53 protein-coding genes (2 of these 53 cut by a window edge) are annotated in these 56,279 nt (G+C 69.4%); 27 read left to right on the top strand and 26 right to left on the bottom strand.

The window, feature by feature from the left end:
* From DLJ53_RS29680 to DLJ53_RS29650, 7 genes are all read right to left on the bottom strand, one after another.
* A protein-coding gene (locus DLJ53_RS29680) for a chromate resistance protein ChrB domain-containing protein (RefSeq protein WP_111351905.1) crosses the window boundary here: on the bottom strand, positions 1-814 show its 5' portion. It extends 8 nt beyond the left edge of the window; 814 of the gene's 822 nt are visible here — the first part of the coding sequence; its start codon is at positions 812-814; the stop codon falls past the left edge of the window.
* 344 nt (positions 815-1,158) lie between these two features.
* Positions 1,159-1,968 carry an IclR family transcriptional regulator gene (locus DLJ53_RS29675; protein WP_162409691.1) on the bottom strand — a complete coding sequence of 270 codons (810 nt, stop codon included), beginning with the start codon at positions 1,966-1,968 and terminating at the stop codon, positions 1,159-1,161.
* A gap of 44 nt (positions 1,969-2,012) precedes the next feature.
* A complete protein-coding gene (locus DLJ53_RS29670; protein ID WP_111351901.1) occupies positions 2,013-3,296 on the bottom strand; it encodes a TRAP transporter large permease in 1,284 nt (427 codons plus the stop codon).
* A gap of 1 nt (position 3,297) precedes the next feature.
* A complete protein-coding gene (locus tag DLJ53_RS29665) occupies positions 3,298-3,822 on the bottom strand; it encodes a TRAP transporter small permease (protein ID WP_111351899.1) in 525 nt (174 codons plus the stop codon).
* A 35-nt stretch (positions 3,823-3,857) separates the two neighbouring features.
* A complete protein-coding gene (locus DLJ53_RS29660) occupies positions 3,858-4,286 on the bottom strand; it encodes a cupin domain-containing protein (protein WP_111351897.1) in 429 nt (142 codons plus the stop codon).
* A 64-nt stretch (positions 4,287-4,350) separates the two neighbouring features.
* Positions 4,351-5,094: an SDR family NAD(P)-dependent oxidoreductase gene (locus tag DLJ53_RS29655; protein ID WP_111351895.1), complete on the bottom strand. Its 744-nt coding sequence runs from the start codon at positions 5,092-5,094 to the stop codon at positions 4,351-4,353.
* Positions 5,095-5,203: 109 nt separating this feature from the next.
* The gene (locus DLJ53_RS29650; protein ID WP_162409689.1) at positions 5,204-6,223 is read right to left on the bottom strand and encodes a DctP family TRAP transporter solute-binding subunit; all 1,020 of its coding nucleotides are present in this window, start codon (positions 6,221-6,223) and stop codon (positions 5,204-5,206) included.
* 369 nt (positions 6,224-6,592) lie between these two features.
* On the opposite strand from DLJ53_RS29650, the gene DLJ53_RS29645 reads away from it, so the two are divergent.
* A complete protein-coding gene (locus DLJ53_RS29645) occupies positions 6,593-7,324 on the top strand; it encodes an SDR family oxidoreductase (RefSeq protein WP_111351892.1) in 732 nt (243 codons plus the stop codon).
* Between the two features lie 36 nt (positions 7,325-7,360).
* Positions 7,361-8,152 (top strand): SDR family NAD(P)-dependent oxidoreductase, encoded by a 792-nt coding sequence (locus DLJ53_RS29640; protein ID WP_111351890.1) that lies wholly within the window; start codon positions 7,361-7,363, stop codon positions 8,150-8,152.
* 141 nt (positions 8,153-8,293) lie between these two features.
* Here DLJ53_RS29640 and DLJ53_RS29635 read toward each other — a convergent pair whose 3' ends face one another.
* The gene (locus tag DLJ53_RS29635) at positions 8,294-8,974 is read right to left on the bottom strand and encodes a cupin domain-containing protein (protein ID WP_111351888.1); all 681 of its coding nucleotides are present in this window, start codon (positions 8,972-8,974) and stop codon (positions 8,294-8,296) included.
* A 665-nt stretch (positions 8,975-9,639) separates the two neighbouring features.
* Here DLJ53_RS29635 and DLJ53_RS35360 point away from each other — a divergent pair.
* Together DLJ53_RS35360 and DLJ53_RS29630 are read left to right on the top strand one after the other, a co-directional pair.
* On the top strand, positions 9,640-11,376 hold the full coding sequence (locus DLJ53_RS35360; RefSeq protein ID WP_162409687.1) for an SNARE-associated domain-containing protein: 1,737 nt from the start codon (positions 9,640-9,642) through the stop codon (positions 11,374-11,376).
* Between the two features lie 124 nt (positions 11,377-11,500).
* Positions 11,501-12,433: an alpha/beta fold hydrolase gene (locus DLJ53_RS29630; RefSeq protein ID WP_162409685.1), complete on the top strand. Its 933-nt coding sequence runs from the start codon at positions 11,501-11,503 to the stop codon at positions 12,431-12,433.
* Between the two features lie 45 nt (positions 12,434-12,478).
* Here the strand turns inward: DLJ53_RS29630 and DLJ53_RS29625 are convergent, their stop codons facing one another.
* Genes DLJ53_RS29625 through DLJ53_RS29615 form a run of 3 tightly spaced genes read right to left on the bottom strand, consistent with a single transcriptional unit; the run spans position 12,479 to position 15,629 of the window.
* Positions 12,479-13,402: a CobW family GTP-binding protein gene (locus tag DLJ53_RS29625; protein ID WP_111351885.1), complete on the bottom strand. Its 924-nt coding sequence runs from the start codon at positions 13,400-13,402 to the stop codon at positions 12,479-12,481.
* Positions 13,402-14,916 carry an amidohydrolase family protein gene (locus tag DLJ53_RS29620; RefSeq protein ID WP_111351883.1) on the bottom strand — a complete coding sequence of 505 codons (1,515 nt, stop codon included), beginning with the start codon at positions 14,914-14,916 and terminating at the stop codon, positions 13,402-13,404. Before DLJ53_RS29620 ends, DLJ53_RS29625 begins: the two co-directional genes overlap by 1 nt.
* Positions 14,917-14,930: 14 nt before the next feature.
* Positions 14,931-15,629, bottom strand: coding sequence for a DJ-1/PfpI family protein (locus DLJ53_RS29615; protein ID WP_111352039.1), 699 nt, complete (start codon positions 15,627-15,629; stop codon positions 14,931-14,933).
* A 94-nt stretch (positions 15,630-15,723) separates the two neighbouring features.
* Between DLJ53_RS29615 and DLJ53_RS29610 the strand changes: the two genes are divergently transcribed.
* Positions 15,724-16,677, top strand: a complete 954-nt coding sequence (locus DLJ53_RS29610) for a GlxA family transcriptional regulator (protein ID WP_111352038.1) — start codon at positions 15,724-15,726, stop codon at positions 16,675-16,677.
* Between the two features lie 56 nt (positions 16,678-16,733).
* On the opposite strand, the gene DLJ53_RS35355 is transcribed toward DLJ53_RS29610, so the two are convergent.
* A complete protein-coding gene (locus DLJ53_RS35355) occupies positions 16,734-16,991 on the bottom strand; it encodes a hypothetical protein (protein ID WP_162409683.1) in 258 nt (85 codons plus the stop codon).
* A gap of 692 nt (positions 16,992-17,683) precedes the next feature.
* Between DLJ53_RS35355 and DLJ53_RS29605 the strand changes: the two genes are divergently transcribed.
* The 3 genes from DLJ53_RS29605 to argE all read left to right on the top strand — a co-directional run bounded on the left by DLJ53_RS29605 (position 17,684) and on the right by argE (position 21,247).
* Entirely contained in the window at positions 17,684-18,934 is a 1,251-nt protein-coding gene (locus tag DLJ53_RS29605; protein ID WP_111351881.1) for an ABC transporter substrate-binding protein, read from the top strand.
* Between the two features lie 63 nt (positions 18,935-18,997).
* A complete protein-coding gene (locus DLJ53_RS29600) occupies positions 18,998-20,047 on the top strand; it encodes a Leu/Phe/Val dehydrogenase (RefSeq protein WP_111351879.1) in 1,050 nt (349 codons plus the stop codon).
* A gap of 24 nt (positions 20,048-20,071) precedes the next feature.
* Entirely contained in the window at positions 20,072-21,247 is a 1,176-nt protein-coding gene (gene argE / locus DLJ53_RS29595) for an acetylornithine deacetylase (protein ID WP_111351877.1), read from the top strand.
* A 49-nt stretch (positions 21,248-21,296) separates the two neighbouring features.
* Here the strand turns inward: argE and DLJ53_RS29590 are convergent, their stop codons facing one another.
* Positions 21,297-22,046 carry a GntR family transcriptional regulator gene (locus DLJ53_RS29590; RefSeq protein WP_111351875.1) on the bottom strand — a complete coding sequence of 250 codons (750 nt, stop codon included), beginning with the start codon at positions 22,044-22,046 and terminating at the stop codon, positions 21,297-21,299.
* A 772-nt stretch (positions 22,047-22,818) separates the two neighbouring features.
* Between DLJ53_RS29590 and DLJ53_RS29585 the strand changes: the two genes are divergently transcribed.
* The 6 genes from DLJ53_RS29585 (at position 22,819) to DLJ53_RS29560 (ending at position 28,835) form a co-directional block, all read left to right on the top strand.
* A complete protein-coding gene (locus tag DLJ53_RS29585; protein ID WP_111351873.1) occupies positions 22,819-23,484 on the top strand; it encodes an amino acid ABC transporter permease in 666 nt (221 codons plus the stop codon).
* A complete protein-coding gene (locus DLJ53_RS29580; protein ID WP_280525531.1) occupies positions 23,466-24,251 on the top strand; it encodes an amino acid ABC transporter ATP-binding protein in 786 nt (261 codons plus the stop codon). The genes DLJ53_RS29585 and DLJ53_RS29580 overlap by 19 nt, the downstream gene beginning before the upstream one ends.
* 43 nt (positions 24,252-24,294) lie before the next feature.
* Entirely contained in the window at positions 24,295-25,155 is an 861-nt protein-coding gene (locus DLJ53_RS29575) for a substrate-binding periplasmic protein (RefSeq protein WP_111351871.1), read from the top strand.
* A gap of 188 nt (positions 25,156-25,343) precedes the next feature.
* Complete coding sequence (locus DLJ53_RS29570) at positions 25,344-26,204, top strand: polysaccharide deacetylase family protein (protein WP_202913422.1); 861 nt, start codon at positions 25,344-25,346, stop codon at positions 26,202-26,204.
* A gap of 141 nt (positions 26,205-26,345) precedes the next feature.
* Positions 26,346-27,425 (top strand): FAD-dependent monooxygenase, encoded by a 1,080-nt coding sequence (locus DLJ53_RS29565; protein ID WP_162409681.1) that lies wholly within the window; start codon positions 26,346-26,348, stop codon positions 27,423-27,425.
* A 165-nt stretch (positions 27,426-27,590) separates the two neighbouring features.
* On the top strand, positions 27,591-28,835 hold the full coding sequence (locus DLJ53_RS29560; protein ID WP_111351867.1) for a M20/M25/M40 family metallo-hydrolase: 1,245 nt from the start codon (positions 27,591-27,593) through the stop codon (positions 28,833-28,835).
* A 72-nt stretch (positions 28,836-28,907) separates the two neighbouring features.
* Here DLJ53_RS29560 and DLJ53_RS29555 read toward each other — a convergent pair whose 3' ends face one another.
* The 10 genes from DLJ53_RS29555 to DLJ53_RS29510 form a co-directional block, all read right to left on the bottom strand.
* Entirely contained in the window at positions 28,908-30,530 is a 1,623-nt protein-coding gene (locus DLJ53_RS29555; RefSeq protein WP_111351865.1) for a zinc-binding metallopeptidase family protein, read from the bottom strand.
* Positions 30,527-31,336, bottom strand: a complete 810-nt coding sequence (locus DLJ53_RS29550) for an ABC transporter permease (RefSeq protein ID WP_111351863.1) — start codon at positions 31,334-31,336, stop codon at positions 30,527-30,529. Before DLJ53_RS29550 ends, DLJ53_RS29555 begins: the two co-directional genes overlap by 4 nt.
* Positions 31,336-32,208, bottom strand: coding sequence for an ABC transporter permease (locus tag DLJ53_RS29545; RefSeq protein WP_111352036.1), 873 nt, complete (start codon positions 32,206-32,208; stop codon positions 31,336-31,338). Before DLJ53_RS29545 ends, DLJ53_RS29550 begins: the two co-directional genes overlap by 1 nt.
* Before the next feature lie 17 nt (positions 32,209-32,225).
* Positions 32,226-33,305 carry an ABC transporter substrate-binding protein gene (locus DLJ53_RS29540; protein WP_111351862.1) on the bottom strand — a complete coding sequence of 360 codons (1,080 nt, stop codon included), beginning with the start codon at positions 33,303-33,305 and terminating at the stop codon, positions 32,226-32,228.
* 144 nt (positions 33,306-33,449) lie between these two features.
* The gene (locus tag DLJ53_RS29535) at positions 33,450-34,520 is read right to left on the bottom strand and encodes an ABC transporter ATP-binding protein (protein ID WP_111351860.1); all 1,071 of its coding nucleotides are present in this window, start codon (positions 34,518-34,520) and stop codon (positions 33,450-33,452) included.
* Positions 34,521-34,555: 35 nt separating this feature from the next.
* On the bottom strand, positions 34,556-35,290 hold the full coding sequence (locus DLJ53_RS29530) for an amino acid ABC transporter ATP-binding protein (protein WP_280525530.1): 735 nt from the start codon (positions 35,288-35,290) through the stop codon (positions 34,556-34,558).
* A 1-nt stretch (position 35,291) separates the two neighbouring features.
* A complete protein-coding gene (locus DLJ53_RS29525; protein ID WP_111351859.1) occupies positions 35,292-35,972 on the bottom strand; it encodes an ABC transporter permease subunit in 681 nt (226 codons plus the stop codon).
* A complete protein-coding gene (locus tag DLJ53_RS29520; RefSeq protein WP_111351857.1) occupies positions 35,969-36,637 on the bottom strand; it encodes an amino acid ABC transporter permease in 669 nt (222 codons plus the stop codon). The genes DLJ53_RS29525 and DLJ53_RS29520 overlap by 4 nt, the downstream gene beginning before the upstream one ends.
* Positions 36,638-36,704: 67 nt before the next feature.
* On the bottom strand, positions 36,705-37,586 hold the full coding sequence (locus DLJ53_RS29515) for a substrate-binding periplasmic protein (protein ID WP_111351855.1): 882 nt from the start codon (positions 37,584-37,586) through the stop codon (positions 36,705-36,707).
* Positions 37,587-37,617: 31 nt separating this feature from the next.
* Complete coding sequence (locus DLJ53_RS29510) at positions 37,618-38,409, bottom strand: class II aldolase/adducin family protein (RefSeq protein ID WP_244935190.1); 792 nt, start codon at positions 38,407-38,409, stop codon at positions 37,618-37,620.
* 533 nt (positions 38,410-38,942) lie between these two features.
* On the opposite strand from DLJ53_RS29510, the gene DLJ53_RS29505 reads away from it, so the two are divergent.
* From DLJ53_RS29505 to DLJ53_RS29495, 3 genes are read left to right on the top strand one after another with little or no spacing between them, the layout of a single operon-like run.
* Complete coding sequence (locus tag DLJ53_RS29505; protein WP_202913421.1) at positions 38,943-40,256, top strand: hydantoinase/carbamoylase family amidase; 1,314 nt, start codon at positions 38,943-38,945, stop codon at positions 40,254-40,256.
* A 26-nt stretch (positions 40,257-40,282) separates the two neighbouring features.
* The gene (locus DLJ53_RS29500) at positions 40,283-41,476 is read left to right on the top strand and encodes a hypothetical protein (protein ID WP_111351853.1); all 1,194 of its coding nucleotides are present in this window, start codon (positions 40,283-40,285) and stop codon (positions 41,474-41,476) included.
* Position 41,477: 1 nt separating this feature from the next.
* On the top strand, positions 41,478-42,836 hold the full coding sequence (locus tag DLJ53_RS29495) for an amidohydrolase family protein (RefSeq protein WP_111351852.1): 1,359 nt from the start codon (positions 41,478-41,480) through the stop codon (positions 42,834-42,836).
* On the opposite strand, the gene DLJ53_RS29490 is transcribed toward DLJ53_RS29495, so the two are convergent.
* Positions 42,786-43,742: a LysR family transcriptional regulator gene (locus DLJ53_RS29490; protein WP_226582382.1), complete on the bottom strand. Its 957-nt coding sequence runs from the start codon at positions 43,740-43,742 to the stop codon at positions 42,786-42,788. The genes DLJ53_RS29495 and DLJ53_RS29490 overlap by 51 nt on opposite strands.
* A gap of 142 nt (positions 43,743-43,884) precedes the next feature.
* A complete protein-coding gene (locus tag DLJ53_RS29485) occupies positions 43,885-44,622 on the bottom strand; it encodes a class II aldolase/adducin family protein (RefSeq protein WP_111351849.1) in 738 nt (245 codons plus the stop codon).
* A 299-nt stretch (positions 44,623-44,921) separates the two neighbouring features.
* Here DLJ53_RS29485 and DLJ53_RS29480 point away from each other — a divergent pair, with 299 nt between their 5' ends.
* From DLJ53_RS29480 to DLJ53_RS29455, 6 genes are all read left to right on the top strand, one after another.
* On the top strand, positions 44,922-45,980 hold the full coding sequence (locus DLJ53_RS29480) for a LacI family DNA-binding transcriptional regulator (RefSeq protein WP_111351847.1): 1,059 nt from the start codon (positions 44,922-44,924) through the stop codon (positions 45,978-45,980).
* 146 nt (positions 45,981-46,126) lie between these two features.
* Positions 46,127-47,194 (top strand): ABC transporter substrate-binding protein, encoded by a 1,068-nt coding sequence (locus DLJ53_RS29475; protein ID WP_162409679.1) that lies wholly within the window; start codon positions 46,127-46,129, stop codon positions 47,192-47,194.
* Positions 47,191-48,528 (top strand): cysteine hydrolase family protein, encoded by a 1,338-nt coding sequence (locus tag DLJ53_RS29470; RefSeq protein ID WP_162409677.1) that lies wholly within the window; start codon positions 47,191-47,193, stop codon positions 48,526-48,528. Before DLJ53_RS29475 ends, DLJ53_RS29470 begins: the two co-directional genes overlap by 4 nt.
* The gene (locus tag DLJ53_RS29465; RefSeq protein WP_111351842.1) at positions 48,525-49,430 is read left to right on the top strand and encodes an ABC transporter permease; all 906 of its coding nucleotides are present in this window, start codon (positions 48,525-48,527) and stop codon (positions 49,428-49,430) included. The genes DLJ53_RS29470 and DLJ53_RS29465 overlap by 4 nt, the downstream gene beginning before the upstream one ends.
* On the top strand, positions 49,427-50,212 hold the full coding sequence (locus tag DLJ53_RS29460; RefSeq protein ID WP_111351841.1) for an ABC transporter permease: 786 nt from the start codon (positions 49,427-49,429) through the stop codon (positions 50,210-50,212). Before DLJ53_RS29465 ends, DLJ53_RS29460 begins: the two co-directional genes overlap by 4 nt.
* 6 nt (positions 50,213-50,218) lie before the next feature.
* Positions 50,219-51,304 carry an ABC transporter ATP-binding protein gene (locus DLJ53_RS29455; protein ID WP_111351839.1) on the top strand — a complete coding sequence of 362 codons (1,086 nt, stop codon included), beginning with the start codon at positions 50,219-50,221 and terminating at the stop codon, positions 51,302-51,304.
* A 183-nt stretch (positions 51,305-51,487) separates the two neighbouring features.
* Here the strand turns inward: DLJ53_RS29455 and DLJ53_RS29450 are convergent, their stop codons facing one another.
* Positions 51,488-52,804, bottom strand: a complete 1,317-nt coding sequence (locus tag DLJ53_RS29450; RefSeq protein WP_111351837.1) for an NAD(P)H-dependent oxidoreductase — start codon at positions 52,802-52,804, stop codon at positions 51,488-51,490.
* Positions 52,805-53,040: 236 nt separating this feature from the next.
* Here DLJ53_RS29450 and DLJ53_RS29445 point away from each other — a divergent pair, with 236 nt between their 5' ends.
* From DLJ53_RS29445 to DLJ53_RS29430, 4 genes are all read left to right on the top strand, one after another.
* Positions 53,041-54,213 (top strand): 2OG-Fe(II) oxygenase, encoded by a 1,173-nt coding sequence (locus tag DLJ53_RS29445; protein ID WP_111351836.1) that lies wholly within the window; start codon positions 53,041-53,043, stop codon positions 54,211-54,213.
* 41 nt (positions 54,214-54,254) lie between these two features.
* A complete protein-coding gene (locus DLJ53_RS29440; RefSeq protein WP_111351835.1) occupies positions 54,255-54,785 on the top strand; it encodes a sigma-70 family RNA polymerase sigma factor in 531 nt (176 codons plus the stop codon).
* On the top strand, positions 54,778-55,524 hold the full coding sequence (locus DLJ53_RS35350) for a hypothetical protein (RefSeq protein ID WP_162409675.1): 747 nt from the start codon (positions 54,778-54,780) through the stop codon (positions 55,522-55,524). Before DLJ53_RS29440 ends, DLJ53_RS35350 begins: the two co-directional genes overlap by 8 nt.
* Before the next feature lie 125 nt (positions 55,525-55,649).
* Positions 55,650-56,279 carry the start of a methyl-accepting chemotaxis protein gene (locus DLJ53_RS29430; RefSeq protein WP_111351832.1) on the top strand. The gene runs 1,692 nt beyond the window's last position, so 630 of the gene's 2,322 nt are visible here — the first part of the coding sequence; the start codon lies at positions 55,650-55,652; its stop codon lies off the right edge, out of view.

The following is a 56,279-nucleotide window of genomic DNA, read 5'->3' as shown; positions in this document are numbered from 1 at the left end:
GCACGACCTTGTTGGTCGGCCAGTTGTGCGTCTCGTCCACGGCGTCGCGGCACCAGCGGTAGAATGCGTCGTAGACGAGGAGCCCGGCCTCGAGCTGCTCGAGGTCGTCGGCGAACATGCGCGACAGGCCCAGCGACACGGCGAGGAGACCGGCGGCCTCGGGCGCGAGGTCCATCCGCGCGGTGTCCGCCCCGCGCACGATGGCGGCGAGCCGCGCGAGCGGCGGTGTCGCGAGGCCGAGCTCCTCGATCATCGTGTCGAACGAGCACTGCTCGCCGCGGTGGCTCCAGTGTACGCCCTCGACGTCGAACGGGGCGGCCCCGAAGCGCTCGGCGACCGCGCCGACCTCGGACGGCGCGACGAACAGGATGACCGCCGCCGGATCGACGAAGCGCCGGATCAGCCACGGGCATGCGATGCGGTCGATCTTCGGCCGCGCCCGCGTTACCCAGACGGTCCGACCCCGAGCATCGCGCGCCGGCAGCTTCGCCTCCGGCACGAGGGGCAGGCCCGACGCGCGCCAGGCCTCGAACCCGCCCTCGAGGACCTCGGCAGGCGTGCCCTCGTGCCTGAGCCAGGCAGCGACCCCATGGCTGAGCTTCAGACCCTGCTGGCAGACGATGACGGCCGGCGCGCCGGCAGCCTCCGCCGCCCAGCCTGCGACCTGGAGCGCGGGCCTCCGGCGGGCGCCGGGGATCAGGCCGGGTTGAGCCGCGAAATCGTCGTCCGTGCGGACGTCGACAATGACCGGGCAACGCGGTGTGCCCACGAGACGGCCGAGCTTGTCGGCAGAGATCATATTCGGCGCAGACATAAATGCGTTCCTTCCCGAATGCGGGGGATATTGCGGAACGCGATGCTTGGGCTGGCGCCTCGTGGGGAGATCGCAGGTCCCCATCTGGCTATGGAGCCACTGCGGGATGCCGCGGTCAAGACCTGTCGGAGCGGCTTGCCGCGGGAGGTGGCGACCTTGCGCGAGGGGACCGCCCCGACGGGGAGACAAGCCCTTGGAACGGAAGGCGACGGCGGCGCCGGCCCGTGCCGGCAACGTCCTCGACTGAATCGTCGCAGAGGTGGCGGCATGGAGTTGACCGGGTGGAACGACGGCTCCCGCGCATCGGCGCCACTCGCGAGCCGCCCCGGTCGAGGATCCCGGTGTCAGGCGTCGTAGACGAGGAAGCGCCGTGGCCTCGGGGCGGTCGTCAGCGCCTTGTCGGATTGGCGCAGCTTGCGGGCGACGCTCTCCTCGATCTCGTCGGCGATGCTCTTGATCTGCCCGACCAGGGTTTCGACCTCCGCCCGGTCGAACTGGTCGGACGGGACGACGAAGACGACACTCCCCAGCACCCGCCCCTCGCTGTCGTGAACCGGCGCGGCCACGCCGACGAGACCCTCGAACACCTCGGCGTGGGTGATGCAGTAACCGGCGCTGCGGATGTCGGCCAACGTCGACAGGAAGGTGTCGCGGTCCTCGCCCAGCCCGTCCTGGGCGATGCGGGTCTCGTTGTAGGCGTAGATGTTCTTCAGCTGCGACGGCGAGAGGTTGGCGAGGATCACCTTGGCCATCGCGCCGCGGAAGATCGGCATCGAACGGCCGGGCTTGTACAGCTTGACCATCGCCGGGTCGGAGCAGGCGAAATCGGTACACAGCACCTTGTCGCCATAGTAGCTGCACAGCATCACGTTCATGCCGAGGTCCTCGGCATAGTAACGGATGAGATGGCGGGCCGATCCGAACAGGGGATCGTTCTCGCGCTTCAGCATCTCGAGCTCGATCACCCGCGAACCGATGATGTAGGTCCCGCCACTCGCCGGGGTCAGCAGACCCGCCCGCGTCAGGGCCTGCAGATAGCGGTAGGTGCTCGCGCGCGAGGAGCCGCAAAGCTCCGCCGCGCGGGTCACGTCGAGGCTGAGCGTCGTCTCGTCGAAGCCGTTGAGAATGGACAGCATCTTGTCGAGGCTGTTCATCTTCGCATCGTCGTGCTCTCCCCCCACGCCACGCCTCCCGTTCATCATCTGCCCGTCAGGAACGCCGCGGGCACCATTACGATTTCCGGGAAGATCAGCAGGAGAGCAAGAACGAGAATCTGCGCGGTGATGAACGGCCAGACCCCCCTGATGACGCGCGGCAGCGAGACGCGCGATACACCCGACACGACATTCAGCACCGACCCGACCGGGGGCGTCAGCAGGCCGACCGCACCCGCGATCATGAACATCACTGCGAAGTAGACCGGGTCCACCCCGGCGGCCTTCGCCGCGGGAAGGAGCACCGGGACCAGGACGAGGATGATCGGAACCATGTCCATGGCACACCCGACGACGAGGACGAGGAGTACGACCACGACCATGAGGCGCGTCGGATCGTCGGCGAAGGGGGCCACGAGGCTCGCCACCTGGTCGGTCAGTCCGGCGATGGTGATCATCCAGCTGGAGACGACCGCCGCGGCGACGAGGAACATCACCATGGCCGTGGTCTTGGCGGCCCGCAGGAACACGTCGAAGAGGTCCCGCACCGCCAGTTCGCGGTAGATCACCATGGCGACGAAGAGCGCGTAGACGGCGGCGATCACCCCCGCCTCGGTCGGTGTGAAGACGCCCATGCGCAGGCCGACGAGGACGATCACCGGCAGCATCAGGGCCCAGATGCCGGCCCGCGCCTCCCGTGCGACGGTGCGCAGGGGAACCCGCTCGAGGGTCGCGCTCTCCTCCCCGCGCGATACGAGGAACCACGCGCCGGTCAGCGCCGCGCACATGAGGATGCCCGGCACGATCCCGGCCATGAAGATCTGCGTGATGGAGATCTGGCCCACCACGCCGATGAGGATGAAGCCGATCGACGGCGGGATGATGAGCGCGGAGATGCCGGCCGAGGCGATGAGGCCGGCCGAGCGCCCGCTGTCGTGCCCGGCCCGGATCATCATCGGCACGAGGATCGCCGCCAGTGCCGCCGCGTCGGCGGCCGCCGATCCGGAGAGGCTCGCGAGCACCGCCGCGGCCAGGATCGCGACGTAGCCGAGGCCGCCCCGCACGTGTCCGACGGCGGCGACCGACAGGTTGACGATGCGTTTCGACAGGCCCCCGGCGTTCATGATCTCGCCCGCCAGCATGAAGAAGGGGACCGCCATGAGGGGGAAGCTGTCGGCTCCGTTCAGCATGTTCTGGGCGACGATCTGGGCGTCGAAGAAGTCCAGATGCACCATCAGCGCGATGCCGGTCATGATCAGCGCATAGGCGATCGGAATGCCGATCGCCATACTGGCGAGGAGCACCGAGAGGAAGATCGCGAGGGCCATGTCAGCGCCGCCCGGCTTCGGCGACCGCGATGACCTCCTCGTCGACGATGACGAGGTGGTCGAGGCGGCCGGCGAGTATGAGATAGAGACGCGCGGCGAGGAGCACGGCGGTCGAGACCCCGAACACGAGGCCGATACCGAAGAAGAGGGACTGGCTGAGGCCCGTGGCCGGCGCGAAGGTGTTGAGGTTCACCTTCGTCAGCGTCCAGCTGCCGTGGATGATGAGCCAGGTGGCGTAGAGCATCAGGGCGTGCGCGAGCGCGAGGCACGCCTGACGCAGCCGCCGCGGGAGGGCGTTGACGACGAAGTCGATCCCGAGGTGACCATTGTCCCGCAGGACGATGATGGCGCCCGCGAAGATCATCCACACGAACAGCCAGCGCGAGAACTCTTCGGCCTCCGTGATCCCGGAATTGAAGACGTATCGCAGAACCACGTTGCCGAAGACCAGCGCGACCATGCCGGCCAGGCACGCCACCACGAAGATCTTCAGAAGCAGAAAATAGAACTGAACGAGTCGCGCCACGGCCTCCCCCTTCTTCGTTGTTTCGAGGCGCCGCCTCAGTCCGGGCGCCGGTATCCCGCCAACGTGCTGTCATCGACGTCCGGCAGGTTGACGACGATGTTGTCCGGGGTACGGCAGGTCAGCCAGACCAGGGGCTCGGTCGTGCTCATGTTCACTTCCACATGCGGCATGTGCGGCGGCACGAAGACGAAATCGCCGTCCGTCATGTCGACGTACTCGCCATAACCGTCGCCGTAGTAGATGCGGCCGTGACCTTTGAGGACGTAGCCGCCTGTCTCCGCCTCGCCGTGATGGTGCGGCGGGGAGCGGAAGCCGGGCTCGTTGGAGACCTGGCCGAACCAGATCCGCGTGGCGGGTGTGTGCTGCGGGCTGACGCCGGAGCGCCGGACGCAGTCGCCGGACTGACCGGTGTTCGTGTCGAGCGCGTTGCCGCGGGTGACGACGGGAATGACGGGCTCACTCATGGATCGAAATCCTCCTGGGATGGAAACGGTGGCGCCGCCGGGCCTCGGCGGCGCCGGTGCTCGGTCAGTTCATGTGCATGCCGCCGTTCACGTCGATCGACGTGCCGGTGAGGTAGGACGCCATGTCGGACGCGAGGAAGAGGCAGACCGAGCCCACCTCGGCGGGATCGCCGAAGCGGCCGAGGGGGATGTTCGGCATGACACGCGCGGTCGTCGCCTCGTCGTAGAAGTCGCGCGTCATCTGGGACATGATGACCCCCGGATTGACCGCGTTGACGCGAATGCCGTCCGCCGCCACATCCCGCGCCACGGACTTGACGAGGCTCGCCACCGCGCCCTTGGAGGCGGCATAGTGGGGGCCGCCCATCAGCCCTCCCCCGCGCTGGGCCGCGATCGAGGCGATGCAGATGATCGACCCGCCCTTCCCCATCAGCGGCAGCGCCTGCTGGGTCATGACGAGCGTGCCGCGCAGGTTGACGTCCATCACGGCGTCGTAGTCCTCGCGGGTGATGTCGCGCGTGCGGCGCGGCTGGGTGATGCCCGCGTTGTTGACGAGGATGTCGAGCCGCCCGGAGGTCTCGCGCACATGGTCGAAGACCTGACGGGAGGTCTCGGGCGAGCGCACGTCCGCGGCGATACCGGTCGCGCGGTCGCCGAGGCTGGCGGCCGCCTCGGCCACCTTGCCCGCGTCGAGGTCGACGACCACCACGCGGGCGCCCGCCGCGACGAACACCCTCGCGGTGGCAAAGCCGATCCCCGCGACCGACCCCGCGCCGGTCACGATCGCAATCTTATCGTCGAGCAACATCAACGTCAGTTCCGGATAGTTGTCATGTCTGGATGAAGCCGGGCGGCTCGCGCCGCCGGTCCGGGCCGGGGCGGGCGGCCGTGCGCTCCCCCGTGCCCCTGGTCGGGCGTCAGTCGGCGGTCGCCGAGGCGTCGAGCTGCTTGTAGAACGCGCTGACGATCTCCGGGTCGAGGCCGCCGTTCACCTTGTCCTTCACCGGCTGGACCGCCTCGCGGAAGGCCTCGAGATTTGCCTCAGAGATCTCATCGATCTGCATTCCCTTGTCCTTCAGGAACTGAAGGGTCTCGCCCGCCTGGTCGTTGATGATCTGGCGGTTGTACTGCGAGGCTTCGGCACAGGCCTCCTGCACCGCGCCCTTCTGCGCCTCGTCAAGGCCGTCCCAGAACTTCTTGCTGGCGTAGACGACCGAGATCGTCGTGAAGTGCTTCGTCTCCGTCAGGTAGTCCTGCACCTCGTAGAAGGAGGTCGAGCGGGTCACGTCGTTGGCGATCTCGTTGCCGTCGATGGCGCCGGTCTCGAGAGCGGTGAAGGTCTCCGGATAGGGAAGCGGGGTCGGGTTGATGCCGAGCGCGGCCAGCGAATCGATGTAGACGCCGTTCTGGATCGTGCGCACGCGCAGCCCCTTGACGTCCTCCAGCTTGGTCACCGGCCGCTTGTTGTTGGTGATGTTGCGGAACCCGTAGTCCCAGAAGCAAAGGCCCTTGAGGTTGGCCGGCTCCAGCTTGGCGAGGATCGTCTCGGAGACGGGGCTGCGCGTCACGTCGTCCAGCTGCTCGTAGCTGGCGAACTGGAACGGCAGGTTGAAGAGGTTGAACTCCGGGACGAGCGCGGCGAGGCCGGCCGTCGTGGTCACCGCCATCTCGATGATGCCGCCCTGAGCGGCCGAGATGGAATCGATCTCGTTGCCGATCTGCGCGGCCGGGAAGGCGCGAACCTTGACCGCCCCGCCGGACTTCTCGGTCACCAGTTCGACGAAACGGTCGACGGTCTGCCCCATCGTGCTCTCGCGGGCGACCGGGTAGCTGAACTTCGCGGTCTGCGCCGACGCGGCGCCGCCCGACAGCGTGCCGGCGAGGGCGAAAGTCGCGACGGCGGCCAGGGCCCGCGCGCGATGCGGAAATGCCTTCATTAGCAGTCCTCCCGATGTTGTTTGCCGGCGCATCAAGGCCGCCGGCTTGGATTCATAGAATATCGCATTGTGATATTTGTCAAACGTCGTGTCGGATCAAATCCGCTCTTCAGCCGCCAGCCGCATCCGGCTTCAACTGCCAACACCTTGCGCAACCTCGGGTGAGAAGTGATATTTATACCCCTGATATTTGATGGAAATCCGTGCATCTCGACCCAACAAGGAATGCCTCCACAGACCTCACCCGCGGCGCGCCGGCTCACGCCTCCTCACCATCGAAACTCATAATATGAGATAATTTGACAGGCATGGCCGATGTCGATAATCGCCTGAGACGACCCTGGAGCGAGCGAAGCGGCGGAACGGATCATGACAGCGGCCACAACCTTCGACCTGACGGGCCGGCGCGCCGTCATCACCGGCGGCGGCGGGTGCATCGGCGCCGCCGTCGCGGAGCGGATGGCGGCGCTCGGTGCCGACGTCGAGGTGTGGGACCTCAAGGCTCCGGACGAATGGGCGACACGCTCGCGCATCGTCGATGTGACCGACGCGGAGGCGGTGCATCGCGCCATGGATGCTGCGGCGGCAAAGCTCGGCGGTCTCGACGTCCTCGTCTGCGCGGCGGGGATCACAGGGCCGACCCGTCCAGCCAGCACCTACTCCGCGGCGGAGTGGCGCCGCGTCCTCGACATCAACCTCGACGGGACCTTCTACTGCGTGAACGCCGCGTTGAGGCACATGGAGCCGGACCGGCGGAGCGACATCGTCTGCCTCGCCTCGATCGCCGGAAAGGACGGCAACCCGGGAATGGCGGCCTATTCGGCGGCCAAGGCGGGCGTCATCGCGATGGTGAAGTCAATCGGCCGCGAGCTCGCCCTGACGCAGATCCGCACACACGCCATCGCCCCTGCCCTCATCGAGACCGGGCTCCTCGAGCAGATGGATGCCGCGACCGTTGCCGCCAATCTGGCGAAGATCCCCATGGGCCGGGCCGGGACCCCGGGCGAAGTGGCGGAGCTGGCGGCGTGGCTGATGTCGTCGGGCTGCTCGTTCACGACCGGCGCCGTGCATGATCTGTCCGGCGGTCGCGCGACCTACTAGAGCAGCGCTCGCGATCAGGGAATGGGAGAGACGGGCATGACCAAACTCGAGAACCGCTGCGCCGTCGTCACGGGCGCCGCCCGCGGACAGGGCCTTGCCGAAGCGACGCTCCTCGCCGAGCACGGCGCCAGCGTCGTGATCTGCGACGTGCTGGTAGACGCCGGGGAAGCCACGGCGCGCAGCCTGCGGGACCGGGGCCTCGCCGTGACGTTCGCGCCGCTCGACGTCGCGTCCGAGGCGGACTGGAAGCGCGTCGCCGACGATGTCGGGCGCGCGCAGGGCCGGCTCGACATCCTCGTGAACAACGCCGGCATCATCAACCGCACCTCGATCCGCGATACCGAGCCGGGAGCGTGGCGCCGCCTGATCGACATCAACCTGACCGGCGCCTTCCTCGGCATCCGTCAGGTGGCGGACCTGATGGCGGCGGGCGGTGGCGGCGCCGTGGTGAACATCTCGTCCAACTCCGGCTTCTCGGCGCACTACGATCCGGCCTACACGGCGAGCAAATGGGCCCTGCGCGGCCTCACGCGGGCGGCGGCGATGGAGTTCGCCCCTGCCGGCATTCGCGTCAACGCGGTCTGCCCCGGCCTTGTGCTGACCGATCTCAACACCGCTGCGCCGCACCTGAAACCGATGATCGACATGACGCCGCTCAAGCGGGGCGCGACGGTGGAGGAGATCGCCCATCTCGTCCTCTACCTCGCCAGCGACGAGGCCGCCTTCATCACCGGCGAGGACTTCCTCATCGACGGCGGTTTCATCGCGGGCGCCGGCTACCGCCGCGTCTCGGTGGAGGCCGGCCTCTATCCCGACGAGCGCACCTGAGCGACCGCCCGGGGGAGGCCGCCCGCGGGCCGGCACCAGGGATGCCGCGCCCCGGCACCGCCCGAGCCGTCCAGGACGCGGCACCGGCGACGATCAGGTCCGGAACGGAGCAGCCCTCGCGTTGCGTCCGGGCCGCTCCGCTCAGCCCGGGATGGCGAGGACGTCCCGGTGCTGCAGCGGCGCGTCCTTGATCCAGACGGTTGCGCCGTCGGCACCGACCCGGGCGATCAGCGGGTGACCGGCCGGCAGCCGACCCCAGCTCTGCGGTTCCAGGGTGTCGCCCTCGGCCATGACGCCGCCGGCCACGACGAGAAACTCGAGACCGCGCGTGTTCTCCACCGTCACCGTCGCGCCGGGGACCCACTCCTCAAGGACGACCCGCTCGGCGCCATCGTCGAACAGCAGACGCGCGGTCCGTGCCCCCTCGCGCACATCGGTCCGCTCCCCTTCGCCGGGGGCGCGCACGACCTGCTCCGTGTCACCGGCGCGAAACTGCCAGAGACGCACGAAGATGGTACAGCCGTCCTCGGCTGCCGGCTTATGCGCCGTGCCGGGCGGATTGCGGAAGTAGCAGCCGGCGGGATAGTCCCCGTGCTCGTCCTGGAACGTCCCGTCCAGCACCAGGATCTCCTCGCCGCCGTGGTGCGTGTGGCTCGGGAAGGCGCTACCGGGTGCGTAGCGGACGATGGACGTGGCGCGGGCAACCTCCTCCCCCTCGCGATAGAGCATCCGGCGATCCACGCCCGCTGAGGGACTGGGAACCCAGTCGTGTCGGGCGGCATGGACGATGACCGGTGTACCGAGATCGTCGTTGATCTGCATTTTCGGTGTCTCCAAAATCCGGGCGGCCCGCGACGTCCGTTCACCGGGACCGCATCGGCCCGGCCCCCCGGCCTCGATCGCGCGGTATCGTTTCGCCCCCGGGAGCGCCCCTGCCGGCGCGCTGAAACGCGGAGCTTACCCGCGCGGCGGACGCTCGGGTCGGCCGCGTCCGATGGCCACCTCACGAACCCCGTCCGGTACGTATAGCACCGCCGCGCGACCCGTGTCCCTCGGTGCCGGGGACGGCAACGCCAGCGCCTGAGCCCCCCTCGGGCCCGGGTGGCGGTTCCGGCACAGTGGGCCGACGACGGCGGTGTCGCCCGGTCGCGGGAACGGATCGACGGGTCCGCCTGGAGGACATCGCCGCCCACCCGAAACGGGCCGGCCGCGACGCGATCCGCGCGACTGCCCCAGTGGCCGCCGGGGCTCCGCCGGGCCGCACGGTCGCGGAAGGCCTCGAGGTCCTTTACAAGGACGTGCGCGTCTTGCTCCCGTAGTAAGAAGGGAAATTCCGCCGTCTCGGCGAACGGATATCGTCACGGCCTGGACCCCGGGCGATCGTCTCGGCGAGGCATGGCGGAGGCGCCGACCGGTCCCGAGGGTGCTGCCTCCCGCTGACCCGGGACCGGCCGCCAGGTGCTGCCAAGCGACGCGAGGGATCGCCAATGATCGAGTTCTTCCGGCATCCGCTCGAGATTGCCACGTCGCGCCTGTCGGAGGTCATCCTCCTCTTCCTGATGCCGTTCATCCGCGAGGACGTGGCGATCGTCGCCGGAAGTCTTCTCATCGTCGAGCATCGCCTGCCGCAGGGGCTCGCCTTCGCGAGCCTCTACGCCGGCATCGTCGCCAGCGACGTCGCCCTCTTCGGCCTCGGCAGACTGGCACAGCGCAGCCTCTGGGTCCGGCGCCTCATCGCTCGGCCCGGAATGGACCGTCTCGGCGAATTCCTGCGCGCGCATTCCGTCACCGCGATGGTCGCCGCGCGCGTGCTCCCGGGTCTCATCGCGCCCGTCTATGTCGGCTGCGGCCTCTACGGCGTGCGCTGGGTGGTCTTCGGCGTCACGACCCTCGCGAGCGCGGCCGTCTACCTCGTCGTCCTCCTCTGGATCACCACGCAGTTCGGCGAGGGGATCCTGTCCCGGGTCGGCTACTGGTCATGGATCGTCGCGCTCGTCCTCGTCACCGTGTCCATCGGCTGGATGCGGACGCCGCCGTGGGGTTTCCTCCTGCGTCTCGGCCGCTCCGGGCTCGGCGGCCTCCGCGCGCGCGGCCGCGCCGTGTTCGGCGCCGCCGCCAGCCACGGCGGGATGCCGCCGCTCAAGAGCCGCACCATCGCCCGCGCCGAACGGATCCCCACGCTGATCTTCTACGCGCCGCTCGCCGCGCAGTGGATCTGGCTCTCGCTGCGCTACCGCAGCCTCTCCCTGCCGACCGTCGCCAACCCGCGGATCGAGGTCGGCGGCCTGTGGGGCGAGTCCAAGGGCGCATGCCTCGACATGGTGTCCGGAAGCGAACGTCGCTGGCTCGCCCGGTACGTCACGCTCACCCGGCGCAAGGGGGCGAGCGCGGAGGAGGACGGGCGAAACGCGCTCGCCCTCGCCCGGGAGAACGCGCTGGACTACCCCCTCGTCGCCAAGCCCGACATTGGCTGGCAGGGTTATGGCGTGCGCCGTGTCGGCTCCGAGGATGAGCTTCTGGAGTACGTCGCCGCCTTCCCGGACGACGCGACGCTGATGCTTCAGGAACTGGTGAACTGGGACGGCGAGGCCGGCGTCTTCTATGCGCGGGGCGCCGACGAGGCGACCGGCCGCATCCTGTCGCTGACGCTACGTTATTTCCCCCACGTAACCGGCGACGGCACGAGGCCGGTGCGCGACCTCATCCTCGAAGACCGGCGGGCCTCCTGGAAGGCGGGCGCACACTTCGGGCTTCAGGGCGCGCACGGCGGCCTTTCGCCGGAGGAGCTCGACCGCGTCCCGGCGCCGGGGGAAATCGTCCGCCTCGCCTTCATCGGCTCGATCCGGGTGGGCGGCAACTATCGCGACGCGAGCGAGCACATCACGCCGGCGCTCACGGCGCGCTTCGATGAGATCTCGCGCTCCATGCCGGAGTTCCACTACGGCCGCTACGACATCCGCTTCGCCTCGCTCGACCGGCTGGAGGCGGCGGAGGACTTCCGCATCATCGAGATCAACGGCGCCGGCGGAGAGGCGATCAGCGTGTGGGACCCCGAGACCCCTCTCCGCCAGGTCTACGCCCGGCTCTTCGAGCACCAGCGCCTGCTGTTCGAGATCGGGGCGGGCAACCGGTCGCGCGGCTGGAAGCCGGCCGGGCCGTTGGCGATCCTCAACGCGGCACGTCACCAGAGCCGCCTCGTCACCCGCTACCCGCCGTCGTCCTGAGCGACCGCGACGCTTCCTCCGCCGCCCTGATGGACTATCTATGCGGGATGGGCGCCTATCCGGGACGGGACACACGCGGGAGGCCGGCGCCCGAACCACGACGGATCGCGGAAGGACGACGCCGATGGCGCGCGAGGAGGCCGGACGCCCGGGACTGCCGGACCGTGGTGCGGACCACGGCGCCCCGGTCGCATTGCCCCCGTCGAGCCCGGTGGCCGGGCTCCGGCGCGGCGGACGCGTCCTGCGGATGGGCCGCGCGATCCGCGAGCAGGTGCAGGCCGCCACCGGCATCGGCCTCTCGACGCCTGGGACCCGGCGGCTGCAGCCGCGCCGCGCGACGCGTCCCGGCTGCGGCGCGGAACCGCCGATCAGCTTCCTGTCGGCCGGCGGCCCGGGTGGCCGGCGCGTCGTCTTCATCCACGGCACACCGGGCGACGCGTCGGACTGGTTGCCGCTTCTGGCGAACGCGCCCGACGGTCAGGAGCGCATCGCGATCGACCGGCCGGGCTTCGGCCGGAGCGGCCCCGGCCGGCCGGTGGTGAGCCTCGCCGAGCAGGCGCACGCCGTCGCGACGCTTCTCGGAACCGGGGCGGAGCCCGCCGTCGTCGTCGGTTCGTCCTACGGCGGCCCGGTGGCGCTTCGCCTCGCCGCCGATGAGCCGGAGCGTGTCGCGGGCGTTCTCCTCGTGGGCGCGGCGGCCGATCCGGCGCGCGAGCACATCCACCCGCTCCAGCGGCTCGGTGCCACGAAGATCGTCGCCGGTCTCCTTCCCCGCGCGCTCGCCCACGCGAACGCGGAGCTGATCGCCCTGCGCGACGAGTTGAAGGCGCTCGAACAGCGGCTGGCGCGGATTCGCGCGCCGGTGACCATCCTTCAGGGGATGCGCGACACGCTGGTCCCGCCGGAAAACGCGGCCTACCTCGTCGAGCGGCTGACGGGCTCCATCGCCAGGCGCGCCATGCTGGTGGAGAACGCCGGACACTTTCTGCACATCCTGCGTCCCGAGATCGTCGAGACCGCGCTCGAGCGGCTGCTGGCCGAACCGCAGACGCCCTGAGCGATCCTCGCCGCGCGGGCGGCGAGGCGCCCGGCGGGCAGACGGTCAGTCGCCGAGTTCGCGGTCGAGCAGCGCGCGGGCCGCGGCGGCGTCGAAGGTCCCGGTGCGGCCGATGAGGACGAGTTCGACGCCTTCGACCGGCCGCGGCGCCCTCTGCAGGCTGGCGCGGCGGCCGACGAGCTGGAAGACGTAGCTGCCCTCCGCCCGCCCCCGGACCGACAGCAGGCCCTTGGCGCGCACCAGAGCGGGCGCGAGCTGCTGGATGACGGACTGGAACCGGTCCAGCGCGACCGGCGCCGCAGCCGTCCATTCGCAGGTCACGAAGTTCCCGTCGTCGCGGTGTGGATCGCCGGCGCGCGGGGGCAGATGGCGGTCCCGTGCGAGGCCGCTGAACAACACCTCCGGCGGCACCCCGTCGTCGGCGGACGTGCCGAAGACGACCTGCTTGCCCATCCCGGCCAGCCGCTCGCCGAGCGCACGGACGGCGTCGGGCCCCGCCGCCTCCGCCTTCGAGACGACGACGAAATCGGCAAGGCGGAGCTGCGCCTGCCAGAGGGGATCGCCGGCATCGTGCTCCTCGGCATCGACCACCGCCACGATGCTGTCGAGCCGGATCGCTTCGCCCAGCACCGGATCCAGCAGCGCCTCGAGGATACCCCGCGGGTCGGACACCCCGCTCGCCTCGATGACGATCCCGTCGAGCGGCCTCCCGATGGACAGGACGAGCCGGATCGTCCGCAGCAGGTCGCCCTGCAGCGAGCAGCAGATGCAGCCGTTCTTCAGCCCGTAGACCGGCCGCCCACCGGCGGAGAGGAGGCTCTCGTCGATGTTGATCGCGCCGAAGTCGTTGACGACGGCGGCCAGCGCCCGGCCGTGATCGCCGGCCAGCAGGCCGTTGATGAACGTCGTCTTCCCGGCGCCGAGTGCCCCCGTCACGAGGACGACCGGAACGGTGTCCGCCCCGCTCATCACGCTTCGGCCGGACGGCGCAACGCGCGCCCCGGCCGCGCCTGCGGGTCGAGCCGCCCGCTCCGGATCACCGGCGTTCCCCCGACCAGCATGGTTTCGACCCCGCGAGCCGGCGCGGTCATGTCCGAGAAGGTGGCGCGATCGGCGATGTCGTCCGGGTCGAAGGCGATGATGTCCGCGTCGCAGCCGACCTGCACCCGGGCTTTCCGGCGCATGGCCGGAAGGCACCCTTCGAGGATGCCGGCGGGGATGGTGGTGCACTTGGCGAGCGCCTCCCGCAGGCCGATCTCGCGGCGCTGGAACGAGTACTGCGACAGGAAGCGGGTGAACGTCCCGGCCGAGCGGGGATGTGCGGACAGGTCCGCCGGCAGGGGCCATTGCGCGCCGCGGAAGATCGAGCCGTCGGGAGCAACCCACGGCATCGCGTCGGACGCGATGGCGCCGCCGGGGAAGAGCACCGAGAGGTCGAGGAGATCGCGGTGCGCGGGATTGTCCTCGACATCGAGGAAGTGCCACGCGACCAGCGACCCGGGATCCTCCTCCCGCGCCGCGATCACGTCGCCGGGGCCGGTCATCTGGTGCCGGTTGTGGATGAGCTCGATGCTGTCGTACCCGGTCCCCGTGCGCTGCACGAACCCCGGCTCGACGAAGAAGGCGGCCGACACGACGGTCGACCCGGTCCCGTACGGATAGGCCTCCACCGTGATGGCGAGGCCCATCGCCTGCGCCTTGAGGAGCAGGTCCCGGCAACGCGCGATATCCTGCAGCGACGTCGAGTTGAGGTGGCAGATGTGCATGTGCGCGCCGGTCGCCGCCGCGTACCCGATGATCCGCAGGTACGACTCCTCGGAGCTCTGCGGGTCCACGTTCGACATCCACGGGATGTGGGTGAAGGTCGGCACCCCGGTCCGCGCGGCGATATCGCAGATGCGCGACATCTCCTTCACCCCGGCGCCGGGCGCGTAGCCGTTCGGGATCCCGATGCCGATGCCGCCCGCCGCGAGGCCGTCGGCGACGACGGCGCAGATACGCTCCACCTGGTCATGGGTGGCCGTTCCGCTCGACCACCCGCCCTCGTCCGCCGCGCCCTGCCCCATCATCTCCATCGGATGGAGGGCGGGGTCGGGCCGGATCCCCGCCATCACCGCCTTCCGGGCGAAGACCCAGGAGACGGCGGCACCGTAGTGGAGCGCCCTCCCCCGAGCCGCCTGCCGCTCGTACCAGTCCGCCACCGGCAACACGCCGACCTCGAGCTCGAGCGAGGTCGTCACGCCGTCGAAGGCCTGCATCCAGTCGGCGGCGATGGTCTGGCCATGGGCGTGCAGGTCGATGAAGCCGGGGCAGACCACCTTGCCGGTAGCGTCGATCTCGGTCCCCGCCGCCGCCGCGAGGGCGCCGATGGCGCTGATCGTTCCGTTCGAAATGCCGATGTCGGCGACCTCGTCGAATCCGGTCTCGGGGTCGATGACCCGGCCGGCGCGGATGATCGTGTCGAATGTGGTCGTATCGGGCATTTCGGTCTCGGACGTTAGGTCGGGTTCACCCCCAGCCGCTCGGCCGCACGGGCTGAGATCTCCATCCGCTTCAGCCGCGCGGGCTCCATCCGCTTGCGGGTGGACGCCAGCACCTCGGGCGGCGCGGTGTCGGGAGAGCCTGAGCTGAACGGCGGCTCGGGGTTGTATTCGAGGCGGAGTTGCACGAACTCTGCAACCGGCTGACCGAACATCTCTGCCACCACAGTGAGGCCGAGGTCGATACCGGCCGTCACGCCGCCCCCGGTCATCCGGTTCCGGTCGATGCAGACCCGCTCGCGCACGACCTCCGCGCCGAGAAGCGGCAGCGTCGACAGCGCGTTCCAGTGGGTCGTCGCGCGGTAGCCCTTCAGCAGCCCGGCCGCGCCGAGGACGAGCGCACCGGTGCAGACCGAGGTGACGTACGAGGCGCCCGCCGCCTGCCGGCGGAGGAAGTCCAGAACCTCCTCGTCCTCCATCAGCGGGTCGGTCCCCAGGCCGCCGGGGACACAGATCAGGTCGAGCTGCGGGCAGTCCGCGAGGGTGATGGTGGGCGTGATCACCAGCGAGGTGTCGCTGGGCACCGGGTCGGTCGTCTTCCAGATCAGATGCACCTCGGCATCCGCGACGCTGCAGAAGACCTGCAGCGGCCCGGTCATGTCGAGTTGGGTGATGTTCGGAAAGACGAGCAGCCCGATCTGCTTCTTCTGGGCCATGGGAAAGCCTTTGTGGTCGAACTTGACGAAGCGCAAACTGCCATGCTCTCAATTTCGCCGGAATGGCGAACTTCCCTCATTTTCCGACATGGCGATGATCGGCATCTTCATCTTCCCGGACTTCCAGCTTCTCGACGCGACCGGCCCCGCCGCGGTGTTCGAGATCGCCCGCCGCCTGGTCCCGACCGCGCCGGAGGTGCGCATGCTGGCGGTGGAGGCCGGACCCGTCCGCGCCTCCTGCGGTGTGGAGGTCGTGGCCGCCGACGTCACGAAGGCGCGCGGCCTCTCGACGCTCATCACCGCCGGCGGGCTGGGCGTCGAGGCGGCCATGGAGTGCCGCAAGACCCAGGCCGTCTTCCGGTCCATGGCGCGGCAGCAGCGGCAGGTGGCGAGCGTATGCACCGGCGCGTACATCCTCGCGCGGTCCGGGCTCCTCGACGGGCGGAAGGCCACGACGCACTGGGCGCAGACCGCCGAATTCGTCGCCCGCTTCCCCAAGGTGCGCCTGGAGCCGGACCAGATCTTCCACCGGGAGGGGCACATCTGGACCTCGGCGGGGGTCACCGCCGGGATCGACATGGCGCTCGCCATGGTGGAGGAGAGCCACGGCGAAAGGATCGCGATCGAGACGGCGCGCCAGCTGGTGCTCTACCATCGGCGCAGCGGGGGGCAGACGCAGTTCTCCTCCCTCCTGGAGCTCAAGTCCCCCAACGGCCGGTTCGGAGCGCTGCTGAGCTGGATCCGCGAGAACCTCGACCGCCCGCTGACGGTCGAGATGCTGGCCGACCGCGCCGGGCTCAGCGCCCGCCACTTCGCCCGCATCTTCGCCAGCGAGACGGGCACCACTCCGGCCAAGGCGATCGAGCGGCTGCGGCTGGAGGTGGCGCGTGAGCGGATCGAGTCGTCCGGCGACCTGATCGAGACGATCGCCGACGCCACGGGCTTCCGCGACCCCGAGCGGATGCGGCGCGCCTTCCTCCGCGCCTACGGCCAGCCGCCCCAGAGCCTGCGCCGCGCCGCACGCCGCACCCAGGCCGGGAAGGGCTGAACGGCTTCATCCCATCATCTCATTTGACGAATCGAATGCCGGGCCGCGGCTTCCGGCTAATCGGTCGCGTCATCATCAGCCATCGGCGTCATGAGCCGGGCCCTCGCTATCTCCAAAGCCTCCATAAGAATTTTGTAGGAGACTCTCTCTAAAATTTCACCCCGCCCACCGATAAACTCTACGGTAATTTCGCTCCCAAGATCTTCATTCGTCAATCTAATAACTTCAAAATTATTGATTGATATCGTTGATATCAATTCCTCATATGTATAAGGTGATGCCAGCATTATTTCGACATTTCCAACCGCAACCATATATCTCACCTATCCGGCAATCAGAGAAAGGTCTCTTGAGGCTCACCTCGATTTTTCAAGTTAACTCACCATACTGATTTTAGCTATTTTCGATTGCGCATATTCTCATTCTGACGTGGACAGGATCTCCCCACGATCTGCAGCACAGCCGCATTTCATTCACCGGCGTCTTGCTGCCACTCGCAACACGGGCGCCCGGGCTGCAAGTCATATCCGCCTTGGTGCCGTTCACCGTGGTGGACAAATGGCGGATATTGCCGTCCCAGGACCATCGCCGCCGCGTGGAGCGGGCCACCGGACAGGCTGGAAGTATTGCCGCTGAACTGTGCCGGTCGCGGCCGCCGTCCCGAAACGAGGGTTTTTTCGGCCGGATTCGCACGGTCCGGCCCGGTCGTCCGGACCGCGCGGACGCGGTCGTTGCGGTGGTTTGGGCTACCGGGTCGGCGCCGGTTTTGGCAGCAAACGCCGGGCCCGTGAGGTCCCGGCGCCCGTCCGCCGACGCGCGGCAGGCCCCTCCGGCGGGGTGTCGTCGCCTGCCATGTCCCATGTCCGAAATTGCCGGATAAACGCCGTTGTCGGACATTTTGGCCGTCGCTAGCGTTCAGGCTCAGCAACTCGGTCGGGAGCGGAAGGCGGGTCGTCGCGGCGACACGCGGCGCGACCCCGCGAGACGATTTCAACAGGGGTGCAAGATGGACCATCACGACTCCCGCCGCGCGACGACCCGCGCGGCGACCGGCCTCGCCCTCGTCCTGTCGGCCGTCCTGTCCGCCGTCACGGCGCCGCCGGCTGCGGCCGAGATGTCCGACGGCGCGCTGAAGATCGGCATCATCAACGACCAATCCGGCCCGCTGTCCGACCTCGCCGGACTCGGCTCGGTCGTGGCGGCCGAGCTGGCCATCGAGGATTTCGCCAAGCTCCACCCCGACGTGAAGGTCGAGCTTCTGGCCGCCGACCACCAGAACAAGGCCGACATTGGCGCCCAGATCGTCCGCCGCTGGTTCGACGTCGACGGCGTGGACATGGTCGCCGACGCCTCCAATTCGGCCGTCGCGCTCGCCGTGCAGGCGCTGGCGCGGGAGGCGAACAAGATCGTCGGCTACGCCGCCGTGGGCACCACCGAGATCAACGGCGCGCAGTGCGCCCCGACCGGGCTGTCCTGGCTGCACGACAACTACAACCTCGTCTCCGGCCCCGTCCGCGAGCTGGTGGGCGAGGGTCTCGACAACTGGTTCTTCATCGCCGCCGACTACGCCTTCGGGCACAACATGGTCGCCGAATCGGACGCCGCGCTGGCGAAGGCGGGCGGCACCAAGGCCGGCGCGATCTTCCACCCGCTCGGTGTCTCCGACTATGCCGCGTTCCTGCTGCAGGCGCAGGCCTCGGGCGCCGACGTCGTCGCCTTCGCGAACGCGGGCGAACAGCTCGTGACCGCGATGAAGCAGTGGAACGAGTTCGGGATGGGCGCGGCGGGACAGACGGCTGTGGCCGAACTGATGTTCCTGACCGACGTGCACAGCATGGGCCTGGAGACGGCGCAGGGCCTCACCACCGTCACCGCCTGGTACTGGGACCTCGACGACGAGACCCGCGCTTTCGCCGAGCGCTTCGCCGCCAAACACGGCCGCGCCCCGACCGCCCCGCAGGCCTCGGTCTATTCCGCGGTGCTGCACTACCTGACATCGGCCGCGGCCGTCGGCACCGACGACACCGACACGGTGCTGGCGAAGATGATCGAGACGCCGGTGAACGACATGTTCGCCAGGAACGCGAGTATCCGCGCCGACGGCAAGCTGGTGCACGACTTCTACCTCGTCCGGGCGAAGAAGCCGGCGGATCTCGAGAAGCCGTGGGCCTACTACGACGTCGTCAAGACGATCCCGGCCGCGGAGGCCTACCTGCCGCTCTCCGAAAGCCTCTGCCCGCTGGTGCCCAAGTCCTGACCGGCGCGGCCTCCCCGCCGGCCCGGACGGCCCTCCCCCGACCCGATGTCCGAGACTGAGCCGATGTTCGACAATCCCGCCTTCGACGGCCACGAGCGCGTCCTCGCCTTCAACGACGCTGCGTCCGGACTGCGGGCGTTCATCGCGATCCACTCCACGGCCCTCGGCCCGGCGGGAGGCGGCTGCCGGCTGTGGCGCTATGCGGACGGCGAGGCCGCGCTCTCGGACGCGCTGCGCCTGTCGCGCGGGATGTCCTACAAGAACGCGCTGGCGGGCGTACCGATGGGCGGCGGCAAGGCCGTGATCCTCGGCCCCGTGCCGGACGAACGCCGCGCCGGGGTCTTCGCCGCGTTCGGGCGCGCCGTCGACTCGCTGAGCGGCACGTACGTCACCGCCGAAGACGTCGGCGTCTCGCCGGCCGACCTCGAGCGCGTCGCGGCCTCGACGCCCTACGTGTCCGGCATCGTCGTGCGCAACGGTGTCGGCGGCAATCCGGCGCCGTTCACCGCGCGCGGCGTCTGCGTCGGCATCGAGGCGGCGGCCAGCTTCGCGCTCGGGCGGAGCGGACTGGACGGCGTGCGCGTCGCGATCCAGGGGCTCGGCGGCGTCGGCATGAACCTCGCCGGAGCGCTTCACGCGCGCGGCGCGGCGCTGGTCGTGGCCGACCTCGCTCCCGTCCGCATCGAGGAGGCATGCGACCGGTACGGGGCGGCGCCCGCCGGGGTGGAGGAGATCCTGACCGCCGACGCCGACATCCTCGCGCCCTGCGCGCTCGGGGGCATCATCACCGAGGATGTCGCCCGGCGCATGCGCGCGACCGTCGTCGCGGGCGGCGCCAACAATCAGATCGCCGACGCCGCCGCCGGGCGCGCATTGTTCGAGCGCGGCATCACCTACGCCCCGGACTACGTGATCAACGCGGGCGGCATCATCCTCGTGAGCGCGGAGTATTTCGGTGCTACAGACCTCGGCGGAATCGAGGATCGAATCGACGCCATCGGCCCGCGCACCAGCCGCATTCTGGAGACGGCGAGGATGACCGGGACGCCGAGCGGCGTCGTCGCCGACCAGATGGCGCGCGAGGTGCTTGCCGGTGCCCGCGTCGATGCCTGAGGCGGCGGGACGGAGCGGACAGACATGCAGACCACCGACAGCATCGCGATCATCGGCGACCTGATCGCCTTCCCCACCGTGTCCCGCGATCCGAACAGGGACCTGCTGCACTACGTGACCGCTCATCTCGACCGCCATGGCGTCGCGAGCGAGATCCTTTGGAACGAGGCGGGGACCAAGGGCAATCTCTGGGCGACGATCGGCCCGCCGGACGTGCCGGGCGTCATCCTGTCGGGTCACAGCGACGTGGTCCCGGTCGACGGGCAGGCCTGGGCGAGCGACCCCTTCGCGATGCGGCAGGACGGCGGCCGCCTCTACGGGCGCGGCGCGGCCGACATGAAGGGCTTTCTCGGCACGGTGCTGGCCGCCGTCCCCGAGCTCGTCACGCGCCGGCTCGTCGCGCCCATCCATATCGCGGTCTCCTACGACGAGGAGGTCGGCTGCACCGGCGTGACCAGCCTGATCGAGCGGCTGGCCGGCCTTGCCGTCCGACCCGCGCTCTGCATCGTCGGCGAACCGACGAGCATGCAGGTCGCGACCGGGCACAAGTGCGCCGGCATGTATAACGTCACCGTGACCGGCCTCACCGCGCACTCGGCCCGGGCGCCGACGGCCGTCAACGCGATCGCGTACGCCGCGCGGCTGATCGCCTTCATCGAGGAGCTGGCGCGCGACGCGGCGGACTCCGGCCCTCTCGACCACGGCTACGAGATCCCGCAGGCGACGCTCTCGGTGAACACCATCCGCGCCGGCACGGCGCTCAACATCGTGCCCGCCGAATGCGTGTTCCAGCTCGACGTCCGCGCCCTGACCGACGACGACCTGACGGACCTCATGTCACGCATCCGGACCTATGCCGACACGCGGCTCGTGCCCGAGATGCAGGTCATGGACCCGCGCTGCGGCATCGCGATCGAGGAGATCGTCCATGTCAGCGGCCTGGCGACGGACCGGGACCATCCAGCGGTCCGCTTCGTCTCGTCCCTGCTGCCTCAGGCGCCGCTCGGCAAGATCGACTTCGGGACCGAGGCGGGGACGTTCAGCCGCGACGCCGGCATCGTCTCCGTCGTCTGCGGCCCCGGCTCGATGGCACAGGGGCACAAGCCGGACGAGTTCATCGAGATCACGCAGATCGCGCAGATGGAGGAGATGATCGGCCGGCTCGCAAGCCGGCTGGAGGCGGGTGGCCTGCCCTGGTGATCCCGCCGCACCGAAGGCGAACCCGGCCCGAACGCCGCCCCGCGGCGCGTCAGTCGGGCTCGTCGGTGATCTGCATCAGCCCGAGCTTGAGGTGGCGGCGCAGGACCTTCTCCGTCCGGTCGGACGAGCGGGAGCGCAAGGCGGCGACGATGTCGACGTGATCCTTCACGGCCTGATCGACCAGCTTCTTTTCGGTCCGCGTCACCCACTGCGGGTGTAGGAAGTAATCGTTGAAGCTGATCAGCATCTCGATCAGTCTCTGCGAGCCGGACGCCTGAACAATCGACAGGTGGAAGCGGTGATTGAGCCGAACGCGCTCCGCCACCGACGCCTTCTTTTCCAGCTTGATGATGTCGTCGAGCGCCTGGAGCTGCTGCTCGGTGATGCGCTGCGCCGCGAGGCGTGCCGCGCAGAGTTCCAGCGACTCGCGGATGTGGTGGATGTCGGTCACGTCGCGGTCCATGTCCACGACCTCGACGCCCATCGTCTCGTGCTCGCGGACGAGCAGGTCGCCGATCAGCCGCGAGATGGCCTCGCGCACGGGCGTGCGGCTCACGCTCAGCGCTTCCGCGACCTCGCCTTCGCGCAGGCGGGTTCCGGATGCGATCTCGCCGGTGATGATGGCGCGCCGGAGATGCCTGTACACCTGATCGGCCACCCGGGCGGACCGCTTCACGGTCGCGGGCTTCAGGGCCTTCACCGGGGAGCCGTCCTGCGCGCCCCGATCCCCGGGCCGCGGCGGTGCTGACGCATCTTCCCGTGAACGTGCGCCACTCGCCCGCGCCGCGGTGTTGCCCATGCCTGCCCTTTCACGTCGCCCTCGCCAGATGTGAACCTCATACGCCAATACCGTGGGCGCGCAACCGTCTCATTGATCTACCGCGCCCCGGTCCCGGGCGAGATCGACAGTCCGCGGCCCCGGACAATTGATCGCGTCGCTTGCGGCCCGTTTCCGGCGGCACGCGCGAGTAAAACACTTCGTGCGTCATATAAAATCTCTCCACCATACTTTCCCCAACCCGTAGCGCCCCGCAGAACACTGCCCGGATGCAGATGTTCGAGCGGAAACGTCTCGCCCTGCCCGGCGCCACCTGCCACGTGTCCGCCGAGTCCGACCAGCACCCGGCGGTGCGGGGGCGCGGCCGGCGCCGGCGGGCCGGGATCCCCAAGCGCACGGAGCGCGCGATGCGGCCCCGCGTCTGGTCGAATCGGCGGCAGTCGTGCGGCCGGGCCTGCGCATCGGTCATGCACCCGAGGCGTGTGCGATCCCGGAACGCGGTGCCCGGCCCGCAGCCCGGGCCGCGACTCCCGACCGCACCGGAGCACGGTTCGCCGCGCCGGTCACGGTCCGGCCCTCGCGACGGAAAGCGCCGTGTTTCGCGCCGCATGTGACGACGAACTCCCCCAATTCCGCGCGTTCCGGACGCCCGCCGACGCGCCGTCCTCCGCGAAGCGCCGGCGCCCTGTCCCCCCACGGCAAAGGATGGCATGCCTCGTGCATACAACATTTGGCATGCGGCATCCTGCATGCAGAATGCCATCACTCTTTTGGGAAAGCGACCCGGTCGTTCATGGACTACACGTGGCACTTCCAGATCGCCTGGGATTACAGGGCAGTGTTCTTTCGCGGCGCCGCCATCACGGCCCAGCTGACCCTGTGGGCGACCCTCATGGGGCTGACGCTCGGACTGGCACTGGGCCTCATGCGCCGCAGTCCCTACTTCCTCCTGCGCGCTCCGGCGGCGACGTTCGTCGAGCTCTTCCGCTCGACCCCGGTCCTCGTCCAGCTCGTCTGGATCTACTACTCGCTGCCGATCCTCACCGGCCTGCAGATGAGCAACGTCACCTCGGCCGCGATCGGGCTGGGCCTGCACTCCGCCGCGTACTTCAGCGAAATCTTCCGCGCCGGCGTGAACTCGATCAGCAAGGGCCAGTGGGACGCCGCCCGCGCGATCGGCATGAGCTACGCCCAGGCGATGCGGCGGATCATCCTGCCGCAGGCGGTCCGGCGCATGATTCCGCCGTTCATCAATGAGTTCGCCTCGCTGATCAAGCTGACGACGCTCGCCTCGATGCTCGCGGTCAACGAGCTGCTGCACGAAGCGAACAACCTGATCAACAACACTTACCGGCCGCTCGAGATCTACACGGTCCTCGCCCTCGCGTTCGCGGTGCTGATCTACCCGATCATCTACGCGTCCCAGCGGCTCGAGCGGCGATGGCAGACGCACCAGTGACCCAGACCATGATTCGCGCCATCAACGTCCAGAAGTCGTTCGGACAGCTCCAGGTCCTCAAGGGGATCGACGTCGAGATCGCCCGCGGCGAGGTCATGGCCGTGATCGGCCCCAGCGGCTCGGGCAAGAGCACCTTCCTGCGCTGCATCAACTTCCTGGAGGAGTACGACCAGGGCGAGATCTGGCTCGGCGATCAGCTGGTCGGCTACCGCAAGCGCGCCAACGGAACCCTGGTGAAGGACAGGGCCGACCGGGTCACGGCGGTCCGCGCCCGCATGGGCATGGTCTTCCAGGGGTTCAACCTGTTCCCGCACATGAGCGTCCTCGACAACGTGATCGAGGGCCCGACGGTCGTTCAGCGCCGCCCCCGCGACGAGGCCATCGCCGAGGCGCGGGCCCTGCTCGAGCGCGTCGGCCTCAGGCACAAGATCGACGCCTACCCCGAGACGCTCTCCGGCGGACAGCAGCAGCGCGCGGCGATCGCCCGCGCCCTCGCCATGAAGCCGGAGGTGATGCTGTTCGACGAGCCGACCTCCGCCCTCGACCCGGAGCTCGTGGGCGAGGTGCTCGATGTCATCAAATCCCTCGCCGCGGACGGAATGACCATGGTGATCGTCACCCATGAGATGGGTTTCGCACGCGAGGTCGCCGATCGCGTCATGATGATGGACGACGGCAACCTGGTCGAGATCGACCGGCCCTCGACGATGTTCTCGAACCCGTCTCATCCGCGCACGGCGGAATTCCTGAGACGCGTCCTGCGCTGACGGCGCCCCCGAGTTCAACCCTGCCCCCAACAAGGAAGACCCGATGAAACTCCTGCGACACCCGCTCGTGCTTGGCGGCATCATGGCCGCGCTCGCCCTCTCCGCGCATGTGCAGACCGCACAGGCGCAGGTCATGGACCGGATCCTTCGCGACAAGTCGATCAAGGTCGGCTTCATCCCTGCACCCCCGGGCGTCGTCAAGGATCCCGCGTCCGGCGAGCTGGGCGGCTACTACGTGGACGGCCTGCGCTACATCTTCTCGACCATCGGCGTGGAGCCGGAGTTCGTCGAGACCACCTGGGCGAACTTCGCCGCCGGCCTGCAGTCCGGCCAGTTCGACCTCTCGATGGCCGGCACCTTCGCCACCATCCAGCGCGCCGCCGCGGTCGAGTTCACCAAGCCCATCCACTACCTGGGCTACAGCGCCATCGTCAAAAAGGACGACGACCGCTTCGGCACGCTCGCCGACTTCAACAAGGAGGGCGTGAAGATCGCCGTCGTCCAGGGCGGCGCCGCGCAGGAATACGTCCGCGAGAACTTCCCGGCGGCGACGATCGTCGCGCTCAGCACCGGCAACCTGACCGCCCCCTTCATCGAGGTCTCCTCCGGCCGCGCGGACGTGGGGATCGAGGACGCGTGGCAGGCCCGCCGCTACGCCTCGGTGCAGCCGGGCGTCACCGACCTCTTCCAGGACAACCCCTACAACCTCCTGCCGATCGCCTGGAGCGTGAAGCGCGGCAACCAGGACCTGCTGAACTTCATGAACACGTCGATCGACTTCATGCTGCTCACCGGCCGCTGGGAGCGCATGGCGCACGACTACGGCATGACCGGCCGCTTCTACGACCGTCCGAACCTGCAGCCCTTCGGCATGGTCACCGAGGATGCGGCAGCCAAGGAATAGGCGGGGCCCGCCGCGCGGACCGGCCTCCGTCCGGAGGCCCTCCGCCGGCACCGACCGCGTAGGCGCCGCCCCGCCCGGGGCGGCGCCATCCGGCGCATCCCGACAACCCGTCCCCGGCAACCGCCCGCGACAAGGGTCCGACTATGATTGAAAACCCCATCCGCTGGCCCAACGGGGCCAGATGCGCCGTGGCGATCACGTTCGACATCGATGCGGACAGTCTCCTCCACTATGCGCATCCCCAGAAGGCCGACACCCTGATCGGCACGGCCTCGCTGCTGCGCTACGACATGGTCGGCGTCCGCCGGATCCTGCAGCTCTACAGGAAATACGGGCTGACGCAGACGTTCTTCGTGCCCGGCTGGACGGCGGAGCACTATCCGGACCTCATGAAGGAGATCATCGACGCCGGCCACGAGATCGGCGCCCACGGCTACCTTCACGAGCGCCTCGACACGCTGAGCGCGGAGATGGAGGACTACTGGTTCTCCCGCAGCATCGAGGCGCTGGAGACGGTCACCGGCGTGCGCCCGCGCGGGTTCCGCGCGCCCAGCTACCGGTTCTCGAAGAACACACTGAACTTCATCGCCCGCGAGGGCTTCCTCTACGATTCGTCCCTCATGGGAAACGATATCCCGTACATCGTCGAGGGCGATCTCGGCGAGGTCGTGGAATTGCCGACGCACTGGGCGCTGGACGACTGGCCGCAATTCACGATCAACTCCGACCTCGGCTACCACATCCAGGTCAATTCTCCGGACCGCGCGATGGATGTCTTCCTCGCCGAATTCGACGCGGCCTGGAAATACGGCGGCCTCTGGATCTCGGTCTGGCACCCGTTCGTCATGGGGCGCCTCGCCCGGTGCGACCGCATGGAATCGATGATCCAGTACATGATGGACAAGGGCGACGTCTGGTTCGCGACGCTCGAGGAGATCGCCTCGCATGTGAACCGCGTCGTCCGGTCGGGCGAATACACGCCGACCCGCGAGCGGATCCCGTTCCACAACCAGGCGGCGGATCCCCGAAGCCTCCAACGCCGGCCCTGAACCGGCCCGGTCCCGAGCCACCGCGCCGGGACCTTGGCCACGCGCCGCGCGCCGGGGGCCCAGCCGCCCGCGGCCCGCACTGAACTTCGTTGCGCCTCGCCCACGTGCGACGCAACCACGGAAAGGTCGATCGAAATGAGAGTGGGTATTTGTGGCGCGGGCCTGGGGGGAGTGTCGGCGGCCATCGGCCTCGCCCGTCTGGGCTGTGACGTCGAGGTGTTCGAGAAGGCACCGGCCCTGAGGGCGACGGGTTCCGGACTGAACCTCTGGCCCAATGCCGGACGGGCCATCTACGGCCTCGGCCTGCGCGACGAGTTCGACGCCATCGCCGTGAAGCTCGACCGGTATCTCGGGTTCGCCCCCGAGGGCGGGCCGCTCTTCGAGTGCGACACGAGCGCGTGGCCGGAGAAGTACGGCGCCCCGTCCGTCGGCGTGTCGCGCCTGGCGCTGATCACGATGCTGGCGGACGCCTACGGCGCGGACCGCATCAGGTTCGGCCACGAGGTGGTCTCGGTCGAGAACTTCGACGACAGGGCCGTCTGCCACTTCAGCAACGGCGCGCGGCACGAGTTCGATGTCCTGATCGGCGCCGACGGCATCTACTCGACGATCCGCGAGCAACTGATCGGCGGTGTCCGGTTCCGCCCCAACAATCACCATGCCTATCGCTGGCGCGCGATCGTCGATCTCGCCGAGACGGACGTCGATCCGGCCGCGCAGACCGGGTACTATGCGCAAGGCGGGTGGCTCGCGGTCATTCCGATCGGCAACGGCAAGGCCTACTGGTTCGGATCAGTATCCGGCGGCGACACCGTCGAGGACTTCATGTCGTTCTTCCAGTCGTGGACGAACACGCACATCCCCCGGACGCTGTCGATCACCCCGCCGGACGCGATCATCAAGAGCCCGCTCTATGACGTCGAGGGAACGCCCTACAAGTGGACGCACGGGCGCGTCACGCTGATGGGGGACGCGGCGCACCCGATGATGCCCGACCTCGCCCAGGGCGCCAGCCAGGCGTTCATCGACTCGCTGTCCCTGCGCGATGCCTTCGCCACGACGAACGACATCGACGAGGCCCTGCTCCACTACGAGACGGACCGGTATCCCGCCGCCAACTACGTCGTGAACTGCTCCCGAAAGGGCAGCTTTCGCGGCAAGAACGGCGTCAAGCCGATCGCCGTCCGCTACGAGGAAGAAATCGAGACGGTCCAGACCTAGGCCCGTCCCGGACCCGGCGCACGGCCCCGCCGGACGCACCGTCCACCGGACCTCGAACGCCATCCGCCGAGGCCGATGACACCTCCCTTCCTCACGGCCCGCGCCCGCCAAGGGCGCCCCCCTCATCGCCGCCCGCCGGCGGAGCCCTCACTCTGGAGACACACCATGACGGTCACGAAGCAGGATCTACTGGCCTGGGTCGACGCCGACCGCGACGTCCTCGTCGAGTTCCTGCAAGCCTTCATCCGCTGCCGGAGCCCCAATCCCCCGGGCGACACGCTAGAATGCGCGAAGCACGTCCGCGACTTCCTCGAGGCCAAGGCGCTGGACTACGAGGTGATCGCCCCGAACGAGATCATGCCCAACATCGTGTCGACGTTCGAAGGAGGAGCCCCCGGCCGACACCTCGCGCTCAACGGACACATGGACGTGTTCCCCGTCGAGGACGCGGCCGCCTGGACGCAGGATCCGTGGGGCGGCGCCCTCGTCGACGGGAAGATCTACGGGCGCGGCGCGGCCGACATGAAGTGCGGCACCACGGCCTCCATCTTCACCTACGCGTATCTGCACCGCATCCGCGCGCAGCTCAGGGGGCAGCTCTCCCTCGTCGTCGTCTCGGACGAAGAGACCTTCGGCCCCTGGGGCGCGCGCTATCTCGCCGAGCACCGGCCGGAGGTCTTCGGCGACTGCTGCCTGAACGGCGAGCCGAGCGGCATCAGCACCGTGCGCTTCGGCGAAAAGGGGCCGCTCTGGCTGGAATTCCACGTCAGCACCCGCGGCGGCCACGGGGCCTACCCGCATCTCAGCCCGAGCGCGACCCGGATCGCCAGCAGCCTGATCGCCGACCTCGCGGAGCTCGAGGGCATTCCCGTTCCCGATCTCGGCAACCTCGAATCGGCCATCACCTCCGCCGCCGAGACCATCGATGCCGAATACGGGTCCGGCGCGGCGGCCGTCATCCGCAAGGTGACCGTCAATCCCGGCCTCGTCACGGGCGGGATCAAGGTCAACATGATCGCCGCCGAATGCCGCGTCGAGGTCGACGTGCGGGTCCCGAACGGGCTGAGCGAGAAGGAGATCCTCGCCCGCGTCGACGAGATCATCGCGCGCCATCCGGGCGTGAGCTACCGCGTGCTCCTCTCGGAAGAGCCGGCCTGGACACCGCCCGACGCGGAGATGATCGACCATGTGCGCCAGAACGCGAGGGAGATCGCCGGGATCGAACCGGCCCCGATCATCAGCCTCGGGGCGACGGACGCCCGCCTCTGGCGCTACAAGGGCCTGCCGGCCATCGTCTACGGACCGGCGCCGCGCGGGATGGGCAGCATGGACGAGCATGTGCCCGTCGACGAGTTCATCCACGTGGTGAAGTGCCACCTCCTCAGCGCCTTCGACTACCTCTCCCGGTAACCGGGCGCCGCGCGCGCACCGGACTGGAGCACCGCCCCTGTCCGGTGTCCGGCTCCGCGCCGGCCGGATCGTTCAGCCGGCGTTGCGCCTGAACGGCCGCTCGCGCTCGTCGAACGGACGCGGGGCGTACCACTGCGGACCGGTCGGCGTGTCGACGTAGGAGGGCCAGCGGTAGCCGATCGGCGGCGGGAAGTCGGGCGCCAGCAGCGGCGCCACCCAATCCGATCCGCCGATCCCGCCACCGGTGCGCTCGTTGAACTCGCGGCGGGCGGCGGCGACCGTCTCGGGCGACAGCATCAGGTCCAGCATCGTGAGGCCGACGACCTCGCTCGCCTTCAGCATCATCGGGTCGATGGTCGGGGCATGTCCCCCCATCGCGTTGCGGACCCAGTCGGGATAGCGGTAGCCGGGACCGGGGCTCTTCAGCATCGGGCGGCCGACGAAGAGGCGCACGGTCGGACAGTGCCACGTGTACTCGATGTAGTCGTCCGAGGTGTAGTTCTTCTGCGTCGGCAGCAGGCCCCGGCGAATGTCGGCCTCGGCCTCGGCGGGCTCCATCAGCCGCTCCAGCCCGTCGACCAGCGGCGCGTCCATCGGCTCCAGGCCCAGCCCGGCCTGGATCTCGCGGGCGAACTCCAGAGACTCCTCGCCCCACGTCGGCGCTCCGGCGAACTCGAACGCCCTGAAGGTCGCCTCGGCGAGGACGCGGTTGGCGATGCCGAAGCGCGTCTTGGAGATGACGTCGACGTGGAGACTGGTGTGTGTGATCCCGGCGACGTGCTCGGCGTTGGCGTCGAGCACCCGCTCGATCTCCGCGGCCATCTCCATCGTCGGGCAGCGCCACGCGTACTGGATCTGGCTGGCGCGCGGCGGGTGGTTGTCGGCTGTGGCGTCCCCGGCGCCGTGGATCGCCTCGTTCAGCGTCCACAGGCCCGAGTTCGTCAGCATGCTGGGGCGGGTGTACTTGGTGGTCGTGTACATCAGGCAGAGCGCGTCGTTGGCGCCCGGAGCCCGCGCCACGGCCGCCGTGTTGTAGGCGACGTTGCCCGAGCGGGACGCGCCCCATGTCTCCGCATCGACGGTCTCGAAGGTGTAGAGCTTGCTCCAATAGCAGCCGCAGTGTGTCTCCAGGATCACCGTGTTGGTGAGCCCGCCGAGATAGCTCGGGTGGAAGGAGATCATCGCGTCGAGGCTGTCGTAGTAGCCGCGCGCGGCGTGGATCACCTTCGAGCCGCAGACCTTCTCGGCCGGCTCGCCGAAGAAGGCGATGCGCCCCTCGATGCCGTTCTCCTCCATCACCGCCTTGGCCGCGAGGACGCCGCCCAGCGCGCCGATCCCGAGGGCCGAGTGCGGATCGGTGTGGCCGGCGTCCCAGTAGGTCGATCCCGGCCGCGCCTCGCGGTGCGGCGCCACCGCCTGCGAGGTCCCCGGCACCGCGTCATACTCGGCGTGCGCCGCGATCTGCGGCCCGCCTTTTCCCCAGCGCGCGACGAAGGCGGTCGGCATGTCCCCCGACGCCTCCTCGACCTCGAACCCCTCCGCCTTCAGCCGCTCCACGTACCAGGCGGCGGAGCGGTACTCGCGCCAGGACGGCTCCGCGTAGGACCAGATCTCCTGATGATCGCGGCTCAGCGCCCCGGCGTGCTCCGCAACCCAACCGATCACCTTCTGTCGGAGGCCGTTGTGCTCACTCATTTCGGTTCCTTGTGTTTCGTATCGCGTGCCTTCCGGCGCGCCTCGGCCATCATCGAGACGGTGACGCCGAGAAGGGTGAGGGCGATCATCAGGGAGGCCGTGACCGCGACCGTCGGGTCGACGTTCTCCTGCACGCCGTCCCAAAGGGCGCGGGGCAGCAGGTAGACGCGCAGCCCGGTGATGAAGAGCATGACGACGGTCTCGTCCCAGGCCGTGACGAAGGCGAGCACCGCCGCCGCGCCGATTCCGACCCTGATCGCCGGGACGATCACCCACAGCAGCGCCTGCCAGTGGCGTGCGCCGAGGTTCGCCGCGGCCTGGAGGAGGCGCGGATCGAAGTCCGCGAGCGCGCTGGAGACGACGATGACGACGTAGGGAGTGGAGACCACCACCTGGACCAGAATGACGCCGAGAACGGTGTCGACCAGCCCGAGTTCGGCCCATTGCCGATAGATCCCGATGGCGTTGACGACGCCCGGGACGATGATCGGCAACAGGATGACGAAGCGCAGCAGCTCGCTCGTCCGGCCCGCGAGACGCCAGCACGACACCGCGAACAGGGTCCCGAGCGGGACGGCGATCACCGTCGAGGCCAGCGCCGTCGCCATGGACAGAAGGAAGCTGTCGCGCCACTTCGGATCCTCGATGAAGTTGGCGTAGTGCTGGAGTGACAGGCCGTCCTTCGGCAGGCTGAGGTAGGTGGTGTCGGTGAAGGACACCGGGATCACCACCAGGATCGGCACGATGAGGAAGGCGACCACCAGGAAGCCGATGACCCTGGCGCCGAGCCCGCCCGCGCCCGGCATCAGCGCGACACCTTGATGCCGAGCGCCTGGCGGATGTCGACCGCCCGGGAGAGCGCGAAGAAGGAGAGCGCCGTGATCGCGACGAGGATCGTCGCCAGCGCCGCGGCCATGCCCCAGCGGGCCATCTCCTGCACGTTGAAGACGATGAACTCCGAGATCATCACCACCCGGCCACCGCCGAGGATCGCGGGCGTGATGTAGAACCCGATGGAGAAGACGAAGACCAGGATCAGCGCGATGGCGAGGCCCGGCTTGGAGAGCGGCAGGATGATCCGCAGAAAGAGGTCGAGGCGCTTGGCGCCGAGGCTGCGGCCGGCCGCGATCAGCCGCCCGTCGATGTTGCGCAGGTTCGTGTAGATCGGAAGGATCGCGTAGGGCACCATGTAGTGGACCATGCCGATCACGACGCCGAACTCGTTGCGCACGAGCTGGAGCGGACGGTCGATCAGCGAGGCGCCGAGCAGCGCCTGATTGATGGGCCCGTCGAAGCGCAGGATCATCACGAGCGCGAAACACCGCACCAGGACGGAGAGCCAGAACGGCACGAGCACGCACAGGAAGACGAGCGCGCGCGTCCGCGGCGTCGACGTCACCATCAGGAACGCGACCGCGTATCCGAGAGCGACCGAAAGGACCGTGGTGAAGACGCAGATCCGGGCCGTCTGCCACATGATCGCGCGGATCGATTGGCTCGCCAGGATCGCCTCGAAGTTGGCGAGGCCGAAGGTCGGCTCGGTGACGCTGAGGGTCATCACGTTGACGACCGGCCAGAGGTAGAACACCGCCATGAAGCCGAGCGCCGGCATCATCAGCAGGGCGAAGAAGCCGCGCGCACCGAGGCGCCCCCGAAAGGGGCGCCCCGGCCGAGCCATGCCGGCCGTCGTCGAAATCACCCGGAGATGACCTCGAGGAATTTCGGCTCCAGCCGCTCCTGGTTCTCGATGTACCAGTCGAGGTCGATGTTGAACTGCATCGCGAGGTTCGCCTCGCTGGCCGGGTTCCTGGCGTTCAGCGCTGGATCGATGAACTGCTCCGCCGCCGGGTTGACCGGGGCGAGACTCCAAAGCTCGAACAGCTTGGCCTGGCGCTCCGGGTCGGCGGTGGACTTCATGAACTCCCACACGGTGTCGCCCGCCGGGTTGTTCGACGGCACCACCCAGGCGCCGGGGATCACCATGCCTTCGTTGAAGGTGTAGTCGATCTGTCCGCCGGTCTCCTTGGCGAGCGCGGCCGAGCGGGTGGACCAGAGATTGCCCATCACCGCTTCGCCCGTGCGCAGGAGCTGCTGGCTCTCGGAGGCGGACGACCAGAAGATCGTGTGCTCGCGGATCTCGGCGAGCTTGGCGAAGGCGCGCTCCTCGTCGATCGGGTAGATCTCGTTCATCGGCACGCCGTCGGCGAGCAGCGCGGTCTCGAGCGCGCCCTGCAGGTTGCGGCGCATCGTGCGCAGGCCCGGGAAGGTCTTCACGTCCCAGAAGTCGGCCCAGGTCTTCGGCACGGCATCGCCCAGCACCGAGGTGTTGAAGGTGAGGACGTTGGAGAAGATGTAGTTGGCGACGCTGTACGGCCACGTCAGGCCGTCCAGGTACTGGCTCTTGTCGACCACCGAGTAGTCGATCTCCCGCACCAGCCCCTGCTCGCCGAGCACGTAGCTGTTCGCCACCGACGAATCGCAGATGTCCCAGGTCACCGCGCCGGCCTCGACCATGCCGCGGATCTTGCCCGCGGTCGGGCCGCTACCGTCGATCACGACGGCGACGCCGGTGTCGGCCGTGAACGGCTTCCCGAAGGCGGTCTCGAAGTGCTGGATCGACTCGCCGCCCCAGTTGGCGAGCACGACCTCGCCGGCCTGTGCCAGCGCCCGGGACAACGGCCAGGGCTGGACACCGGCGGCCAGCGCGGCGCCCCCCGCGCCCGCCAGAAGCGTGCGGCGGGACACCCCGGTCCTGCGGATGGTCTTTTCGCTCATGTCCGTCTCCTCGTTGCGGCCTGTCCTTCTGGCCGGATGGATCGCCGCGCCGTCCTGGGAGGCGCGCCAAGCTCGCGGCGCCGGCCAGCCCGGCGGCCGGATGCGAAGGGCCGCCGAGCGCGTGGCGACGCCTGTGTCGGGGGGTCAGTCGGCGGTGATCACGGTCGTCCCTTCGGCGTCCCAGCGGGCCCAGACCGTGTCGCCCGGGGCGGGTCCGCTCTCCGCCGCGACCGCGCCGAGGGTGCCGACGAGCGGCCCCGCCGCCGCCGTCTCGATCGTCACAAGCGACTGAGCGCCCTGGAAGGTGACGTCGCGTACGACGCCCGGCAGGCCGCCGCTCCCCGATGGGCCGATGCTGAGCCGCTCGGGCCGCACGGCGAGCAGCACCTCGTCGCCCACACCGACCCCGGGACCGGCGACCGCCTCGCCGGGCACGCCGCCGACATCGACGGTCAGCGTCGTCGGCGACACGGAGGTCACGCGGGCCTCGAGGAAATTGCTGCGCCCGAGGAAGCCGGCGACGAATCGCGTGCGCGGCCGGGCGTAGATGGTGCGCGGCGCATCGACCTGGACGATCCGGCCGTCGCGCATGATGGCGATCCGCTCCGACATCGACAGCGCCTCCTCCTGGTCGTGGGTGACGTAGAGGAAGGTCAGTCCGACACGGGCGTGGAGCTCCTTCAGCTCGGCCTGGAGATCGGCGCGCAGGTTCTTGTCGAGCGCCGAGAGCGGCTCGTCGAGCAGGAGCAGGTGCGGCTCGAACACCAGCGCGCGGGCCAGCGCGACGCGCTGCTGCTGGCCGCCGGAGAGCTGCGCGGGCTTGCGGTCCGCGAGTTGGCCGAGCTGCACCAGGTCGAGGGCCCGCACGACCTTGTCCTGCCGTGCCGCCTTGGGGACCCGGCGCACCCGTAGCGGGAAGGCGACGTTCTCCGCGACCGTCATGTGCGGAAACAGCGCGTAGCCCTGGAACACCATGCCGAAGTTGCGGTCCTCGGCGGCGGTGCGCGTCAGATCCCGACCGCCGAGCAGGATGCGTCCGGCGGTCGGCTCCACGAAGCCCGCCACCGCCATCAGGATGGTCGTCTTGCCCGAGCCGGAGGGGCCCAGAAGCGTCAGGAATTCGCCCGCACCGATGGAGAGGTCCACCCGGTCGGCGGCGAGCACACCGCCATAGCTCTTCGTGACACCTTCGAGGACGAGGGGCTCGGAACGCATGGGTCAGCCTTCGTGGGAACGGGGTGGCCGGCCGATCACAGGATCGCCGTCAGGAAGCGCCGGACGTCGGGTTGGGCGGGGTCGGCGAAGAACGCCGCCGTCGCGCAGTCCTCGACGATGGTCCCGTCGGCGAGGAACACGACGCGGTCGGCCGCGCTCTTCACGAAGCCGATCTCGTGGCTGACGACGACCATCGTCATCCCGTCGGCCACGAGGGCCTTCATCACGTCGATCACCTCGTTGACCGTCTCGGCGTCCAGCGCCGACGTCGGCTCGTCGAAGAGGATGAGGCGCGGCTGCATGGCGATGGCTCGCGCGATGGCCACGCGCTGCTGCTGCCCGCCGGAGAGGTGCCGCGGATAGGCGGCGAGCCTGTCGCCGAGCTTGACCCGCGCCAGCGCCGTCGCGGCCCGCTCCGCGGCCTCCGGTCCGGACATGCCCAGCGTGTGGACGAGGCCCAGCATGACGTTCTCCTGCGCGCTGAGGTGCGGGAACAGGTTGAAGTGCTGGAACACCATGCCGATGCGGGTCCGAAGCGCCGCCAGACGGCGCGGCCCGGCCCCCGTCAGCTCGTCCCCCCCGACGCAGACGCGGCCCGCGTCCGGCGGCTCCAGCAGCGTCGCGCAGCGCAGCAGCGTGGACTTGCCGCTGCCGGATGCCCCCATGACGGCGACCACCTCGCCGTCCGGCACGGTCATGTCGATGCCGCGCAGGACCTGACGGCCGCCGAGTGTCTTGGTGACGCCCTGGAGGGATAGTGCCGTGCCCACGTCAGGCCTCCATTCGCCGGCGGCTCATCCGCTCCACGCGGCCCGTCACCCACTGCATCAGGAGGAGCGTGACGGCGTAGGCGAGGACGGCGCCCATCAGCGGCGTCGAGTTGCGGGTGAAGACCTGCGCGGCGCGGGCGCTGGTGAGGATCTCGAAGTAGCCGATGACGAACGCGAGCGGCAGGTCGCGCAGCAGGAGCGTCGCCTGGCTCGTCAGCGCCGGCGCCATGATCACCATCATCTGCGGCACGACGACGAGCCGCAGGAGCTTGCGCCCACGCAGGCCGATCATCCGCGCCGCGTCGAACTGGCCGCGAGGGACGGACTGATAGGCACCGCGGTAGATCTCCGCGAAGTAGACGCCGTGCTTGAGCGCGATGCCGAACACCGCCGCCGAGAAGGCGTCGACGCTGAGCCCCGCGAGCGGCAGCACCAGGTAGTAGGACATCACCAGGAAGACGAGCAGCGGAATCGCCCGCATCAGGTCGATGAACCACTCGGTGGCACACCGCGCGCCGCGCACCGGCAACAGCTGGACCGCGTAGATCGCCATGCCGGCGATCGGCGCGAGAAGCAGCGTCGCGGCGGCGAGCCTGAGCGTGCCGAGCGCCCCTTCGCCCATCACGATGCGCGCGCGCCAGAGGGCGTCGAGGTCGAAGAAGTGGGTGAAAATCGCGTTCATCGCGCGTGGGCCCTCGCCCGCTCCCAGCGGCGCGTCAGCCGGACCAGCGGCAGCGCGAGCAGCACGTAGCAGACCCCCGCTGCCACGATCGGCGAGGCCTGTCCGGTCATGTTCTGGATGGAGAGCGCCGAGGTGATGAGGTCGTTGAGCGCGATCGCCGACGAGATCGAGGTGTGCTGCAGCATGAGCACCACGGCGGAGACGAACGGCGGCGCGGCGACGATCGCCGCCTGCGGCAGGATCACCTTGACGAGCATCACGATCGGCGAGAGGCCGAGGGCCCGCGCGGCGTCGTACTGGCCCGGCGCGACGGCCGCGAGCGCGCCGCGGATCACCTCGGAGAAGTAGACCACCTGCATGACCGACAGCGCGAGGAGCACCGACGCGAACGCGCTCAGCGTCACCCCGACGAAGGGCAGCGCGAGGTAGACGAAGACGACGGAGAGCACGGTCGGGACGCTGCGGGCGACGTTGACGACGGCACCGAGCAGGCGCTGCAGCCAGCCCGGGCCGAAGCGCCGCGCCAGTGCCACCGCGATCGCGGGCAGGATCGAAATCACGAAGATCAGGACGGTGAGCTGAACCGTGGTGAGGAGCCCCTCGAGGATCAGCCCCCGGTGCTGCCACACGACCGTGAAATCGAAATACTGCTGGAGACGGTTCAAGGGTGCGCCTCGTGATCGGCCGGGGGGCGGCCGGTGCGAGACCGGCCGGTGACAGCGGCGGGAACCGTCAGGACGGGCAGTTCTGGCTTTCGAGCGTCGGGACCGGCACGACGTTGACCGTCGGGCTCGACGGGTCCGGGTCGGTGCCGAACCAGGTGCGGTAGATGTCCGCCAGCACGCCCTCGTCCTTCAGCTCGTCGAGGACGCGGTTGAACTCCGGATAGAGGGGATCACCCTCGCGGAAGAGGTAGCCGACGGGGAAGTACGTCTCGCGGATGCGATGGGCGATGGCGACGTTCGGGTTGCCCTTCGTCTGCCAGGCCGCGATGAACTCGCTCTGGACCGCCGCGTCGACGCGTCCCTGCTCGAGGCCGAGGAAGAGGGACGGGTTGTCGGAAAAGACCACCTTCTCGATGTCGGCGCCGTTCTCGATCGCGGCCGTCACCACCTTGTCGGCCGTCGAGCCGACCGACTCGATGCCCACCTTCTTGCCGGCGAGATCGTCGAACCCGGACACCTTGTCGGCAAGATCGGGTCCGGTCGAGATGGCCTGCCCGGCCGAATAGGTCGGGACCGTGAAGACGCCGACGCCGCCGGGGTTGGCGAGCCGCTCGCAGGTCATGAACGCCGAGGCGGCGCTCATGCGGAACACGCCCGCCTGGAGCGCGGTGAAGTTCTGCGAGAACGGGACGCGCACGAAGTTGAAGGTGATGCCGAGGCGCTCGCCGACCGCCTTCAGGATGTCGAGCTCGAAGCCGACGCTCTCGCCCTTCTCGTTGATGAACGAGTAGGGCGCCAGGGTGAGGCTGGTGCCGACGAGTACGATGCCCTCCGGCACGACTCCGCCGGAAAGGTCGTCCGCTGCGGCGGCGAACGGAAGCGCGGTCACGACCGCGGTAACAGTGGCGGCGCGCACGACGGCACGACGCAAGGCCGAGAAGGCTCGCATGGAACGCTCCGAATTTGGCTGGCGGCAGGGATCAGGTGCGGTAGCTGGGATCGATCAGATCGAGTTCACGCAGGAGGGCGGGCCACTCGCGCTCGCCCATGGGCACAGGGTCGTCCTCGAACTGGCGGGCGGCCTTCTCGCAGGTGTCCGGATCGGGAATGACGATCCGTCCGCCGCTGGCCTGCGCCTTCAGCTGCACGCGGCAGGCGCGGTCGAGGTAGTACATGAGGTAGAACGCGTGGGCGATGGAGCGGCCTGCGGTCAGCAGGCCGTGGTTGCACATCAGCATCGCCCAGTGCGCGCCCATGTCGGCGACGATACGCTCGCGCTCGCCGAGCTCGAGGGCGACGCCCTCGTATCCGTGGTAGCCGAGGCGGTTATAGAAGAGCATGGCCCACTGCGACATCGGCAGCAGCCCCTCCTCCAGCGCCGATACGGCGATGCCGGCCTCGGTGTGGGCGTGCATGACGCAGAAGACGTCGGGCCGCGTCTCGTGGATCGCGCCGTGGATGACGAAGCCCGCGTAGTTGATGCGCTTCACCTCCGGATCGACCGGCCGGCCCTCGGAGTCGATCTCGAGGAGCGAGGAGGCGGTGATCTCGGAGAAGAGCATCCCGAAGCGGTTGATCAGGAAGTTGCCGGGCCGCCCGGGGACGCGGGCGGAAATGTGCGTCTGGACGAGATCGGACATGCCATGGCGGGCGATGAGGCGGTACGCGGCCGCAAGGTCGACGCGCACGGCCCACTCGCTTTCACTGATGTGCGCCGGTCGCTCGAACCGGGTGGGATCGCCTGGGCGCATGTCGGTGGTCACGGACAACATGGTCTGTCCTCGGACGTGGCGCCTCCTCGGTCGAGATTGAGAAGGAATGCCGTCTGCCTGCTTTGTGACCATGACCATAGAGCGGGCACAGAAACGGCTGCAAGGCGATGCAACGGCCGACGCCACCACCCTGCCGTTGCAGTAGGCATCAAATTCTCACGCTTCCATGGTTTGATTACTTCAGTTGAAGCCGCTGCGCTTCGCGCGCTTCGTTAGGCATTTTTATCGATTTCGTTTCGTATATCTCGTCATATTTCACTGATTGTATACGATTTTAAGCAATCTATTCCGATTCTCGCGGAAGACTTTCGAAAAGATTCGCGAACGCTTTCAGTTTTACGGCGTCAAATTTCTTCTTCGTTTCTTCTGCATCCGCAACCCAGGACGGCCGTCTATAATTCGGCATTATAGTTGGCCCGCCCTTTCGAGGTCGCCTGCCGTCCGGTTGCGGCTCTACTCAGGATGCAGACGCACATGGGTCGAAATTCGGCCCCCCTCGTGCAGCATTCCGACGGCTCACATTCGAGGTTTGAGTGAGCGAGCGCATCATGAACGACTCCCCCGCCATCGCCGAAGCCGTCGCCGCGCAGCGCGACTTCGCCGCCGGCCTGTTCGACGATCTCCGCGCCCTGTCGATCGACGAGCCCGGCGTCACCCGCGACCCCTACGGCGAGGGCGAGAACAAGGCCCACCGGCAGTTCGCCCTCGTCGCCCGCGAGTGCGGGTTCGAGGTCTCGACCGACTTCGCCGCCAACTCCTTCGCGACGCTCCCCGGCCGCGACCGCGCCGCCCCGCGCATCGTCATCGGCTCCCACCTCGACAGCGTGCCCCATGGCGGCAACTTCGACGGCGCCGCCGGCGTCGTCGCCGGCCTCACCGCGATGCGTGCCCTGCGCTCCCTCGGCGTCGAGGCGACGTGCGACCTCACCACCATGGCGATCCGCGCCGAGGAGAGCATGTGGTTCCGCGTCTCCTACCTCGGCAGCCGCGCCGCGCTGGGAACGCTGCCAACGTCCGCGCTGGACGCGACCCGCGTCGATACCGGCCGCACCCTCGCCGACCAGATGCGCGAATGCGGCGCCGACCCGGAGTGCGTCGCGCGCGGGGACGCCTCGCTTGCGCCGGAGTCGGTCGCCGCCTACGCCGAGCTCCATATCGAGCAGGCGCCGAGCCTCCTGGTCGACGGGCTGCCGATGGCGGTCTGCACCGCCGTGCCCGGAAACTTCCGCTATCCCAACGCCCGGGTGATCGGCGAATACAACCACGTCGGCCTCCCCCGCCGCTTCCGCCGGGACGCCGTGACGGGCGCGGTCGACGTCGCCAGCTACCTCGACGACGTCTGGCAGGCGAACGAGGCCGCCGGCCGGCCGATGGCCGTCACCATCGGCCAGTTCTTCACCGACCCGGAGCAGCACAGCCTCACGCACGTCCCGGGCGAGGTCCGCTTCAGCCTCGACGTGCGATGCTACGACGAGGCCCAGCTCGCCAGCCTCGAGGCCGACCTCCTCGACGCCCTCGCGGAGATCGAGGCGCGGCGTGGCGTCAGGATCGACCTCGGGCCACGCACGGGCGTGCCGGTCGGCACCATGGCGCCGGAGCTCATCGCGGCGCTGACCGAGAGCGCCCGGCGGCAGGACGTCCCGTCGATCCTCCTCGGCAGCCCCGGGTCCCACGACGCGGCCGCCTTCGCCGCCGCGGGCGTGCCGACGGCGATGATCCTCCTGCGCAACGCCAACGGCAGCCACAACCCGGACGAGGCCATGGAGATCGACGACTTCATGGCCGGAACCACCGTCCTCACCGACTGGCTCTTCAACGCCGTCTCGGACGCCGCCTCCCTCCGCTAAGCACCTGTCACAACAAGGGTCGTTCCATGCTGATCGCTGACAAGTTCGAGTTCAACGATGTTCCGGAGGCGAAGGCGCAGCTCAACTTCGCGCCCGAGACATACATCGTCGACAGTACGATCCGGTCGCTTCAGTCCGGCGTCTCCGGAAGTCTGCACACCGCATCGGACATGATCGAGATCGGCGCGGCCCTGTCGGACATCGGCGTGCGCGAACTCATCGTGAACCTCTCCTGGAAGGACGGCTTCACCGTCGCCGAGGGGCTGGCCGAGAAGAACCTCTCCGCCCGCGTCGTCGGTACCTTCCGTGCCCGCCATCCGATGGCCGAGACCTGGGCGAAGGACGGCATCGCCGCCGGCTGCGACGAGATCTGCTTCGAGTCCGCCAACGACGCGGATCACTTCAGCCGCCTCGCCGATCCGGTGCGCGAGAGCAACCGCGGCGTCAGCCACGGCTTCGCGGAGGCCTACGCCTACAAGGAGGTGGTGGACATCGTGCGGGCCGGCGTCGCGCTCGGCTGCCGCAGCCAGAGCTTCCACGACAGCTACTTCCGCTTCGCGCTCACGCCGGAGGGCGCCAAGGCGTTCTACTCGGCCCTGCGCCGCGACGTGCCGGACGCACCGCCGCTCTACATCCACCTTTCCAACTTCTACGGCAACGCGACCATGACCGCGATCGCCTCGCTCGCCGCCGGCGCCAGCGCGGCGGACGTGTGCATGAACGGCATCGGCCACCACTGCGGGCACATCCAGATGGCCGAGATCGTCACCGCGCTCGCAGCGCTCTACGGCGTCGATGCGGGGGTCAAGCTCGACCGCCTGACGGAGGTCTCGCACCTCGTGCGCGAGCGCACCGGCTTCAACGGCCCGCTGCACAGCCCCGTCACCGGCGACAACGGCTTCATGATCGACGGTGCCTACTGGGCCGCCGAGGCGCACATCCCCTACGAGGAGCGCATCCACGCCAAGTTCCCGATCGACCCGCGCGCCGTCGGCAACGTCGAGACGGTGGTCTGGGCGCCCGGCACCATCAACACCGGCAGCGTCCGCTCCAAGCTCGGCGCGATGGGCATCGACAACGCCACCGTCACCGACGGCTCGGTCGAGCACATCATCTTCGCGCTGGAGGACCTCCTTCGCCAGCGCAACACCTACCCGAACTGGGTGACCGACCGCGAGTTCGAGCAGCTCTGCCGCGACGTCCTGCGCCGGGGCTACTGAGATGCAGCGCACCGACCTCCTGATCGCCGGCGCGACCGTCCTCACGGTCGACACCGAGTTCACCATCCTCGAGCCCGGCTGGGTGCGGGTGCGCGACGGCGAGATCGTCGCCGTGTCCGCCGAGCCCCTCGCGCCGGAGGACGGGGAGGAGGTGATCGACGGGACCGGGCGCCTCCTGATGCCGGGGCTCGTCAACACCCATGTGCACCTCTTCCAGACGCTGTTCCGCGGCGTCTACGAGGAGCGTCCCCTCGGCATCTACCTCGACTACATCTACCGCTCGGGCGTCGAGATGCGCCCCGAGGACAGCCGCCTGTCGGCCATGCTCGGCAGCCTGGAGGCGGTGCGCAACGGCACCACCACGCTGGTGGACCACCACTTCCTCAACCGCATCCCCGAGCTCGCCGAGGAGACCATCGAGGGTATGCGCGCCGTCGGCGTTCGCGCCGGGCTGGCGCGCACGGTGATGGACATGGGCACCGGCATCCCCACGGAAGTGAAGGAGACACCGGAGGACGGCATCCGCGCCGTCGCCGCGTTGCTCGAGAAATACCGCGAGGAGCACGACGCCGGCCGCGTCACCATCATGACCGGACCGAACACGCCAGGCGTCAACGCCAGCGACAAGGCGGTGATCGCGACGCGCGACTTCGCCCGCGAGCACGGCATCCGCTGCAGCGCCCACACCGCCGAGTACAAGGGCGCGGTCGAGTCGGTCCGCACCCACTACGGGTACGACGGCGTCGTCGAGTGGCTGCATTCGCTGGACGCGCTGGGCCCGAACTTCCTCGCCGTGCACGCGGTGCAGGTGGCGCCGGGCGAGGTGGACCATCTCGGCGAGACCAACACCGCGATCTCCCACAACCCGTTCAGCAACCTCTTCTGCGGCGACCGCAACGCGCCGGTGAGCGACTACATGCACGCCGGCTGCCGCGTCTCGTTCGGCACGGACGGGGCGGCCAACAACAACGCGCAAGGGGTGCTCGACGTCCTGCGCATCACCCGCCTGCTGCAACGCACCCACCCGGTCGAGCCGGAAGCGATCAGCCCGCAGCGGGCCATCCGCATGGCGACCATCGAGGGCGCGGCCGCGATCGGCCTCGATCACCTCGTCGGCAGTATCGAAGTCGGCAAGCGCGCCGATCTCGCCCTCTTCGACGTCGAGGCGATGGCCCACACGACGCCGACCCACGACGTCGTCGTCCAGCTCGTGCATTCGATGAAGTCGAGCGATGTCTCGACGACCATCGTCGACGGCGTGGTCGTGATGCGCGATCGCGTGATCCGGACCGTCGCCGAGCGCGACGTGCTAGGCGATGCGGCGGCGGCGGCGAAGGCGCTCGTCGCCCGCCTCGGGTGAGCCGGGCGCCTCGGCCAGCGGCGGCGGCGCCACGTCGATCTGCCTGATGTCGGAAAGGAAGCGCTTCGCGAGCCGCGACAGCGGCCGCGAGGTGACGTAGAGCGCGCACGCCGACAGCTCCACCTCGGGCGTGAACGGCCGGACCTCGATGTTCCAGCCGATGGTGTCCGAGGCGGAGAAGGCGTCGACGACAGCGACGCCGAGTCCCTCCTCCACCAGCATGCAGGCGCTGGTGCAGTGCCGCACCTCCAGGCTGCAGGCGTAGTCGACCCCCTCCTCCTGGAACGCCTTGCGCACGATCATGCCGATCCGGCTCGTCGGATCGAGGCCGATGATCCGCTCCCCGTCGAGGTCCGCCGCACTGACGTAGGACTGCGACAGGAGATGATGGCCCTTCGGCAGGGCGACCATCATCTTGCCGTAGGCGACCGGGACGATCGTCATGCCCGGGCGCGGCGCCGGCGCGACGCCGAAGCCGAGGTCCGCGAACCCCGCCTCCAGCCCCTCGATCATGCTCTCCATGCGGCGCTGATCGAAGTAGACGTAGAGGTCGTTTCCGCGCTGGGCGAAGCGGGCGACGGCGCGGGCGACGAGCGAGCGGCCGACGGCCTGCGTCGTCAGCACACGGAGGCTTCCGCGGCGCAGCGTCCGCATGTCGGAGACGCGCGAGGCGAGGGCGCGGGCCATCGCCTCGACCGGCTCGGCATCACTGTAGAGCGTGCGGGCGTCGTTCGTCGGCACGAGCCGGTTGGACACACGCTCGAACAGCGGAAATCCGAGCTGCGCCTCCAGATGCTTGATCGAGTTGCTGACGGCCGGCTGGCTGATACCGAGCTCGTGCGACGCCGCCACCACCGTGCGGCATCGCATGACTGCACAAAACACCTCGATTTGCCGAAGATTCACGAGGACCCCCGCACGGCGGACCAGGCTGCTCCGACATCAACTCGGGGCAGTTCGAATCATTCAGCAATTTCAGTGCCATGGAGCCGCACCGCGACATTCGCGACCTGAGGGACCGGGACCGGCCCGGCGGATGCGACAACCCTCAGTCCCGGTAGCTGCTGTCGATCCGGTCCAGTTTGCGAAGCATCGCCGGCCACATCCGCGTCCCCTTCACCGACTTCGATGAAAACTGTTGGGCCGCATGCCGGACGGTCTCGTCCGACGGGAGCGAGAGCGGCGCACCGGTCGTCTGCGCCTCGATCTGGATGCGGCAGGCCATCTCCAGGTAGTACATGTAGTAGAAGGCCTCCGCGACGGTCCGACCCACGGTGAGAAGTCCGTGGTTTTTCAGTATCATGGCCGGCTTGTCGCCGAGGTCGGCCTGGAGCCGCTCGCGCTCCGAGAGGTCGAGCGCGATGCCTTCGTAGGCGTGGTAGGCGAGGCGGCCGTAGAACTCCATGCTCATCTGGTTGACCATCAGGAGCTCGCCCTGGAGCGCCGCGACGGCCATCCCCGCGAGCGTGTGCGTGTGCATGACACAGATCGCGTCCTCGCGCGCCATGTGGATCGCGCTGTGGATGGTGAAGCCGGCCGGGTTCACGTCGTCCGCGCCGTCGACCGAATAGCCGTCCGGGTCCACCACCACGAGGTCGCTGGCCCGGATCTCGTCGAACGTCATGCCGTAGGGGTTGATGAGGAATCGGTGCGACGCGCCCGGAAGGCGGACGGACGTGTGCGTGTAGATCGTGTCGTCCAAGCCGTAGTGTGCCAGCAGGCGGTAGGCGGCGGCGAGATCGGTCCGGAGGCCGAGTTCAGTCGCATCGGAGAGGGGTTGGTCCATGGAGGGGTCTCGTGCTGGTCGCTCGCATCATCGCAGCGCGGGATGTGCCGGGGTCGCGATCGAGCTATGGCCGGAATCGGGAGGTGACAGGGCGCTTCGGTCGGTGCACCGGACGGTGCTCGCCATGGCGGTACCGGCCCTCACTGTGATCCCCGCGACGGCCGCGGGCAAGCGTTTCCTGTCCCGCAAAGGGCCAATGACCTCCTCGTGTTGAGGTATCCTTTGCCATCGCGTGCAACGTTGACCCGTTCAACCGCGCCCGGTGGTCGACGCCCTCAACTGCCAACGGAAGCCCACCCTTGACGAAGAAGACGATGCAAGCGGTCCGGCCGCGCCGAGCGCCGACACTCGACGACGTGGCACGCCAGGCGGAGGTCTCGCGGACCAGCGTCTCGATGGTCGTGAACGGGACCGCCCAGCGCCTGCGACCCGAAACGCGCCATCGCATCGAGGATGCCATCCGCCACCTCAACTACCGGCCGAACAAGGCCGCGCGGGACCTGCGGTTCTCCCGCGGGGTCACGGTGGCGATCGTCGTGATGGACAATTCGCCCGCCTTCATGGGCGCGCCGTTCACCGCCCATCTCGTCGCCGGGCTGTGCAACCGCCTGTCCGCTGAAGGGCAGTCGCTCACCCTCCAGGGCATCCAGCCCGACCAGATGACGCAGGCGCACAGCGAGCGCTACGCCCAGGCCGACGGGCTGTGCCTCCTCCTCTCCGGCAAGGAGGACGAGCGCGACCGGGCGATCGAGTCCTTCGGGTCTCTCGGGGTCCCGATCGTCCTATTCCAGGAGCGCCCGCGCCGGGACCTGTCCGATTGCTGCGTCATCCGGCAGATGGACCGGGAGGGCGGCCGCATGATCGCCGAGGATGTCCTGCAGTCCGGCGCCCGGACCATCGTCATCGCCCTGCCGGCCCAGTCCTGGTACTCCGTCGACGAGCGCGTGCGGGGGATGCGCGACGCCATCGCGAAGGTGCCGGACGCGCGGGTCGAGCTCCTTCCCTGCGGGGACGAATCGGGCCTCGCGGTCGCCACAGCGCTCGACCGGAGGCTCGCGAGCGCCCCCCGGCCGGACGCCATCCTCGGCACCAACGACCGGATCGCCATCGCCGTCCTCAACACGGTCGCCAAGAACGGGCTGACGGTCCCGGACGACATCCGCGTCACGGGGTTCAACGGCTTCGACCCCCGCGACCTTCAGCAACCGACGCTGACGTCGGTCGCCTCCGCCGCCTACCAGCTCGGCGTCGCCGGCGCCGAGAGCCTGTTGGCTCGATTGCAAACAGGCTCGTTCGCCGCACCGGAGATCACGCTCCCGGTGCAACTCCTGCCCGGAAATTCCACACGGCGAGCCTAGACCGCTCAATCGCTGAGCGTTGTGTCCGTTTTGACTGCAAACGCCGGCCGGAGGCTTGTGAGACGCCGAAAATCGGTCAAATTGGGTTAGTGTAACGCTACACTAGCGCGAAACAGCGTCCCTCAACCCTCGACATGGAGTCTCTCATGAGCGGCAGCGGCATGAAGCGCCTTAGCGCTCCAATGGTCTCGCGGCGCGGATTTCTGGCCGGATCCGGCGGCATTGCATTGGGGCTGTCGATGCCGAAATGGGCGACGGCGCAGGGCAAGAGCATCGTCTCCTGCATCTTCGGCGGCAGCTTCGAGGACGCCTACCGCAAGTCGATCGTCGAGCCGTTCACTGCGGAGACCGGAGTCGAGGTGACGCTCAAGTACGGCAACGGCTCCGAGTGGCTCACCAATGCCGTGATCAACCGGAACAATCCGGAGATCGACCTCCTCTGGCTGCCCTACCCGCAGAACATCCAGGCGATCAACGAGGGCCTCTGCATCGAGCTGACGCCGGACGACATCCCCAACCTCACCGAGATCGCCGCCCCCTGGTATGACGGCTTCCGCAAGATGGGCGTCGGCCTCGACTACGCCTCCTTCGGCATCGGCTACCGCACCGACATGGTCGAAACCGAGCCGACGTCGTGGAAGGACCTCTGGAACGAGGAATATGCCGGCAAGATCACGCTGCCCGACATCACCGCGTCGGGCGGCTACCAGCTGCTCGTGATGGCCGCGATCGCACACGGCGGCTCGATCGAGAACATCGACCCCGGCTTCGAGGCGCTGAAGGAGCTCAAGCCCCGGGTGCGCAAGTTCTACAAGTCCAACCCCGAGGCCACCCAGCTCCTGGAGCGCGGCGAGGTGGCGGTCGCCGCCTGGTTCGACGGTCGCAGCTGGGGCCTTGCCGACAAGGGCGTGCCGATGAAGTGGGTCGCGCCGAGCGAGGGCGCCTCGGCCGCCATGGTCTCCTACCACATCCCGACCAACGCGCGGGATCCCGAGGTCTGCAAGGCGTTCATCAACTACGCGATCTCGAAGGAGGCGCAGGAAGCCTTCTGCAACATGATGCAGTACGGGCCGGTCAACACGACCGCCGTGCTGACGGGCCAGGCCGCCGAGCGCGTCCCGCCGCTGTCCAGCCTGAAGCAGCTCGACTGGTTCGGCATCGTGCCCCGCATCGGCGAGTGGCAGGACCGCTGGAACCGGGAGATCACCAGTTGATCTCTCTCGACGACAGGACCCGGTCGCTCGACGACGTCGAGCGGCTCGACCCGGCGCACACCGCGCTGGTGCTGATCGACATCCAGAACGACTTCTGCCACCCCGACGGCGCGTTCGGCCGCATCGGCAGCGACCTTTCGATGATGCCGGCGATGGCCCGCGAGGCGCGTCGGCTGCGTGACAGCGCCCGCGACCGCGGCATCGTGACCTTCTACGTCCGCGCGACCTACGACCCCGAGGTGCTGGGCGCCCCGCTCGCCGAGACCTACGCCCGGAGAGGCTTCAGCGACGGCCAGTGCCCGGAGGGAAGCTGGGGCGCGGACTGGTACGACGGCCTGTCGCCCGATCCCGAGCGGGCGGCGGACATCGTCGTCACGAAGCATCGCTTCAGCGTCTTCCAGGGCACCGAGATCGACCTCTACCTGCGCGCCAACGGCATCCGGACCGTGGTGTTCGCCGGAGTCGTGACCAGCGGCTGCGTGGAATCGAGCCTGCGCGACGCCTTCTTCCGCGACTACTACGTCGTGGCTGCGGAGGACGCGATGACCGAGGCCTCGCCCGAGCGCCACCGCGCCTCGCTCCACAAGATCGGCCAGGCCTTCGGCGAAGTGCGCCCCGCCGCCGCCATCGCCGGGCTCTGGCTGGCCGCCAACGGCCCGGGCGCCGACCTCTCCATCGCGGCGAAGGCGGCGCGGATCCCCGGGACGCTCGCCGACCGGATCGATCCGGCCCACACGGCGCTCCTGCTCATCGATCTCCAGGAAGACTTCTGCGCCACCGAAGGCGTGATGGGGCGCAACGCCGAGGATCTCTCCGACATCGCGCGCGCCGTGAAGGGCTGCCAGCGCCTCCTCGGCATCGCGCGCGCGGCCGGCCTTCAGGTGATCCACCTGCGCGCCGAGTACGGCGAGGCGGACGCCTCGCCCGTCAGCATCTTCGCCAGCGCGGACGTCGACGGCATGAGCTGTTGCCGCCCGGGAACCAGCGGTGCGCGCATCCTGCCCGAGGTGGCGCCCGTCGAGGGGGAATGGGAAGTCGTGAAGCGCCGCTTCTCCGGCTTCGTGGACACGCGGCTGGAACTGATGCTCCGCTCCAACGGGATCCGCACGCTCATCGTCGGCGGCGTCGCCACCCAGTGCTGCGTCGAATCGACGGTGCGCGATGCGGCGCTCAGGGACTATTTCGTCGTCGTGGCGAGCGATGCCTGCGGGGCGCGCGGGCGCATGCGCCACCTGCACGACGCCTCGCTGGAGGTGATGGGTCTCTATTTCGCGGAGGTCTGCCCGATCGACCGGATCGAATCCGCGCTGGCGCCGGCGAAGACCGCTGCATGAGGCAGTCGGCCCTCCCCTGGCATCTGCGACTGATACTGCTGGCGCCGGCGCTGCTGCTCGTCGCGGTCCTGCTGGGAGGTTCCCTGGCGCGGCTCTTCGAGCTGAGCTTCCACCAGATCCTGCCGGGCCGGCTCTCCGTCGACCCGGGCTTCACGCTCGCCAGCTACGGCCGCGCGCTCGGCGACCTCTTCCACTTGCGCATCCTCGGGCGGACGCTGCTCGTCGCCTTCGCGGTGACCGCGGCCTGCGCCGCCCTCGGCTTTCCGCTCGCCTACTTCCTGTGGTCGGCCCCGAAGCGCTGGAAGGGCGTTCTCGTCCTTCTCGTCGTGGCACCGCTCCTCATCAGCCTCGTCGTGCGCGCCTACGGCTGGATGGTCCTGCTCGGCGACAGCGGCCTCCTCAACCGCCTGCTCATCGGCCTCGGCCTCACCGACGCCCCGCTCCATCTCCTCTACGGCATGCCCGCGGTCGTCATCGGCCTCATCCACGTGCAGATGCCGTTCATGGTGCTCTCCATCCTCGCCGCGATGGAGCGGATCGACCCGACCCTCCTGAAGGCGGCCGAGACCCTCTCCGCCTCCCGCCTGAGGGCGATCGTCGAAGTCCTGCTGCCGCTCTCGTTTCCCGGCATTCTGGGCGGCGCGACGCTCGTCTTCACGCTCTGCATGACCGCGTTCGTCACTCCGCAGCTTCTCGGCGGCACCGGCTCGCAGGTCATGACCACGCTGATCTACGGACAGTTCATGTCCGGCTTCAACTGGCCTCTCGGCGCCGCGCTCGCCGCCGTCCTCTCGGTCGCATCTCTGGTCGGCGTCGTCCTCATGACGCAGGCCGCGGGGCTGCTGCCGTCTGTCCGGCGCGAACGTCGCGCCGGCCGAGAGACGGGAGCACCGCACCCGTGACACGCGTCCTCTTCGCTCTCCTGGTGACGGCGATCTACGCCTTCCTCTTGTGCCCGCTGATCGTGGTGGTCGCCGCCTCGTTCAGCAGCGGCGACATCGTCACGTTCCCGCCGCAGGGGTTCTCGCTGCGCTGGTACGGGGAGGCGCTCTCCAAGGCGCTGTTCACCGGCGGCCTGACGACCTCGATCCTCCTCGGCATCGCCGCCGCGGTCGGCAGCAGCGTGCTCGGCGTCCTCTCCGCCATGGGCCTCGCCTCCGCCGAGTTCCGCGGCCGGCAGGCGCTCGAGCTCATCCTGCTGTCGCCCCTCATCGTCCCGGGCGTGGTCATCGGCATCGCGCTGCTGACGAGTTTCTCCGAATTCGGCCCGCGCGGAGCGTGGCCGCGCCTCCTCCTGGCGCACGTCCTGCTGACGCTGCCCTACTCGGTCCGCACCGTGCTCATCTCGCTGCAGCGGCTCGACCCCGCGCTGGCGAGCGCCGCCGAAACGCTGGGCGCCAGCCGCGCGCGCATCTTCTTCGAGATCACGCTGCCCCTGATCCGGCCCGGCATCATCGCCGGCGCGCTCTTCGCCTTCGTCATGTCGTTCGACAACGTGCCGGTCTCGGTGTTCCTCGTCAGCGCCGACACGACGACGCTGCCGCTCGCGATCATGTCCTACCTCGAATACAACTTCGACCCGTCGGTCGCGGCCATCTCGACCATCATCATCCTCGTCATGCTGGCGCTGTCCCTGATCCTCGAACGGATCGCCGGTCTCCGGCGCGTCCTGTCGACAAGTTGAGTCCCCATGGCCGACCTCGCACTCCTCAACCTGCGCAAGCGCTACGGCAGCCACGTCGCCGTTCGCGACATCGACCTCTCGCTGAATTCCGGCGACTTCCTCACGCTGCTCGGCCCCTCCGGCTGCGGCAAGACGACGACGCTCAAGCTCATCGCGGGCATCGAGGCGCCGGACGCCGGCAGCATCCGCCTCGGAGCCAGGGACGTCAGCCGCGTGCCGGTCAATCGGCGCGGCATCGGCTTCGTCTTCCAGAGCCTCGCCCTGTTCCCGCACCGCACGGTGACGGAGAACGTCGCCTTCGGCCTGAGGATGCGGGGCGTGCCCCGTCGCGACATCGCCGAGCGGACGACGCGCGCGCTCGACCTCGTCCGGCTCTCGGCCCACCGGGACAAGCTCCCGCAGCAGCTGTCCGGCGGCCAGCAGCAGCGGGTGGCGCTCGCCCGGGCGTTCGTGATCGAGCCGCCGGTCATGCTGCTCGACGAGCCGCTCAGCGCGCTCGACCGCAACCTGCGCGAGGCGATGCAGGTGGAAATTCGCGACCTGACCCAGCGCCTCGGAATCACGTCGGTCTTCGTGACCCACGACCAGGCCGAGGCGATGGCGCTGAGCGACCGCATCGCCGTGATGAACGACGGCGCCATCGAGCAGTTCGGCAGCCCGCAAGAGGTGTTCCGCCGGCCAGCGACGCCGTTCGTGGCGGCCTTCATGGGCGTGTCGAACCTCTTTCCGGCCATGGCGGAGGGCGACGGGCGGCTCCGGCTCGACGACTTTCCCGACTGCGCGATCGAGGCCGCCGTCCCGCTTTCGCAGGGCGAGCGCGTGACCGTCGCCCTCCGGCCGGAGGACGCATGCCGGTGCGAAACCGACGCCGGCTGGGCGCTGACGGTGCGTCGCTCCATCTACCAGGGCACACGCGCCTCGGTCTGGCTGGGGCTCCCGTCGGCCCCCGCCGGTTCTGCCGAGATCGAGGCGACGCTCCCCATCGCCGGCGCGCCGCCAGCGACGGGCGAGACGGTCCACGTCACCTGGCCGGTGGACCGGGTGATGATCTTCCCGCAAGACCCCGGCCGGAAGACCCGGCCCGCGGCGTGAGGCGGCCGCGCCTCCCCGTCGTGCCCCGCGCGGGGGCGGGGCCGGGATCAGGCCTCGGGATGGGCTCCCGCCCCGTCAGGTCCCGAGGCGGTCCTCGCTAACCGCGGCCCGGTCCCGCCGTCCGGACCGGCGCGGCGGGGTGCGAGTCCGGAGATGCGCGTGGGGGAATGCGCGCCGGGTGGATCAGGCCGCGAGCTTCGGTCGCTCGGCGTCCTCCATCGCGCGGCGGTAGGCGACGGCCGCGTCGCCGTCCTTCAGGGCCACGTCGCTCCAGCCGACGATCTCGCCCATCTTCACGGCGCGGGTCAGCGTGACGTCCTGCGCGAGGCCGATCGGCAGCGCACCCTCACGCAGCGACCGCTCGGCCGGGATCACCTTGCCCCACACGCAGTAGCCGCCCTCGCCGTCCAGCGTCTCGCCCGCCGCGAGGTCGCGCTTGGCGCACGCCACCGTGTCGCCGGTGAAGGCGCGCGCGGAGCCGGTCGCCTTCCCTTCCAGCGCCGCGAGCAGCACCGACATGTTGAGCTCCAGCCCGATCATGTGGAACGGCCGGTACATCGCGGCGTACTGGCCGGTGGAGTCGGTCGGCATCCCGTACTGGCGGAAGCAGGCGGCCGCATAGTCGTTCGGCGCCTTCACCACGACGTAGACGCCCCAGCGCAGGTCCCCGGCGACCTGCCGCCCGTCCGGCTCCATCGAGGTGACGACCTCGGTGACACCCTCCCGCTCAAGGACGCCCCCGATCGCCTTCGGACGGAGGATGTGGGCGAGGTCGTGCGCGCCCGCCGGCGGGAACAGCAGGCCGTCCGACGGCACCGCGAGGCCGCACGCGTTGGCGATCGCCGCCATCTCGATGCTCGACTTCGTGCCGTCCACGAAGGAGTTGAACATCTTGGGGTTCATCCCTGCGACGCGCGCGGCCTCGGGGGTAATGTTGTAGTGGCTCCAGACCGTGTCCGGGGTGGACTGGTGGTAGTGGGCCATGTGCTTCGTGCCCTTGCCGGCCGCCGCGACCTCGAAGCCGCAGCAGCGCGCCCACTCCACCATCTCGGCGACGAGGGCGGGCTGGTCGCCGTAGGCCATGGAGTAGACGGTGCCGGCCGCGGCCGCCTCGCGGGCGAGGGCGACGCCGGCGAGGACGTCCGCCTCCACGTTCACCATGACGATGTGCTTGCCGGCCGCGAACGCGGCCCTCGCGTGGGTGATGCCGGCGCGCGGATGGCCCGTCGCCTCGATCACCACGTCGACGTCGTCCCGGGCCAGCGCGGCGAGGCTGTCGTCGGTGAAATCCGTCCCGGCGACGGTCTCGGCGCTCCAGCCGACGGCGCGGCAGGCGGCCCTCGCCGCGTCGACGCGCAGGTCCGCGATCACCGCCACCTCGAGCCCCGGCGTCGTCGGCACCTGGCTGAGGAACATCGAGCCGAACTTGCCCGCGCCGATGAGGCAGACCCGCACCGGCCTCTCCTTCGCGCGCTCCAAGAGCTGCCGATAAAGGAACATCGCAATCCTCCCACTGGTCTTGTTTTGCCGGGACACTAGCACGTGCGCGGGCGATCCCCAGCGGGACACGTGACGCAGAGTCGGCGTTTCGCGGCCGATCGGCCGCCGCCTCCCGGTCCGCGCAAAGGGCCGCGACCGCCGCCGATCACGTTGCCGTCACCCGGCGCCGTCCGCCACGGGGATGACACCCGCCGATGGCTCCGTAAACATGACGAACGATAGCGGAGCCGACCGACATGTCCTCACCCGATCCCGCCGCGAGCGAGCCCGTGCGACTGCTGCCCGGCGACCCCGCCCCGGGGTTCATCCAGCGCAGCGTCGCCAATCCCCGCTACGCCTTCGACTCCGCCGCCGGCCGCTACCTTGTGCTCTGCTTCTACGGCAGCGCCTCCGACGCCCACACCGACGCGGCGCTGCAGGCCGCCTACGCCAGGACGGACCACTTCGACGACGCCCGCGCATGCTTCTTCGGCGTCAGCGTCGATCCGAGGGACGAGGCGGAGGGGCGCGTCGCCAACCGCATGCCCGGCTACCGCCACTTCTGGGACTTCGACCTCGTCGCCTCCCGCCTCTACGGGGTCGTGCCGAAGGACGCCGCGCCCGGCAGCGGCCCCATCGCCCTCGCCCGCCACTGGTTCGTGATCGACCCGACCATGCGGGTGATCGCCGCCGTCCCGTTCCGCGCCGACCGGGGCGACATCGCCGAGGTGATGGCCGTCCTCGACGACCTGCCGCCGCCGGAGCGGTTCGCCGGCATCGACCTGCAGGCGCCCATCATCTTCCTGCCGCGCGTGTTCGAGCCCGAGCTCTGCCGTCACCTGATCGGCCTCTACGAGGAGCAGGGCGGCGAGGAGAGCGGCTTCATGCGCGAGGTCGACGGCCGCACCGTCGGCGTCACCGACGCGAGCTTCAAGCGCCGCAAGGACTACAACATCGCCGACCGCGCCCTGATCGGCCAGCTCCAGGGGCGCTTCCTGCGCCGCGTCATCCCGGAGATCGCCAAGGTGCACCAGTTCAAGGCGACGCGGATGGAGCGCTACATCGTCTCCTGCTATGCGGCCGAGGACGGGGGCCACTTCTCCGCCCATCGCGACAACACCACGAAGGGGACGGCGCACCGCCGCTTCGCCGTGTCGGTCAACCTCAACGACGACTTCGACGGCGGCGAGGTGAACTTCCCCGAGTACGGCCCACGGTCATTCAAGGCTCCGCCGGGCGGCGCGGTGGTCTTCTCCTGCTCGCTGCTGCACAAGGTGAGCCGGGTGAGGCGGGGCCGCCGCTATGCGTTCCTGCCCTTCCTCTACGACGATCAGGCGGCCAGGATCCGGGAGGCGAACATGCGCTACCTCGGCACGCAGGAGGGCCAGGACGGCGCCGCGGCGAAGCCCGCCGCCGAGCCCGAGGCCTAAGCGGGGCGCGCCAGCAACGGGGAGCCCGAGCCGGAGACGAGATGAGCGCAGAGGACATCGACATCGTCGGTCAGCTCGACGCGCTGCGCCGCTACGCGCGCGTCCTGACCCGCGATCCGGAGGGCGCGGACGATCTCGTCCAGGCGACGCTGCTGCGCGCGCACGAGCGCCGGTCGTCGTTCCGGGAGGGCGGCGACGTGCGCGTATGGCTGATGTCGATCATGCACAACCTCTTCGTCGACGAGCGGCGCAGCACACTCGCCGCCGAGGCCCGCGAGCAGGCCTGGGCGGAGCTTCACCAGCGGCCCGTCGCGCCGGCCGGCGAGGCCGCCGCCCGGCTGTCACAACTCATGACCGCCTTCCTGTCGCTGTCGGGCGAGCAGCGCGAGGCGCTCCACCTCGTCGCCGTCGAGGGGCTCGACATTGCCGCAGCCGCCGCCGTGCTCGACCTTCCGGCCGGAACCGTGATGTCCCGCGTCGGCCGTGCCCGCGCCGCGCTGCGCACCTTCGAGGACGGTGCCCGGCCGGCACCGCCCCGGGCGCTCAGGATCGTCGGCGGGCGCCATGACTGAGCCTGGACCGCCGGAGCCCGGCGGCCGGAGTTCCGCGGGGACGGACGCCGAGGCCGTCTTCGCCATGGCCGACTACTTCGCCGCGCACCCCGACCGGGCCGCCGACGTCCTGGTGGACGCACGCCACGCCGAGGCCCTGCGGCTCGCCCTCGACGCCGGGCAGGCGCCGACCCCGCAGGCTCTCGTCGCCGAGGCGCGCCGCCTGGAAGGCTCGTTCCGCCGCCGCCGCCGCATCAGGCGCCTCGCACCCGTCCTCCTGGGCGCCATGCTGTTCGGCGCCGGATGGCTCGGCCACGGCCTCCTCCGGACCGCGGCGCCGCCGGGCGTGCCGCCGGTCGTCGAGGCGGCCCTCGACGCGCAGGCCGCGCTCGACCGGCGCCACGCGATGCTGTCCCAGGCGGAGAGCGCCGTCCTCGACGTCGAGGAGATCGGCGCCGCCCTCGGCGTCGAGGTGCCGCAGATCCCGGCCGGATGGATCGTGCGCGACGTCCAGGTCGTGGCCGCGCCGGACCGGCCCGCCGTCGCCATCGCGTTCGACGTGCCCGAGCTCGGCCGCGTGCTCCTGTTCTCGACCGCCCGCGCCGCGGACGACACCCTGGACCCTCTGACGGCGTTCGAATACGCCGACAACGCCGTCGCCATGTTCGAGCAGGGCCACTCCGCCTACGTCCTCCTCGACACCGCCGGCCATCCCGACCAGCTCCGCACCAGCGCCACGCTCCTCCTGCGTCGCGGCTGACCCCGGGCCGGTCCGGAACGCTCCGCCCGTCGCGGGGCCCCGGCACGGGCGGGCGCCGTCCGCAGGGTTGCGCAAGCTGCCGCCGGTAGGCTTCCCGCCACCACGCGTGGGAGAGGTCCGGAAGAGTGAGCAAGATCCTGGGACGCGCACCCAATGCGCTCAACAACATCGCGCTGTCGCTGAAGCTGATCGCCTCGGTGTCTGTCGTTCTCGCCCTGCTGCTCGCCGTCTGGGGCTTCGGGCACCGCGGCGTCGGCGAGATCGACGGGATGTTCTCCCACTACCGCCGGAGCGCCCACGCCGACATCTTCCTGTCGGGGCTGCGCACGCGGGTGATGCGCGCGAACCTTGCCGTCGCCAACTTCGTCGGCCGGAACGGTGAGGTCTCGGCCGCGGACGCCGCCGTCACCGTCAACGCCATCAGCGACGACGCCACGGCCGCGCGCGCCGAGGCCCTGTTCGAGGGGGACCCCGCCGTCCTCCCGGCCGTGCGCGACATCCTCGGGCGCGCGGACACCTATGCCGCGCTCTTCGATCGTCTCGCGGCCGAGCAGCGGCGCTATGACGACCTCTTCGCCGAACTCGAAAGCGAAGGGCAGGCGCTCAAGGTCGCGCTGGAGGGGCTGATCCGCTCGGTCTTCACCGGCGCGGACGGCGATGCCGAGCGCGAGGTCGCCACCTTCGAGGAACACGCCCTCCTCGGCGAGGTGGAGGCGCTGCGGTTCCTCGTCGACTTCAAGCCGGAGCCCGCCGCC

The organism is Acuticoccus sediminis (genome assembly GCF_003258595.1).
Taxonomy (GTDB): Bacteria; Pseudomonadota; Alphaproteobacteria; order Rhizobiales; family Amorphaceae; genus Acuticoccus; species Acuticoccus sediminis.
Note: the sequence above shows the minus strand (reverse complement) of the source record. Positions and strands in the feature narration are given on the sequence as shown.

Bases quoted from the DNA above. Each gene is read 5' to 3' on its own strand.
- argE (WP_111351877.1), top strand. From the start codon at position 20,072: ATGCAGACCACCGACAGCATCGCGATCATCGGCGACCTGATCGCCTTC.
- DLJ53_RS29620 (WP_111351883.1), bottom strand. From the start codon at position 14,916: ATGCCCGATACGACCACATTCGACACGATCATCCGCGCCGGCCGGGTC.
- DLJ53_RS29590 (WP_111351875.1), bottom strand. From the start codon at position 22,046: ATGGGCAACACCGCGGCGCGGGCGAGTGGCGCACGTTCACGGGAAGAT.
- DLJ53_RS29450 (WP_111351837.1), bottom strand. From the start codon at position 52,804: ATGTTCCTTTATCGGCAGCTCTTGGAGCGCGCGAAGGAGAGGCCGGTG.
- DLJ53_RS29625 (WP_111351885.1), bottom strand. From the start codon at position 13,402: ATGAGCGGGGCGGACACCGTTCCGGTCGTCCTCGTGACGGGGGCACTC.
- DLJ53_RS29605 (WP_111351881.1), top strand. From the start codon at position 17,684: ATGGACCATCACGACTCCCGCCGCGCGACGACCCGCGCGGCGACCGGC.
- DLJ53_RS29535 (WP_111351860.1), bottom strand. From the start codon at position 34,520: ATGCGTTCCGAGCCCCTCGTCCTCGAAGGTGTCACGAAGAGCTATGGC.
- DLJ53_RS29550 (WP_111351863.1), bottom strand. From the start codon at position 31,336: ATGCCGGGCGCGGGCGGGCTCGGCGCCAGGGTCATCGGCTTCCTGGTG.
- DLJ53_RS29660 (WP_111351897.1), bottom strand. From the start codon at position 4,286: ATGAGTGAGCCCGTCATTCCCGTCGTCACCCGCGGCAACGCGCTCGAC.
- DLJ53_RS29640 (WP_111351890.1), top strand. From the start codon at position 7,361: ATGACCAAACTCGAGAACCGCTGCGCCGTCGTCACGGGCGCCGCCCGC.
- DLJ53_RS29585 (WP_111351873.1), top strand. From the start codon at position 22,819: ATGGACTACACGTGGCACTTCCAGATCGCCTGGGATTACAGGGCAGTG.
- DLJ53_RS29495 (WP_111351852.1), top strand. From the start codon at position 41,478: ATGCAGCGCACCGACCTCCTGATCGCCGGCGCGACCGTCCTCACGGTC.
- DLJ53_RS29575 (WP_111351871.1), top strand. From the start codon at position 24,295: ATGAAACTCCTGCGACACCCGCTCGTGCTTGGCGGCATCATGGCCGCG.
- DLJ53_RS29510 (WP_244935190.1), bottom strand. From the start codon at position 38,409: ATGTTGTCCGTGACCACCGACATGCGCCCAGGCGATCCCACCCGGTTC.
- DLJ53_RS29615 (WP_111352039.1), bottom strand. From the start codon at position 15,629: ATGGCCCAGAAGAAGCAGATCGGGCTGCTCGTCTTTCCGAACATCACC.
- DLJ53_RS29675 (WP_162409691.1), bottom strand. From the start codon at position 1,968: ATGAACAGCCTCGACAAGATGCTGTCCATTCTCAACGGCTTCGACGAG.
- DLJ53_RS29670 (WP_111351901.1), bottom strand. From the start codon at position 3,296: ATGGCCCTCGCGATCTTCCTCTCGGTGCTCCTCGCCAGTATGGCGATC.
- DLJ53_RS29525 (WP_111351859.1), bottom strand. From the start codon at position 35,972: ATGAACGCGATTTTCACCCACTTCTTCGACCTCGACGCCCTCTGGCGC.
- DLJ53_RS29545 (WP_111352036.1), bottom strand. From the start codon at position 32,208: ATGGCTCGGCCGGGGCGCCCCTTTCGGGGGCGCCTCGGTGCGCGCGGC.
- DLJ53_RS29485 (WP_111351849.1), bottom strand. From the start codon at position 44,622: ATGGACCAACCCCTCTCCGATGCGACTGAACTCGGCCTCCGGACCGAT.
- DLJ53_RS29600 (WP_111351879.1), top strand. From the start codon at position 18,998: ATGTTCGACAATCCCGCCTTCGACGGCCACGAGCGCGTCCTCGCCTTC.
- DLJ53_RS35355 (WP_162409683.1), bottom strand. From the start codon at position 16,991: ATGGTTGCGGTTGGAAATGTCGAAATAATGCTGGCATCACCTTATACA.
- DLJ53_RS29635 (WP_111351888.1), bottom strand. From the start codon at position 8,974: ATGCAGATCAACGACGATCTCGGTACACCGGTCATCGTCCATGCCGCC.
- DLJ53_RS29610 (WP_111352038.1), top strand. From the start codon at position 15,724: ATGATCGGCATCTTCATCTTCCCGGACTTCCAGCTTCTCGACGCGACC.
- DLJ53_RS29465 (WP_111351842.1), top strand. From the start codon at position 48,525: ATGAGGCAGTCGGCCCTCCCCTGGCATCTGCGACTGATACTGCTGGCG.
- DLJ53_RS29645 (WP_111351892.1), top strand. From the start codon at position 6,593: ATGACAGCGGCCACAACCTTCGACCTGACGGGCCGGCGCGCCGTCATC.
- DLJ53_RS29650 (WP_162409689.1), bottom strand. From the start codon at position 6,223: ATGAAGGCATTTCCGCATCGCGCGCGGGCCCTGGCCGCCGTCGCGACT.
- DLJ53_RS35350 (WP_162409675.1), top strand. From the start codon at position 54,778: ATGACTGAGCCTGGACCGCCGGAGCCCGGCGGCCGGAGTTCCGCGGGG.
- DLJ53_RS29560 (WP_111351867.1), top strand. From the start codon at position 27,591: ATGACGGTCACGAAGCAGGATCTACTGGCCTGGGTCGACGCCGACCGC.
- DLJ53_RS29440 (WP_111351835.1), top strand. From the start codon at position 54,255: ATGAGCGCAGAGGACATCGACATCGTCGGTCAGCTCGACGCGCTGCGC.
- DLJ53_RS29580 (WP_280525531.1), top strand. From the start codon at position 23,466: ATGGCAGACGCACCAGTGACCCAGACCATGATTCGCGCCATCAACGTC.
- DLJ53_RS29555 (WP_111351865.1), bottom strand. From the start codon at position 30,530: ATGAGTGAGCACAACGGCCTCCGACAGAAGGTGATCGGTTGGGTTGCG.
- DLJ53_RS29455 (WP_111351839.1), top strand. From the start codon at position 50,219: ATGGCCGACCTCGCACTCCTCAACCTGCGCAAGCGCTACGGCAGCCAC.
- DLJ53_RS29630 (WP_162409685.1), top strand. From the start codon at position 11,501: ATGGCGCGCGAGGAGGCCGGACGCCCGGGACTGCCGGACCGTGGTGCG.
- DLJ53_RS29500 (WP_111351853.1), top strand. From the start codon at position 40,283: ATGCTGATCGCTGACAAGTTCGAGTTCAACGATGTTCCGGAGGCGAAG.
- DLJ53_RS35360 (WP_162409687.1), top strand. From the start codon at position 9,640: ATGATCGAGTTCTTCCGGCATCCGCTCGAGATTGCCACGTCGCGCCTG.
- DLJ53_RS29540 (WP_111351862.1), bottom strand. From the start codon at position 33,305: ATGAGCGAAAAGACCATCCGCAGGACCGGGGTGTCCCGCCGCACGCTT.
- DLJ53_RS29445 (WP_111351836.1), top strand. From the start codon at position 53,041: ATGTCCTCACCCGATCCCGCCGCGAGCGAGCCCGTGCGACTGCTGCCC.
- DLJ53_RS29655 (WP_111351895.1), bottom strand. From the start codon at position 5,094: ATGTTGCTCGACGATAAGATTGCGATCGTGACCGGCGCGGGGTCGGTC.
- DLJ53_RS29475 (WP_162409679.1), top strand. From the start codon at position 46,127: ATGAGCGGCAGCGGCATGAAGCGCCTTAGCGCTCCAATGGTCTCGCGG.
- DLJ53_RS29515 (WP_111351855.1), bottom strand. From the start codon at position 37,586: ATGCGAGCCTTCTCGGCCTTGCGTCGTGCCGTCGTGCGCGCCGCCACT.